The organism is Amycolatopsis sp. WAC 04197 (assembly GCF_003947475.1).
Classification (GTDB): Bacteria; Actinomycetota; Actinomycetes; order Mycobacteriales; family Pseudonocardiaceae; genus Amycolatopsis; species Amycolatopsis japonica.
The window spans coordinates 1-55,862 of the sequence record NZ_QHJK01000007.1 but is presented as its reverse complement, the minus strand read 5'-3'; the positions used below and the strand labels follow the sequence as shown (position 1 = coordinate 55,862).

52 protein-coding genes and 1 pseudogene (1 of these 53 running past the window's edge) are annotated in these 55,862 nt (G+C 68.1%); 21 read left to right on the top strand and 32 right to left on the bottom strand.

Annotation, left to right across the window (positions count from 1 at the left end; translation table 11 throughout):
• Positions 1–231 carry the end of an ATP-binding cassette domain-containing protein gene (locus DMC64_RS24380; protein WP_038517618.1) on the top strand. 429 nt of this gene lie to the left of the window's left edge, so the window shows 231 of its 660 coding nt (coding positions 430–660); its start codon lies off the left edge, out of view; its stop codon occupies positions 229–231.
• Entirely contained in the window at positions 228–1,343 is a 1,116-nt protein-coding gene (locus tag DMC64_RS24375) for an FtsX-like permease family protein (protein ID WP_125735424.1), read from the top strand. Before DMC64_RS24380 ends, DMC64_RS24375 begins: the two co-directional genes overlap by 4 nt.
• Here the strand turns inward: DMC64_RS24375 and DMC64_RS24370 are convergent.
• From DMC64_RS24370 to DMC64_RS24355, 4 genes are all read right to left on the bottom strand, one after another.
• Entirely contained in the window at positions 1,337–2,041 is a 705-nt protein-coding gene (locus tag DMC64_RS24370) for a response regulator transcription factor (protein ID WP_125735423.1), read from the bottom strand. The genes DMC64_RS24375 and DMC64_RS24370 overlap by 7 nt on opposite strands.
• A 223-nt stretch (positions 2,042–2,264) precedes the next feature.
• Positions 2,265–3,071: a sugar phosphate isomerase/epimerase gene (locus DMC64_RS24365; RefSeq protein ID WP_125735422.1), complete on the bottom strand. Its 807-nt coding sequence runs from the start codon at positions 3,069–3,071 to the stop codon at positions 2,265–2,267.
• On the bottom strand, positions 3,071–4,222 hold the full coding sequence (locus DMC64_RS24360; protein ID WP_199755080.1) for a dihydrodipicolinate synthase family protein: 1,152 nt from the start codon (positions 4,220–4,222) through the stop codon (positions 3,071–3,073). Before DMC64_RS24360 ends, DMC64_RS24365 begins: the two co-directional genes overlap by 1 nt.
• Positions 4,223–4,300: 78 nt before the next feature.
• Positions 4,301–5,341, bottom strand: coding sequence for a LacI family DNA-binding transcriptional regulator (locus DMC64_RS24355; RefSeq protein ID WP_037346841.1), 1,041 nt, complete (start codon positions 5,339–5,341; stop codon positions 4,301–4,303).
• 38 nt (positions 5,342–5,379) lie between these two features.
• On the opposite strand from DMC64_RS24355, the gene pip reads away from it, so the two are divergent.
• The 3 genes from pip to lpdA all read left to right on the top strand — a co-directional run bounded on the left by pip (position 5,380) and on the right by lpdA (position 9,056).
• Positions 5,380–6,789 (top strand): prolyl aminopeptidase, encoded by a 1,410-nt coding sequence (gene pip, locus DMC64_RS24350; protein WP_125735421.1) that lies wholly within the window; start codon positions 5,380–5,382, stop codon positions 6,787–6,789.
• A gap of 63 nt (positions 6,790–6,852) precedes the next feature.
• Positions 6,853–7,623 (top strand): 1-acyl-sn-glycerol-3-phosphate acyltransferase, encoded by a 771-nt coding sequence (locus DMC64_RS24345; protein ID WP_125735420.1) that lies wholly within the window; start codon positions 6,853–6,855, stop codon positions 7,621–7,623.
• A 47-nt stretch (positions 7,624–7,670) separates the two neighbouring features.
• Entirely contained in the window at positions 7,671–9,056 is a 1,386-nt protein-coding gene (gene lpdA / locus DMC64_RS24340) for a dihydrolipoyl dehydrogenase (protein ID WP_037346846.1), read from the top strand.
• A 64-nt stretch (positions 9,057–9,120) separates the two neighbouring features.
• On the opposite strand, the gene DMC64_RS24335 is transcribed toward lpdA, so the two are convergent.
• From DMC64_RS24335 to DMC64_RS24325, 3 genes are read right to left on the bottom strand one after another with little or no spacing between them, the layout of a single operon-like run.
• On the bottom strand, positions 9,121–10,359 hold the full coding sequence (locus DMC64_RS24335) for a site-specific integrase (RefSeq protein ID WP_125735419.1): 1,239 nt from the start codon (positions 10,357–10,359) through the stop codon (positions 9,121–9,123).
• The gene (locus DMC64_RS24330) at positions 10,359–10,538 is read right to left on the bottom strand and encodes a helix-turn-helix domain-containing protein (protein WP_007033922.1); all 180 of its coding nucleotides are present in this window, start codon (positions 10,536–10,538) and stop codon (positions 10,359–10,361) included. The genes DMC64_RS24335 and DMC64_RS24330 overlap by 1 nt, the downstream gene beginning before the upstream one ends.
• A gap of 10 nt (positions 10,539–10,548) precedes the next feature.
• Entirely contained in the window at positions 10,549–12,114 is a 1,566-nt protein-coding gene (locus tag DMC64_RS24325) for a replication initiator (RefSeq protein WP_125735418.1), read from the bottom strand.
• A gap of 21 nt (positions 12,115–12,135) precedes the next feature.
• Here DMC64_RS24325 and DMC64_RS43295 point away from each other — a divergent pair.
• A pseudogene (locus DMC64_RS43295) lies at positions 12,136–12,219 on the top strand (XRE family transcriptional regulator); the annotation flags it as partial.
• 10 nt (positions 12,220–12,229) lie between these two features.
• Complete coding sequence (locus DMC64_RS24315; RefSeq protein ID WP_125735417.1) at positions 12,230–12,703, top strand: NUDIX hydrolase; 474 nt, start codon at positions 12,230–12,232, stop codon at positions 12,701–12,703.
• A 34-nt stretch (positions 12,704–12,737) separates the two neighbouring features.
• Here the strand turns inward: DMC64_RS24315 and DMC64_RS24310 are convergent, their stop codons facing one another.
• Together DMC64_RS24310 and DMC64_RS24305 are read right to left on the bottom strand one after the other, a co-directional pair.
• Positions 12,738–13,226: a HEPN domain-containing protein gene (locus DMC64_RS24310; protein ID WP_125735416.1), complete on the bottom strand. Its 489-nt coding sequence runs from the start codon at positions 13,224–13,226 to the stop codon at positions 12,738–12,740.
• A complete protein-coding gene (locus DMC64_RS24305) occupies positions 13,223–14,311 on the bottom strand; it encodes a DUF262 domain-containing protein (protein ID WP_125735415.1) in 1,089 nt (362 codons plus the stop codon). Before DMC64_RS24305 ends, DMC64_RS24310 begins: the two co-directional genes overlap by 4 nt.
• A gap of 137 nt (positions 14,312–14,448) precedes the next feature.
• Between DMC64_RS24305 and DMC64_RS24300 the strand changes: the two genes are divergently transcribed.
• Entirely contained in the window at positions 14,449–14,631 is a 183-nt protein-coding gene (locus tag DMC64_RS24300; protein ID WP_125735414.1) for a hypothetical protein, read from the top strand.
• A gap of 682 nt (positions 14,632–15,313) precedes the next feature.
• Here DMC64_RS24300 and DMC64_RS24295 read toward each other — a convergent pair.
• Positions 15,314–15,685 carry a PH domain-containing protein gene (locus tag DMC64_RS24295; protein WP_125735413.1) on the bottom strand — a complete coding sequence of 124 codons (372 nt, stop codon included), beginning with the start codon at positions 15,683–15,685 and terminating at the stop codon, positions 15,314–15,316.
• 83 nt (positions 15,686–15,768) lie between these two features.
• Here DMC64_RS24295 and DMC64_RS24290 point away from each other — a divergent pair, with 83 nt between their 5' ends.
• The gene (locus DMC64_RS24290; RefSeq protein ID WP_037346852.1) at positions 15,769–16,539 is read left to right on the top strand and encodes a hypothetical protein; all 771 of its coding nucleotides are present in this window, start codon (positions 15,769–15,771) and stop codon (positions 16,537–16,539) included.
• Positions 16,540–16,556: 17 nt separating this feature from the next.
• Here DMC64_RS24290 and DMC64_RS24285 read toward each other — a convergent pair whose 3' ends face one another.
• The 3 genes from DMC64_RS24285 to DMC64_RS24275 all read right to left on the bottom strand — a co-directional run bounded on the left by DMC64_RS24285 (position 16,557) and on the right by DMC64_RS24275 (position 19,149).
• Entirely contained in the window at positions 16,557–16,853 is a 297-nt protein-coding gene (locus tag DMC64_RS24285; RefSeq protein WP_038517587.1) for a hypothetical protein, read from the bottom strand.
• 76 nt (positions 16,854–16,929) lie between these two features.
• A complete protein-coding gene (locus DMC64_RS24280) occupies positions 16,930–18,009 on the bottom strand; it encodes a winged helix DNA-binding domain-containing protein (RefSeq protein WP_125735412.1) in 1,080 nt (359 codons plus the stop codon).
• Between the two features lie 3 nt (positions 18,010–18,012).
• The gene (locus DMC64_RS24275; protein ID WP_037346855.1) at positions 18,013–19,149 is read right to left on the bottom strand and encodes an epoxide hydrolase family protein; all 1,137 of its coding nucleotides are present in this window, start codon (positions 19,147–19,149) and stop codon (positions 18,013–18,015) included.
• Between the two features lie 62 nt (positions 19,150–19,211).
• Here DMC64_RS24275 and DMC64_RS24270 point away from each other — a divergent pair, with 62 nt between their 5' ends.
• A complete protein-coding gene (locus DMC64_RS24270) occupies positions 19,212–20,165 on the top strand; it encodes a YafY family protein (RefSeq protein ID WP_125735411.1) in 954 nt (317 codons plus the stop codon).
• Here DMC64_RS24270 and DMC64_RS24265 read toward each other — a convergent pair.
• The gene (locus tag DMC64_RS24265) at positions 20,143–20,604 is read right to left on the bottom strand and encodes a GNAT family N-acetyltransferase (RefSeq protein ID WP_125735410.1); all 462 of its coding nucleotides are present in this window, start codon (positions 20,602–20,604) and stop codon (positions 20,143–20,145) included. The two genes, DMC64_RS24270 and DMC64_RS24265, sit on opposite strands and share 23 nt — an antisense overlap.
• Before the next feature lie 99 nt (positions 20,605–20,703).
• On the opposite strand from DMC64_RS24265, the gene DMC64_RS24260 reads away from it, so the two are divergent.
• Entirely contained in the window at positions 20,704–21,615 is a 912-nt protein-coding gene (locus DMC64_RS24260; protein WP_125735409.1) for an NADP-dependent oxidoreductase, read from the top strand.
• Positions 21,616–21,647: 32 nt separating this feature from the next.
• Here DMC64_RS24260 and DMC64_RS24255 read toward each other — a convergent pair whose 3' ends face one another.
• Positions 21,648–22,142 (bottom strand): hypothetical protein, encoded by a 495-nt coding sequence (locus DMC64_RS24255; protein WP_125735408.1) that lies wholly within the window; start codon positions 22,140–22,142, stop codon positions 21,648–21,650.
• Between the two features lie 262 nt (positions 22,143–22,404).
• On the opposite strand from DMC64_RS24255, the gene DMC64_RS24250 reads away from it, so the two are divergent.
• Entirely contained in the window at positions 22,405–23,658 is a 1,254-nt protein-coding gene (locus DMC64_RS24250; protein ID WP_125735407.1) for an HNH endonuclease signature motif containing protein, read from the top strand.
• Between the two features lie 259 nt (positions 23,659–23,917).
• Here the strand turns inward: DMC64_RS24250 and DMC64_RS24245 are convergent, their stop codons facing one another.
• From DMC64_RS24245 to pstC, 4 genes are read right to left on the bottom strand one after another with little or no spacing between them, the layout of a single operon-like run.
• Positions 23,918–25,453, bottom strand: a complete 1,536-nt coding sequence (locus DMC64_RS24245; protein ID WP_199755079.1) for a substrate-binding domain-containing protein — start codon at positions 25,451–25,453, stop codon at positions 23,918–23,920.
• Positions 25,450–26,241 carry a phosphate ABC transporter ATP-binding protein gene (locus tag DMC64_RS24240; RefSeq protein WP_199755099.1) on the bottom strand — a complete coding sequence of 264 codons (792 nt, stop codon included), beginning with the start codon at positions 26,239–26,241 and terminating at the stop codon, positions 25,450–25,452. Before DMC64_RS24240 ends, DMC64_RS24245 begins: the two co-directional genes overlap by 4 nt.
• A 50-nt stretch (positions 26,242–26,291) precedes the next feature.
• Complete coding sequence (gene pstA / locus DMC64_RS24235; RefSeq protein ID WP_125735405.1) at positions 26,292–27,425, bottom strand: phosphate ABC transporter permease PstA; 1,134 nt, start codon at positions 27,423–27,425, stop codon at positions 26,292–26,294.
• Positions 27,422–28,411, bottom strand: coding sequence for a phosphate ABC transporter permease subunit PstC (gene pstC / locus DMC64_RS24230; RefSeq protein ID WP_125735404.1), 990 nt, complete (start codon positions 28,409–28,411; stop codon positions 27,422–27,424). Before pstC ends, pstA begins: the two co-directional genes overlap by 4 nt.
• 188 nt (positions 28,412–28,599) lie before the next feature.
• Between pstC and DMC64_RS24225 the strand changes: the two genes are divergently transcribed.
• The 3 genes from DMC64_RS24225 (at position 28,600) to DMC64_RS24215 (ending at position 33,929) form a co-directional block, all read left to right on the top strand.
• Positions 28,600–30,948 (top strand): hypothetical protein, encoded by a 2,349-nt coding sequence (locus DMC64_RS24225; protein ID WP_233629793.1) that lies wholly within the window; start codon positions 28,600–28,602, stop codon positions 30,946–30,948.
• A complete protein-coding gene (locus tag DMC64_RS24220; protein WP_199755078.1) occupies positions 30,945–31,829 on the top strand; it encodes a sortase in 885 nt (294 codons plus the stop codon). Before DMC64_RS24225 ends, DMC64_RS24220 begins: the two co-directional genes overlap by 4 nt.
• 207 nt (positions 31,830–32,036) lie before the next feature.
• Positions 32,037–33,929: a S8 family serine peptidase gene (locus DMC64_RS24215; protein WP_037346872.1), complete on the top strand. Its 1,893-nt coding sequence runs from the start codon at positions 32,037–32,039 to the stop codon at positions 33,927–33,929.
• Between the two features lie 70 nt (positions 33,930–33,999).
• Here DMC64_RS24215 and DMC64_RS24210 read toward each other — a convergent pair whose 3' ends face one another.
• Complete coding sequence (locus tag DMC64_RS24210; protein ID WP_125735403.1) at positions 34,000–35,088, bottom strand: substrate-binding domain-containing protein; 1,089 nt, start codon at positions 35,086–35,088, stop codon at positions 34,000–34,002.
• Between the two features lie 156 nt (positions 35,089–35,244).
• Positions 35,245–35,670, bottom strand: a complete 426-nt coding sequence (locus DMC64_RS24205) for a DUF1508 domain-containing protein (protein WP_125735402.1) — start codon at positions 35,668–35,670, stop codon at positions 35,245–35,247.
• 171 nt (positions 35,671–35,841) lie between these two features.
• Here DMC64_RS24205 and DMC64_RS24200 point away from each other — a divergent pair, with 171 nt between their 5' ends.
• Positions 35,842–36,582 carry an SDR family oxidoreductase gene (locus DMC64_RS24200; protein ID WP_038517549.1) on the top strand — a complete coding sequence of 247 codons (741 nt, stop codon included), beginning with the start codon at positions 35,842–35,844 and terminating at the stop codon, positions 36,580–36,582.
• Positions 36,583–36,710: 128 nt separating this feature from the next.
• On the opposite strand, the gene DMC64_RS24195 is transcribed toward DMC64_RS24200, so the two are convergent.
• Positions 36,711–37,745, bottom strand: coding sequence for an SDR family oxidoreductase (locus DMC64_RS24195; RefSeq protein WP_125735401.1), 1,035 nt, complete (start codon positions 37,743–37,745; stop codon positions 36,711–36,713).
• Between the two features lie 71 nt (positions 37,746–37,816).
• On the opposite strand from DMC64_RS24195, the gene DMC64_RS24190 reads away from it, so the two are divergent.
• Positions 37,817–38,716: a LysR family transcriptional regulator gene (locus tag DMC64_RS24190; protein ID WP_125735400.1), complete on the top strand. Its 900-nt coding sequence runs from the start codon at positions 37,817–37,819 to the stop codon at positions 38,714–38,716.
• Here DMC64_RS24190 and DMC64_RS24185 read toward each other — a convergent pair.
• A complete protein-coding gene (locus tag DMC64_RS24185; protein ID WP_199755077.1) occupies positions 38,696–40,132 on the bottom strand; it encodes an ABC transporter substrate-binding protein in 1,437 nt (478 codons plus the stop codon). The genes DMC64_RS24190 and DMC64_RS24185 overlap by 21 nt on opposite strands.
• A 118-nt stretch (positions 40,133–40,250) precedes the next feature.
• On the opposite strand from DMC64_RS24185, the gene DMC64_RS24180 reads away from it, so the two are divergent.
• The 3 genes from DMC64_RS24180 (at position 40,251) to DMC64_RS24170 (ending at position 43,181) form a co-directional block, all read left to right on the top strand.
• Positions 40,251–41,588, top strand: coding sequence for an LVIVD repeat-containing protein (locus DMC64_RS24180; RefSeq protein ID WP_125735398.1), 1,338 nt, complete (start codon positions 40,251–40,253; stop codon positions 41,586–41,588).
• 14 nt (positions 41,589–41,602) lie between these two features.
• On the top strand, positions 41,603–42,040 hold the full coding sequence (locus DMC64_RS24175) for a hypothetical protein (protein WP_125735397.1): 438 nt from the start codon (positions 41,603–41,605) through the stop codon (positions 42,038–42,040).
• 67 nt (positions 42,041–42,107) lie between these two features.
• Positions 42,108–43,181, top strand: coding sequence for a hypothetical protein (locus DMC64_RS24170; protein WP_125735396.1), 1,074 nt, complete (start codon positions 42,108–42,110; stop codon positions 43,179–43,181).
• Here the strand turns inward: DMC64_RS24170 and DMC64_RS24165 are convergent.
• From DMC64_RS24165 to DMC64_RS24135, 7 genes are all read right to left on the bottom strand, one after another.
• Entirely contained in the window at positions 43,147–44,616 is a 1,470-nt protein-coding gene (locus DMC64_RS24165) for a cell wall metabolism sensor histidine kinase WalK (RefSeq protein ID WP_125735395.1), read from the bottom strand. The genes DMC64_RS24170 and DMC64_RS24165 overlap by 35 nt on opposite strands.
• Entirely contained in the window at positions 44,613–45,302 is a 690-nt protein-coding gene (locus DMC64_RS24160) for a response regulator transcription factor (protein ID WP_125735394.1), read from the bottom strand. The genes DMC64_RS24165 and DMC64_RS24160 overlap by 4 nt, the downstream gene beginning before the upstream one ends.
• Before the next feature lie 106 nt (positions 45,303–45,408).
• Positions 45,409–45,954: a DUF4232 domain-containing protein gene (locus DMC64_RS24155; RefSeq protein ID WP_125735393.1), complete on the bottom strand. Its 546-nt coding sequence runs from the start codon at positions 45,952–45,954 to the stop codon at positions 45,409–45,411.
• Positions 45,955–46,033: 79 nt separating this feature from the next.
• On the bottom strand, positions 46,034–47,815 hold the full coding sequence (locus tag DMC64_RS24150; RefSeq protein WP_199755076.1) for a choline/carnitine O-acyltransferase: 1,782 nt from the start codon (positions 47,813–47,815) through the stop codon (positions 46,034–46,036).
• Positions 47,812–48,654, bottom strand: coding sequence for a class I SAM-dependent methyltransferase (locus tag DMC64_RS24145; RefSeq protein WP_199755075.1), 843 nt, complete (start codon positions 48,652–48,654; stop codon positions 47,812–47,814). The genes DMC64_RS24150 and DMC64_RS24145 overlap by 4 nt, the downstream gene beginning before the upstream one ends.
• A gap of 9 nt (positions 48,655–48,663) precedes the next feature.
• Entirely contained in the window at positions 48,664–49,515 is an 852-nt protein-coding gene (locus DMC64_RS24140) for an arpA protein (RefSeq protein ID WP_125735391.1), read from the bottom strand.
• Between the two features lie 138 nt (positions 49,516–49,653).
• Positions 49,654–52,209: a bifunctional FO biosynthesis protein CofGH gene (locus DMC64_RS24135; RefSeq protein WP_233629824.1), complete on the bottom strand. Its 2,556-nt coding sequence runs from the start codon at positions 52,207–52,209 to the stop codon at positions 49,654–49,656.
• Positions 52,210–52,394: 185 nt separating this feature from the next.
• Here DMC64_RS24135 and DMC64_RS24130 point away from each other — a divergent pair, with 185 nt between their 5' ends.
• Entirely contained in the window at positions 52,395–53,993 is a 1,599-nt protein-coding gene (locus DMC64_RS24130; RefSeq protein WP_125735389.1) for a transposase, read from the top strand.
• On the opposite strand, the gene DMC64_RS24125 is transcribed toward DMC64_RS24130, so the two are convergent.
• Positions 53,932–54,690: an SDR family oxidoreductase gene (locus DMC64_RS24125; RefSeq protein WP_125735388.1), complete on the bottom strand. Its 759-nt coding sequence runs from the start codon at positions 54,688–54,690 to the stop codon at positions 53,932–53,934. The genes DMC64_RS24130 and DMC64_RS24125 overlap by 62 nt on opposite strands.
• Positions 54,690–55,493 carry an alpha/beta fold hydrolase gene (locus DMC64_RS24120; RefSeq protein WP_125735387.1) on the bottom strand — a complete coding sequence of 268 codons (804 nt, stop codon included), beginning with the start codon at positions 55,491–55,493 and terminating at the stop codon, positions 54,690–54,692. The genes DMC64_RS24125 and DMC64_RS24120 overlap by 1 nt, the downstream gene beginning before the upstream one ends.
• Positions 55,494–55,862 lie beyond the last annotated feature (369 nt).

The window sequence follows — 55,862 nt, the reverse complement described above, 5'->3', positions numbered from 1 at the left end:
CGGCTCGCCATCCTGGCCAGGGCGCTCGCGCCCGCGCCGAAACTGATCCTCGCCGACGACCCGGCGGGCTGGCTCGACCAGCGCGAGGGCGAACGGCTGCTCGGCAGGCTCGTGCGCGCCGCGGACCAGCTGGCCGCCGGATTGCTGGTGGCGACGGCCGAAGCCGCCCCGGCCGGGCTGTTCGGGGAACAATGGGCCATGGTCGACGGGAAGCTGGTGCTGGACCGGTGATCGCCGCGATGGCGTTGTGGGTCGGCGGGATCGCGCGCGTGCGCCCCGCCAGGCTCGGCGTGCCCGCGGCCGGGGTCGCGATCGTGACCACGCTGCTCGCGGTGCACGACTGGACCTGGGCCCCGGCACCGCGCTGGATCCCCGCGATGGTGCTGGTGGTGCTGCTGTCCACCCCCTCGGCGAGGGTGCTGCGGGCGGATCAGGATCTGCTGCGTGCCCGCGGCGCCACCGGCGGGCAGGTGGTCGGGTTGGCCGCGGCAGAGGCCGCGGCGGCCGGGCTGGCGGGCGGTGTGGTCGGGAGCGTCGTGTCCCTGGCTTGTGGCTTCGCGACCGGCACGGGCGTAGCGGTCGTCCGGGAAATCGTTCTCTTGCTGCTCGCCGGAGTGCTCGTGGCGGCACTCGCCATCCTGCCCCCGGTGCTGCGCGAGTGGTATTTCGTCCCGGCCGACGGCGGGCCGCCCTGGTGGTCGCCCTACGGCCTCGACGTCATCCTGCTCGCGCTCGCCTTCGTCTGGCCGCTGTTCGGCTGGGCGGGCGGCACGATGCTGCTGTGGCGGCTGGTGGAGCTGGGGCTGCGGAAGGGAAAGCGGGCGATCGGCGGGATACTCCGGCCGCTCGTCTCGGGACTCGCCGGCGTGATCGCGCTGTCCATTTCGTGGCGGAGCGCGCTCCTGGCGCGGTCTCTGGTGCTGGTCGCGCTGGCGGTGGCGTTCGCCATGGCGACCGCCCTCACCAAGGACGGCTGCGGCGAGGCCGAGGTGGATCTGATCGCCTCCCTGATCCTCGCGGCCGCCGCGGCCGGGCCGTCGTTCGGGGCGGCGCTCAACGAACGCCGCCGCGATCTGCTGATCGTGAGCACGCTCGGCGGGAAACGGCGGCAGGTGGCGGCGTTCATCGCGGGTGACGCGCTGGTGGTCGGCGGCGGCGGCCTGATCGCCGGGCATCTGCTGGGCGTGCTGTTCGTCTTCGTCTCGAAGGTGGAAAGGGTGCCTTCGCCGCACGGCTACTTCGGGCTGCTGGCGCTGGTGGTGATCGGGTCGTGTGTGGCGGCGTCGGCGAGGATCGCGCAGCTCGCCGCCCGCGACGAGGTCTCCGACCTGCGCGATTACTGATTCTCGAAGGGTTGTTCCAGGCGGTAGCCGTGGCCGCGCAGGGTCGAGATCCTGGGCGCCTGCTCGGGCGTGGGCGCCGATTCGGTCAGCTTCCGGCGCAGCGCCGCGATGTGGACGTCGAGCGTCTTCGTGGAGCCGTACCAGTGCGCGTCCCACACCTCGGACATCAGGGTGTCACGGCTGACCGCGACACCCGGCTGCTCGGCCAGCCGGGCGAGCAGGTCGAACTCCTTGGCCCGCAACGCGATCTCCCGCCCGCCGACGCTGACCCGGCGGCCGGCGGTGTCCACCCGCAGATAGCCGATGGCGATCGCGGGCCTGCTCTCCGGCGGCGCCGTCCCGCGCCGCAGATGTGCCCGCACCCTGGCGAGCAGTTCGCCGAGCCGGATCGGTTTGGTGAGGTAGTCGTCGGCGCCGGCCTCCAGGCCCACGACGACGTCCATCTCCTCCTGCCGCGCGGTCAGGATGACCAGGACGGCGCCGGGCAGCTCCGCCCGCAGCCGGCGGCAGACCTCGACCCCGTCCAGATCCGGCAGGCCGAGGTCGAGCAGGACGAAGTCGATGTCGCCGTCCGCCGCGGCCGCGAGCGCGGTGCGGCCGTCACGCTGCCAGGAAACCTCGTAGCCGTGCAGACGGAGGGTCGATTCGAGGACGCCGCCGATCGCGTCGTCGTCTTCCACCACCAGCAGTTTCGGCATGCGGGGGAGCTTAACCGTTGAACACTGTTCTTTTCGGCTTGGACGTTAGGAACACCACCCGTTCCGTAACGGGGAGCTAACGTTTCCTTCGATATGTCCATAAAGGACAGAGCGCGGCGGTCGCGAGGCGCAGCCAGGCGAACACGTCACCGACACGGGCGTACACGCTCTGTGTTCTCGCTGAGCGTCATGGCAGCCGACCGACGCGCTCCGTCCGTACGGGTCAGGAAACGTGGTCGCGGTAGGCCTTGACGGTCTCCGCGAGCACCTCGCCACCGGGGCGGCGCCAAAGGTCGGCGTCGAACACCTCGACCTCGATCGGCCCGGTGTACCCGGCGGCCTCGACACACGCTTTCAGCTGCCGGTGGTCGATCGGGCCGTCGCCGGGCAGCGCCCGGCCGAGCAGGGTGTCGGTCAGGGGCACCTTCTGGTCGCAGACGTGGAATCCGGCGATCCGGCCCGCCGCCGCGGCGATCGACTCCTCGATCCGCGGATCCCACCACACGTGGAATTCGTCGACGATCACGCCGACCTGATCGGCCGGATGCTCCAGCGCGATCGCCAGCGCCTCGTCCACAGTGGACAGGACCGAACGCTCGGCGCACTGCATGGGGTGCAACGGTTCCAGGCCGAGGCGGACCCCGCGCTCACCGGCGTACGGCGCCAGCGCTCCGACCGCGTCCGCCACCCGCTGCCGGGAGGACTTAAGACTGCCGTTCACCCCGCCGACGACCAGGACGAGGACGTCCGCCCCCAGTGCGGCGGCTTCGTCGATCGCCTCCCTGGTCTGCGCGACACCGTCCACTCCGGCGCCTTCCGGGGTGACCCCGGTGAAGAAACCGCCACGGCACAACGACGACACGCCGACGTCGTACTCCTTGAGCAAGCGGGCGGCCTCCTCGACGCCGGTCTCGGCGACCTTGTCCCGCCACAGGCCGATCCAGCGAACGCCCGCCTCGGCGCAGCCCGCGACGGCCTCCGGCAGCGACCACGCCTTGGTGGTGATCTGGTTCAGGCTCAACCGGTCCATCAGGCCACCCCCGCCGCGGCCAGCAGCGGCCGCATCCGTGCGACGGCGAGGTCCGGATCGGTCAGCGCGCCCGCGGCGTCGGCCAGGCGCAGCAGTTCGGCCAGATGCGTGATGGAGCGGGCCGACTCGCGGCCGGCGACCATGCGGAAGTGGTCCTGGTGCCCGTTGAGGTAGGCGAGGAAGACGACGCCGGTCTTGTAGTTCCTGGTGGGAGCACGGAAGATGGCCCGGCTCAAGGCGACCGTCGGGTCGAGCAGGCCGTGGAAACCGGCCTTGTCACCCTCGTCGAGGCGGGCGAGCGCGGCGCCCGCGACCTGCGCCACGGCGTCGAAGATGCCCAGAAGCGCTTCGCTGTGGCCCTGGTCGTCCCCGGCGATGAGCTCCGGGTAGTTGAAGTCGTCGCCGGTGTAGCACTTGACGCCTTCGGGCAGCGCGCGGCGGAATTCGGTCTCGATCGACGCGTCGAGCACGGAAACCTTGACCCCGGCGATCACGCCGGCGTGCTCGGCGCAGAGCCTGCCCAGTTCCTCGGCCGCCTCGCGGACGTCGCCGTGGCCCCAGTAGCCCGCCAGCGCCGGGTCGAACTGCTCACCCAGCCAGTGCAGCAGGACCGGGCGGTCCGCGCCGGAGAGCAGTTTTCCGTACGCGGCATGGTAATCCGCGGGTCCGGAAGCCGACGCGGCGAGCGCGCGGCTGGCCATCACGACCGGGATCGCCCCCGCCTCGCCGACCAGGTCCAGCTGCTCGCGCCAGGCGTCCACAATGGACCCGGCGGTCGCCTCGCCGTCGGGGAGCTGGTCGGTGCCGACGCCCGCCACCCACGGCCGTCCGGCGGCGAGCGCCCCGGTGCGGCGGATCAGGTCCTTGGTGGTGGCCCAGTCCAGGCCCATCCCGCGCTGCGCGGTGTCCATGGCTTCGGCGACGCCGAGACCGCAGGACCACAGGTGCTCGCGGAAGGCGAGCGTGGTGTCCCAGTCCAGCACCGCGCCTTCTTCGGGGTCGGCGGGGGCGAACGGGTCGGCGACCACGTGCGCGGCGGCGTAGGCGATGCGGGAGGTCGGCGGCGTCGCCGGTTTCGCGGGCGTTTCCGCCCCTCGCGGCGTCCACTCCACCAGTCCGCCGTCGGCGGTGGGAAGGGCGATCAAGGTCATCGGATCTCCGTGGCACGGGTGTGAGAAAGCGCTTTCTCGGACCACGTTAAGTCACCCCTCAGGCCACACACAAGGGTTTCAGCGGGCGGGAGCGGCGGTGCTGCGGCGCAGGACGACCTCGCCGGACATCTTCACCACGCGCGGCCGGGTGCCGGGGGAGGCCTTGAACGCCAGGTCCATGGCCCGTTCGCCCAGCTTTTCCAGCGGCAGCGCCACCGTGGTCAGCGCGGGCGTGAGATCGCGCACTACCGGGATGTCGTCGAAACCGGCGATCGACATCTCGCCGGGCACGGAGACCCCGGCGTCGCGCAAGGCCGACATCGCGCCGATCGCCATCACGTCGGTCACCGCGAACACGCACGTCGGCCACTGCTTACGCGGCCGGGCGAGGACCTTCTCCATCGCCTCGTAGCCGCCGTCGCGGGTGAACGCCGCCTCGAAGACGTCGTCCTCGGCCAGTTCGACGCCGTGCTCCAGCAGTTCCGCGGCGAATCCGTCGAGGCGGTCGACGACGGTAGTCAGGCTCTTCGGCCCGGCGAGCACGGCGAAACGCCGGTGTCCGAAGTCCAGCAGGGCCTTCGCCAGTTCGGCGCCGCCGCCCCGGTTGTCGGGCTGGACGGTGTCCACTTTGAGCCCGCGGTGCCTGCTGACCGCGGCGACGTGCCCGCCGCCGCGCCGGTACGGCTCGAGTTCGGCGGCCATCGCCTTTTCCCACGCCTTGTCCTCGAACGCGGAACCGATCAGCAGAATGGCCGACGCGCGCTGGGCACGCAGCGTCGAAACGTACGCGACCTCCTTGGCCGGATCGCGGAACGTGCTCGCGAGCATCACCAGAAGATCGTTTTCACTCGCCGCGCGCATGATCCCGCCGGCGATCGCGGCGAAATACGGGTCGCCGACGTCGTGGCAGATCACTCCGACGGTCGGCTGTGAGCCACCGGCCAACGCCTGAGCGTGAGCGTTGGGGGTATAGGAGAGTTCGGCCGCCGCGGCGATCACGCGTTCGCGGAGATCCCCCCGGACGGTGGCGGTGCCGTTGAGTACGCGGGACGCGGTCGCGAGCGACACGTCCGCGGTGCGCGCCACATCTTCCAGCGTCACGTGGGGGCGGGCCTTCATCGATCCTCCAAGCTGGCGTTTGGGGCATAGTGGCGGACATGCTCGGCCTTTATCCGGAAATCGAACCTTACGTCCAAGGGATGTTGCCCGTCGGTGACGGCAACGAGATCTATTGGGAGGAATGCGGCGATCCCGAGGGCAAGCCGGTGATTTTCCTGCACGGCGGCCCCGGGGGCGGTTCGAGTCCGAGACATCGCAGACTGTTCGATCCGGACCGGTACCGCATCGTCCTTTTCGATCAGCGCGGCTGCGGGCGCAGCACGCCGAACTGCGCCACCCCGGAGGCGGACCTTTCCGTCAACACGACGTGGCATCTGGTCGCCGACATCGAGCGCTTGCGCGAGCATCTGGACATCGAACACTGGATGGTCTTCGGCGGTTCGTGGGGGAGTGTGCTCGGGCTGACCTACGCGGAAACCCACCCGGAGCGCGTCACGGAACTCGTCCTCCGCGGGGTGGCCACCTTGCGGGTGAAGGAACTGCAATGGCTCTACGGCGGGGGAGCGGCGTTCCTCTTCCCCGAGGCGTGGTCGCGGTTCCTGGCCCCGGTGCCGTATTCGCGCCGCCAGGAGAACCTGATCGAGGTCTATCACGAACTGCTGAGCCATCCGGATCCCGCCGTGCACGGCCCCGCCGCGATCGCGTGGAGCCGGTGGGAGGGGGAGACGGTCAAACTGCGTCCCCACGACGAGGTGATCGACGCGTTCAGCGATCCCGCGTTCGCCCTCGCGATCGCGAGGATCGAGAACCACTACTTCCGGCACGGCGGCTGGCTGGCCGAAGATCAGCTGCTCCGCGACGCCGGGAAGCTACGGGACATCCCGTGCGTTCTGGTCCAGGGACGCTACGACGTGGTCACCCCGGCCATCACCGCGTGGGAGCTCAGCCAGGTGCTGCCTTCCGCCGAACTGGTGATGGTCGGCGACTCGGGTCACGCGTTCGACGAACCCGGCACCCTGCACGAGTTGATCAGCGCGACCGACCGATTCGCGTCAGACTGGCGGGGCGCCGGTACACGCCAGGACGAGAGGAACGCAGACATGCTTTTCGGTGACGAGCACGTCCGTCGCTACGAAGAGACCGACGGCGAGGTGGGCCACGACTGGGAGAAGGGCGCACCTTGCCTCATCCTCACCACCAAGGGCCGCAAGACCGGCGAGGACCGCAAGTTCGCGCTGATCTACCAGTTCGACGACCAGGGCAACCCGGTGATCGTGGCCTCCAAGGGCGGCGCGCCGGAGGACCCGGGCTGGTACAAGAACCTGCAGGCCAACCCCGAGGTCAAGGCCCAGGTCAAGGCGGACAAGTTCACCGCGCGCGCCCGGACCCTCGAAGGCGAGGAGCGCGCGAAGCTGTGGGAGAAGCTCGCCGCCGTGTGGCCGGATTACAACGAATACGCGAAGAAGACCGACCGCGAGATCCCCGTGGTGGTGCTCGAGCGCGTGTGATCCGCGCCGCGTTCGCGCGTGGTCGTAGCCGAACCGGAGCGGGTTCGGCTACGAATTACGTCCATGGTGCTGAGACCCCGTGAACGCTGGACCGCGCTGAGCCCCGCTTCGGGGGACTTGCTGACGTTCCGCCAGATGATCGCCTTCGGCCGGCGCTTCGCCCGCGCCGGCCGGGGCGCCTGGTTCGCCTTCGCGATCAACGTCGTGTGGCCGTTCCTCGTGCTGTTCACCCGGTTCCGGGTACGCGGCGGTGAGCACCTGCCGTCGTCGGGCGGCTTCCTGGTGGCGTCGAACCACCTCTCGTTCGCCGACCCGACGACGGTGACGGCGTACTGCCTGGCTCATGGACGCGTGCCGCGCTACCTGGCGAAGGCGAGCCTGTGGGACGCGCCCGTCATCGGCTCGGTGATGCGATCCGGCAAGCACATCCCGGTCTACCGCGGGGCCGCCACGGCGTCGGACGCGTACCGCGACGCCGTCAGCGCCGTCCGTGAGGGTGAATGCGTCGTCATCTTCCCGGAAGCCACCTTCACGGATCACCCGGACGGGTGGCCGATGCGCGGCAAGACCGGCATCGCGCGGATCGCGCTGGAGACCGGTGTCCCGGTGATCCCGCTGGCGAACTGGGGCACGCACCACCTGCTGCCGTCGGACGCCGTGCTCCCGCGCGCCTTCCCGCGCAAGACGGTGAACCTGGTCGCCGGTCCGCCGGTGGACCTCTCGGACCTCATGACGCCTGCGCCGTCTCGTGAGGTGCTGGAGGAGGCGACCAAGCGGATCATGACCGCGGTGACCGAGCTGCTGATCGAGATCCGCGGCTCGCGTCCTGAGTAGGCAGTCTCACCCTTCGGACCGTCCCGGTGAGGGGTAGGTTTCGAGGTATGAGTGCACACTATGACGTCGTTGTCCTGGGGGCCGGGGTCGGCGGTTACGTGGCGGCGATCCGGGCGTCGCAGCTGGGGCTGAGCGCGGCGGTCGTGGAGGAGAAGTACTGGGGCGGTGTCTGCCTCAACGTCGGCTGCATCCCGTCGAAGGCACTGCTGCGCAACGCCGAACTCGCGCACATCGTGACCAAAGAGGCGAAGTCCTTCGGGATCCAGGTCGAGGGGAAGGTCAGCTTCGACTATCAGGCCGCCTTCGACCGCAGCCGCAAGGTCGCGGACGGGCGCGTCAAGGGCGTGCACTTCCTGATGAAGAAGAACAAGATCACCGAATACGACGGGCACGGCACCTTCCTCGACGCCAACACCATCGAGGTCAACGGCGAGCGGATCACCTTCGACAACTGCGTGATCGCCACCGGCGCGACCGCGCGCCTGCTGCCGGGCACCACGCGCAGCGACCGCGTGGTCACCTACGAACAGCAGATCATGGAAAACGAGCTGCCGGAGAGCATCGTCATCGCCGGCGCGGGCGCGATCGGCGTCGAATTCGCCTACGTGCTGCACAACTACGGCGTGAAGGTGACCATCGTCGAATACCTCGACCGGATGGTCCCGCTCGAGGACGCCGAGGTCTCCGCGGAACTCGCGCGCCGCTACCGGAAGCTCGGCATCGAGGTGCTGACCTCGACGAAGGTCGAGTCCATCGACGACACCGGCTCCAACGTGCGCGTGACCGTGTCGAAGAACGGCGAGCAGCGTGTCCTGGAAGCGGACAAGGTGTTGCAGGCCATCGGTTTCCAGCCGCGCGTCGAGGGATACGGCCTGGACAAGACCGGCGTGGAACTGACCGACCGCGGCGCCATCGCCATCGACTCGCGCGGCCGCACCAACGTCCCGCACATCTTCGCGATCGGCGACGTCACCGCGAAACTGATGCTCGCGCACGCGTCCGAATCCATGGGCGTCGTCGCCGCCGAAACCATCGCGGGCGCCGAGACCATGGAACTCGACTTCGTCATGATCCCGCGCGCGACCTACTGCCAGCCGCAGATCGCCAGCTTCGGCTGGACCGAAGAACAGGCCCGCGAGAAGGGCTTCGACGTCCAGGTGGCGAAGTTCCCCTTCACCGCCAACGGAAAGGCGCACGGCCTCGGCGAGGCCGTCGGCTTCGTGAAGATCCTGAGCGACGCTACGCACGGCGAGCTTTTGGGCGCGCACCTGATCGGCCCGGAGGTGACCGAACTGCTGCCGGAACTGACTTTGGCGCAGCAGTGGGACCTCACGGTGCACGAGATCTCGCGGAACGTGCACGCTCACCCGACCCTGGGGGAAGCGGTCAAGGAAGCCGTGCACGGTCTCGCTGGACACATGATCAACATGTAAGCGTGAACCTGCCCTGACCTGCGGGTTCGCGGGTCAGGGCAGGTGTCAGGCCGTGGCCAGGCCGTCATGCGGCCTGGTCGCCGAGCGTGTCGTCGAAGAAGTCGTCGACGGCCTTCCGCGTCCGGGCGTGGCTACTCGGCAGGAGATGCGTGTACACCCGGAGCGTGAAGCCGGGGTCGGTGTGACCGAGATACTGCGACAGCGCCTTGATCGACTCGCCAGCGTCGAGCAGGACCGAGGCGTAGAGGTGCCGCAGCGCGTGCACGCCGTCCGCCCTGGTCGGCTTCTCCACTCCGGCGTCCCTGAGCGCGGGCAGCCAGAAGTTCACCCGGAAGCGCTCAGCTATGAGCACCTTCCCGTAACCGGTCACCATGAGCAGGCGGACCGTGGTGGGTTCGCCGCCCGGATGCGACCAGGGGAGCGTGACTTCGGTCGCCGGGAACTCCTCGGCGTACTCGTCGAGAAGACCGAGCAGCTTCCGCCCGATCGGCACCTCACGCGACTTGCCGCCCTTGGGCGGAGCGAACACCGGTTGCCCGGCGACCACTCGCACCTGTCGGGTGATGTACGCCAGATCCTTGCTCCGGTCGACGTCATCGAGCGAGAACCCGAACAGCTCACCCTTCCGCAGGCCCAGACCGGCTGGGACATCGACAGCGGGCTTGTACCGCCTCGGGAGGTTGTCCCGCACCGCCCGAGCCCGTTCGCGGGACCAGGGCACGACCTGATTCCGGCTCGCTCTCGGACGCGAGATCACCTTGGACAGCGCCGGATTCTCCGAGATCTTCTTGTCCGCTATCGCGAAGTTCAGGATCGACACCAGGTGCCCGAAGTAGAGCGCCCGCGACGTCTCCGAGGCTTCGTCGTCCTGGAGCTTCCGTAGCCACGTCTGGATGTGACTCGGCCGGATCGACCCGACAGCCTTCTTGCCGAAGTACGGAAGTAGGTGGACGTTGACGCGCGTCGCGAAGCGCTCCCGACTGGTGTAGTCGACCGTCTGTGAGTCCAGCCAGCTTTGCGCTACGACCTCGAACAGCACCAGGCCCGCACGAGGGTCGATGTACTTGCCCTCGCGCTTGTCCGACTCCATCTCGATGAGGAAGTCTTCGGCACGCTTCTTTTGCTTGTCCGGAAAGGACTTCGACCGCTCGCTACCGTCCGGGTCGAGGTAGCGGACCTTGTACCGCATCCCGACGCCGTACAGCTCGGTCTTCTCCAGAACGGGTTTTCCGCGAGCGTTGAGCCGCAGGTTCCCCTTGGCGTCCTTGGCGGGTTTGTACCAGCGATCTTGGATGTGTCCCATCAGGCGGCCTCCTCAGCAACCCAGGCCCGAACCTTGGTCGGGTCATAGCGGAGGTGACGGCCGATCTTCCGTACCGGCGGTCCCTCTCCGAGCCATTTCCATTGGTAGAGCGTCTTCACTGGCACGCGGAGGTAGTCCGCAACGTCTTCGACTGACCACAGTGGATCGATGCTGTCCATGCTTTCCCCCTTAAGCCGCGAGCGGAGTTGCCGAAAGATCTGGCGGGCTCTGCGCGGCTAGTAGTGCCTTGTCGTACTCGGCTTTCCACGTGATCCGTTCCGAGATCGCGTGCATCACCAGGTGGTCCCGAGGCGGCACAGACGGGTCGCCGGAGTCGACTTTGCGCCAGACGAGTCGGGCCGGGTCGGGTGCTGGTTTTTCGATCCCGACCGCCGCCAGCGCTTCGATCACGAAGGCTTTCCGATCGGCCTTGTGGTCGACGAGCGTCTTCCCGGACCACTTCCGCGAGACCAGCACCCGACGACCGGGAAGCCCGAGCGTGGTTCGCCGGTGCGCCCTTCCTTTGCAGTGCCCCGGAGTGGTCTTTCCGTTGGCGCCCTTGGGATTGATCCCGTACAGCAGCCACACCGCGCACCGAGGCGAGCACGGCGTTACCGACAGCTCAGCGTGCAACCGGTCGTGGTGATCCTTCTGTCGCGTGGTGTCGGCTTCGACCACCTCACCCGTGGATTTGGTGAGGTACTTGGTCAGATAGCCGATGTGTCGTCCCGCTTCTTCGGAGCCGCCGAGGATGCCTTTCGAGTGCACCTGACGGCCGAAGGTCACCACATGTGCCGGGGCTTCCACGGCCTCCACCGCGTCGTCCCACTCGGTCAGCGGCTCGCGGGTATCCGGGTCGACGAACACCCTGCGGTCGCCGTCCCACAGGGGCATCCGGTCGACGTAGACCACTTGGTCGTGCGCAGGCCACCAGACCTGGTGATAGGTCGCTTCGGTGACCTGCCGGATGACGTCGTGCGGGACCGATCCCCGGATGGCCGCGTGGAGGTGGGGCGCGGCCCGCCGTTGGGGTTCGACGGTGGCGAAGTACTGCGCGTCCCAGCCGACGACCCGCCGCAGGTTCTGCCACCACCGGTCCACCAAGGCGGAGAAGTGCACCGCGTCCCGAGCCGCCCGCCGGTAGTCATACGTCGCCGGGTCGACCGGTGCACCGTCGGAGCGGACCGGGCCGTAGGTGTCACAGGTGAGCGTGACGAACATCGACGGCCGGGACCGTCCCGCGTACTCCCGACCAACCGTGGTCTTGGCGACTTTCCGTCGAGGCAGGTTCGGCGCGTCCTGCCGCCGCTTCGTCGACCGCTTCACCGCCTTCTTCGTGGGCAGGTCGATCGAGGGGAGACGGCCCCGCATCCCGAGTTGCCGAAGTTCGTCGTCGACGCCCTGGATCTCCTCCCTCAGCTCGTCGGCCTCCGCCTGGTCCGTCTCTTGCCGGTAGGCGGCGACGAGGTCAGCGCGGAATGCCAACAGCTCCGTCTGAGTCTCAGTCGGTGGCTGTGCGGTGAAGTCGGGTTCTTCGGTCATGTGCCAACCCTCGCGGCACTGGACCTGTCGCAGCGCCTTGGCTTTCCGAGCACACGGCAGGCACACCGATTCCACCGTCGAGCCACACGGGACAGGGACGTACCGGAGTTCTCCGTTCTCGGTGTCGCCAACCTCCATCGTGAATGGCCGGACACAGACGCCGTGCTTCTCCGCCGTCGCCTTCACCACGTCCGACGCCAGGGGCTCCCGCATCCGGGCGGCGCGGGTTTTGGCCGGCTATCCGCCGGGGACCTCTTCGAGACCTACTCGGAAAGCTTCGAAGCCGTCTGGAACCTCGCCAAGCCCGCCACCTTCTAGGAGGCCACACATGGCACGCGTCGACTACTACAACGACCCGAACGCCCCTAAGGCCAACAGCATCGCGGTCGCGGTGTCCGCGTTCATCCAGGACGACGAAGGCCGCATCCTCATGATCCGGCGTACTGACAACGACCTGTACTCGATCCCTGGTGGGCAACTCGAACTTGGCGAGACCCTGGCTCAGGCGGCCGTGCGGGAGGTGCGCGAAGAGACCGGCATCGAGTGCGAGGTGACCGGGGTTATTGGGCTGTACTCGAACCCCAACCACGTCATCGCGTACGACGATGGCGAGGTTCGCCAAGAGTTCTCGATCTGCTTCAGAGCTAAGCTTAAAGCTGGAGAATTGCGTACGAGCAATGAGAGTAAGGAGGTTTGCTGGGTTGGATCCCATGTCGTAGATGAGCTAAATATTCACCCTTCTATTCGCTTGCGAATCGGGCACGCATTAAACTTCGGAAAAGATGACGTCTACTTTAGCTAGAGTTGGATCCCTGGGCTGTCGGTGAACTTTGTCGCTATGGCTTCTTGATTGAATCGGAGAAGGTGTCGAGCACTGTCAAGGCTTTGCTGTACAGAGTCTTGGCTTCGTCAAATGTAATAGTGCTGACGGTCTCGCCGGAGGCGCTGGTATTGTCGTGTGCTACATCGTGTCTATTGTTGATTAGTACATCCCAGGCCGCAGCTGCTTCGTGGTCCAGGTTCGCCTGGAAAGCTTTCTTGCAGTCAGCGCTAAAATGTCCAGCAATACCGGCTATCTCACTGATCTTAATCGAGCGAATTAGTCTTGTGGCTGCGAATTCAACAAAATTGTTGAGCTGTCGATCGGATCCGTCACCTTCTCCGCGGGCCTTAACTATTTTCCGGAGCTCCCGTTCAAATGCTCCATAGATCACGGCGCACACGTAACGCGTAAGTATTGCTTCAATCTCTGTGCCATGCGCTCGCGCCTCTTCGAGATGATCTCCGCAATCTGCGAAAGTGGTGTCAACCCTAGGTATCTTCATCTAAATAGAACCTTGTTTACGTGACGAACTCTTTCGCGAACCTGTTCGGCGTCTGTGGTTCCACCTCGAACCAACGCTTCGAACGTGGAAGAATTTGCCATTTTTTCGTATCTGCCTGCGATGTCTTCAGGAATGTTAGAAAGATTCCTTGAGAAAGCGCAAAAGACGCTGTCATAAACTGAAGAATTAAATCCAGCGTAGATGTGGAAGGGCTTCTCGCCAAGCTTGTCAAGTACGGCTGTGCAGGTGTCCGTGAATTCTTTGCGGAACGAGGATATGTATGCTCTGTCATCCTTCTCGTGTGTTCGCATGTATCGCGACATGAAGTCTTTCATTGGCTTCTGGTAGCTATCTAATGCGTGACGTAGGGCAAAGAACCTTAAGACCAGTTCGACGTCTCGCATGCGACTGTCAAGAATAGGTTTACCCAGGATCTTTCTCCATGCCGGTAGGGCGTTGAGGTCATGTAGAAGCTCGTTGAATGTTCCCGAGCAAACCGCATTCCTGACCTCTTGATTATGCAAGAGTGTGCCGCCCGTGTTAAGGCGCTCGAATATGTGAAAGATGCTTGTATCGTCGGCTGGGTCCAGCTGGCGAATAATAAATGCGCGTAATACGCTGTTTCGTAGCTTCCGTGCGGCGGCCTCATTTTGTGCGAGAAGATCCTCGTAGCTCTTGCCGTAAAATGGTGAGCTTTCGCTTAATCCTTTAAGGCGAAAAGTTGGCCGGTTTCCGTTCTTTTCTTCGCCAAAGTAGCCCTCGAAATAGTAGAAAGCGGTTCGGAGACGCTGTTGCCCATCTACAACGAGAAGCTTCTCGCTCTTCCTCTCCGTGTAGAGAAAGATTGACGGGACGGGGAGGCCGACGAGAAAGGACTCGATTAGCTTGCTGGCTTGCACCTGGGACCAGACGAACTGGCGTTGGAACTTTGGGATGACCAATTCTTTTGACTTCCACTTGGTTTCAAGAACCTCGAGTGTGAAGTCCGCTGGGTAGGTGGCAATCTCGTACTCTGGCGGAGAACTCTGTCGGTCCTCTATCTCTGCGGCGTTGTCTTCGAAGTCAATATCGCCTGTTAGTTCCATCTGCTTCTCTGTGTTTTGCAATTTATTAGTGCCCTGTCGTGTTTGAATAACCGGTATGTAACTAGGCTTGCTTGGTGCGGCTCGCTGGCAATCAGATCTCGATGACGCCAGTCGAGTGTCCTGCCGAACTTGGCTCTATGGGATCAAGGCGCGCCGCCATCGGCGGCGCGCTGGTCACCTTGCGTCCGCGTCTCGCCTGCGGGCGCACCTTGCCCGACGCGGCGGGCTGCCGCTCCGCTCCGCCCACCGGCGGGGCGGCGCGCCCGCTGAAGCCGTGGACAGGTGCAGCCGCCGCGAGCGGCGCGCAGGTACGCCAATGAGCACGTCGGCCTCCTCACTGAGACATTCGTGCCACCGATGTCGCAGACGGACCAACGGCTGTTACGCGGAGCCATCGCCCCGATGCCAGATCGTCACAACGGCCCGTCACGCCGCGTCAAGGCGGGAAAGCGTGCCTTGACCCGACGCGACGGCCGCGTGGATGGCTTCGTATCGGGGAGATGAGGTGAGAGTGGCCAGGCCGTCTCCAGGCCGTCAGACGTCGGGTAGGGGCGAGAACACGCGAGAAGTGTCCAGCCCTGTCCGCGCAGGTCAGCAGCGGAAATCGGCGAGCATCACGATGTCGGCGAAACCCCGGAACCAACAGATCAGCATGTGAGCCCTCGTGAGTGTTTCGGGTCGTTCTAACGACCCGAAACACTCACGACCATCGGTACCGCGCCGGCGGGTTCGCGTGATCCGGCGGACGACACGCGTGACTGGATGGACGACACGAGCGCGACCGGCGCGAGTCGTCCGTCCGAGCACGTGTGTCGTCCCTGTAGTCACGCGTGTCGTCCGTCTAAGCACGCGCAATGCAGGCAGTGGCCAGAAAGCGGGCGGCGGGTGGGGCGTGAGTGGCGATGAGGGTTAGAACCCGAATCGCCACTCACGACCAACGGGACCCAGAGCCCGCCGCAACCCGGCCGGCCGGCGCGACCGGACGGCCAGTCACAAAGCGGGCTAGAGCGTGTGTGTGGCGATCAGTTGGCCGATCGCCCGGATGTCGGAGCCCCGGAACTCGAGGCGTACGTTCCCCAGCCCGCTGAACCACAGGTCCAGTTCCGCGTCGAGGTCGAAGGTGCCCGCGGTTTCGATCGAGAAGGCCTGGATCCTGTTGTAGGGCAGCGAGGTGAAGTCCTTCTTCCGGCCCGTCATACCCTGGACGTTCACCGCGATCAGCCGCTTGTTCGTGAACACCACGAAGTCGCGCACCGCCTTGAACGACGAGATGATCTCCTCACCGGGGATGATGATCGGCTGCACCGTCGGCGCGATGTCCTTCGGCTTGCACGGCGTGAGCTTGAAGACGGTGTCCTTGGAGAAGTCAATCATGACCCCAACATACGGACGAACGCGACACCGGGACCCGTCCCCGGCGGGATCTCGCATAATGCCGGGGATCAGGAGGAGGGACGATGAAGCGGCTCACGACGACGCACGAGAGCCTGGCGCTCGGCGTGCCCCGGTCGGTGCCCGGCGCGGTCTTCGCGCTCACGCTCGCGGGTGGCGTGTCCGTCGATCCCGGCGAGGGCGGCGAGATCTCTTTCGGGCGTAATCGGCCGCAGGTCGACGTCTGTGTGGGCGAGAACGACCTGCAGGTCAGCCGCAAGCACGGGCTGCTGAACTTCTCTGACGGGCAGTGGTGGGTCAGCAACACCGGCCAGCTGCCCATCCGCCTGCCGAATTCCCGCTGGCTTTCCCGCGGTGAGGAGCCGATTCCCCTGTCGGACGGGTACACGCCGCTGTTCGTCCGCGGTTCGGGCAGGCGGGAGCACCTGCTCGAGTTGTACGTCGCGGGTCCCGAGGGCGGGCATCCCGTCACCCGCCACGACGACGTCACCGTGCCGCCCCGCCGCTGGCGCCTCAGCGCGGAAGAACGCCTGGTCCTGGTCGTCTTCGGGCAGCGCTACCTGCTGCACGACCTCAATCCGCAGCCGTTGTCCCGCCAGCAGACGGCCGAGGTGCTCTCCGAACTCCGGCCGGACGAGACGTGGACCGCCCGCCGGGTCGAGCACGTCGTCATCGACGTCCGGGGGCGGTTGTCCGCCGGCGGCGTTTTCGGGCTGCGGCGCGAAGAGGTCGGCGAGCCGGTCGGGAACGCGTTGAACGACAACCTGTTGCGAGAACTGGTGCTGTCCACGACGCTCGTCCCGCCGGACCTCGCCCTGCTCGAAGCGCTCGACTGATTGTCCATAGAGGACTGTCAGCGCACCCCCTCCATCGCCGCCTTGGCGACGTCGCTGCCTTCATCCGCCTGAGTCGCCACCTTGACCAATGCCGCTGTGGCCTGATCCCGGCTTTCTTCGGCCTTCACGCGTCCCGCCGAGGCCGCGTTCACACCGAAGAAGGCGCCCACCACCGTGCCGATCACCGTCCCCGCCGCGGTGATCACCGCCGTCACGTCCGAAGTGTTCGGATACCGCCACACCGCCGCGACCGCGATCACCGCGAGCGCGCTGAGGCCCGCCAGCACCGTCATGAAACCGTAGTTCCTGCTCATGGCCCGCTCCCTTCAGGCTCTTTGCGCCCATGCTTCGCCCGAACGGTGCCCATCGTTACGGCAAAAGGCCGGACCGTTATCCGCCGATACCGAAACGGATGTCGTACTCGGAATCCGGCACTACGAATTCCAGCAGCCGGGCGCCCTCTTCGGCGATCGAATCCTGATCTGGCAAGGGTTCCCGCGATTCGATCGTGAGGGTCGCCCCTTTGATCGCCCAAATGGCCAGGAATTCACCGTCGACGAGGAGCGTGCCCCGGCGGCCGCCGTTCCCCGGTGGCAACGGCACGCGGCGGCCGTCGGGGATCACCCGGACGCGGTCGGCGTGGGAGAGCAGGACGTTGTCGTACTCGGGAAGGAACCGGGGCGGCGCCGGGGTTTCCGGGTCGGGGCGCGGGGCGTCGGGAAGGTCGAACAGTTCCTTTCCCTCGACGTCGGTGAAGGTGATGAGCCGCGGCCGCAGCCGCTCGAAGACCTCCTTCAGCCGAGTGAGCCCCGACCAGACCTGCGCGTCGCGGACGGTCGCCGGGCCGAACGCCCCGAGATAGCGCAGCACCAGGTCGTCGAGGGAGATCCCCTCCGTGATCGGTTCGCCGACCCAGTCTTCGAGCAGGGCGAACGCGGCCGGTCCGGTCTGTCCCCACAGGCCACGAGGGGTCACATGCGCGAGGGGGAGCAGGCTGTTGACCGCGTAGCCGAGCGTCGGCTGGTCCGCGTCGGGCCATCGGGGCGCCAGGGCGGCCCGGATCTCGGCGCGGGTGCGTGGCCGTTCGGCGACCAGTGCCCGTCCCGCTTCGGCGATCGCGGCGAGGTCCAGCCCGGCGACCTCCCGCGAGTAGTGGCCGAGGAAACCGCGCTCGACCACCGGTTTGAGGGTGGGCCACAGCGCGAGGCCGTCGGCGGCCGTCACCAGGTGCACCGTGCCGCGCATCAAGGTCATCCGGACGGCTTCGCGGGCTGCCAGCGGTTTCGCCAGCTCGTCCACCTGGAAATCCCGAAGTCGTGACCACAGTCCGACATAGGACGAGTCGGGGGCCTGCGCCTGGAGGCCTGCCAGCCGCTCGATCGCGGTCATGGCGGGCAGATCGGCGCGATCCAGCAGGAGTTGCCTGGCCAGGGTCGCGCGGTTGAGGGCCTGTGGGCTGAGCTGATCCATTCGTCAGACGCACTTTCGCAGGAAGGAACGGAGGTCTTCGGCGAACAGACCGGGGACCTCCATCGCCGGGAAGTGGCCGCCGGTGTCGTACTCGGACCAGTGTGCCACCGGACCGTCCTGAAGACTGCGGATCGTGGTGTCCCCGGCGAAGACGGCGATCCCGCGCGGCGGACCGGCGGGCGCCTCGCCGCCGTCGTCCCATCCGCCTTGGGCCATCTGCCGGTAGACCTCCATGCCTTCGTACACCGCGTGCGCGGAGGAAGCGCCGGCACCGGTGAACCAGTACAGGCTCACCGCGGTCAGCAGGTGGTCGCGATCGACGGCGTCGTCCGGCAGTTCCTTCGCCGGATCGGTCCATTCGGCGAACTTCTCCACGATCCACGCGAGCTGGCCGGTCGGGGAGTCGTTCAGCGAATAGGCCAGCGTCTGCGGCCGGGTCGCCTGAAGGTGCAGGTAGCCGAGACCGTCGGACTGGAACCGGTTGAAGCGTTCACCGCGCTCGCGGTCCTTCTCGTCGAGTCCGTCGAGGTCGATGGCCGGGCCGAACGGCATGCCCGCGCTGGTCCCGGTGAGGTGCACGCCGACCACCCGGTGCGCGGCGATCATCGACAGGATGCCCGCGACCCCGGCACCCGCGTCGGTGCCGTGGACGCCGAAACGTTCGTAGCCGAGGCGGTCCATCAGCGTGATCCACGCCTGCGCGACGCGGAACAGGTTCCCCCAGCCTGGGCCGTTCACCGGGCTCGAGAACCCGTAACCGGGCAGCGACGGGATGACCAGGTGGAACTCGCCACTGAGCTCCTCGACGACCCGCCGGAATTCGAACGGCGAGCTCGGCCAGCCGTGCGTGAGGACCACCGGCAGCGCGTCGGGGGCGGTCGACCGGATGTGCAGGAAGTGGATGGTCTGGCCGTCGATCTCGGTGGTGAACTGCGGGAACTCGTTCAGCTCCGCTTCCTGGGCGCGCCAGTCGAAGCCGTCGGCCCAGTACTCGGCCAATCCCTTGAGGTAGGCGACCGGAACACCTCGGCTCCAGTCGCCGGTGACCTCGCGGGGCCAGCGGGTGCGGCTCAGGCGGTCCTTGAGGTCGTCGAGTTCGGCCTGGTCGATGGCGATGCGGAAGGGCTTGATCTCAGTCATGGGGCTAGATTAGGAACGATTGCGGAAAGTTTCGTTCCGCGATTGCGGACAAGGTGGGATTCATGGCGGAAACTTCGGCGAGACTGCTGCGGCTCCTGTCGTTGCTGCAGGCCAGGCGCACTTGGACGGGCCCGGAACTGGCCGAGCGGCTCGACGTCACGACCAGGACGATCCGGAACGACGTCGAGCGCCTTCGCGGGCTGGGCTATCCGGTCGACGCGACACCCGGCGTCTCCGGTGGGTACAGCCTCGGCGCCGGCGCGGCCATGCCGCCCCTGCTCCTCGACGATGAGGAGGCGGTCGCGGTGGCGATGGGCCTGCGCACCGCCGCGGGCGGGACGATCGCGGGCATCGAGGAGACGTCGGTGCGCGCGCTGGCGAAACTGGAGCAGGTGCTGCCGTCGCGGCTACGGCACCGTGTCGCGGCGTTGAATTCCGCGACCCTCGCGGTGCAGGGCGGTGGCCCCACGGTCGACGCCGAAGTGCTCTCCGCCATCGCCGCGGCCTGCCGCGACCGCGAAACCCTTCGCTTCGATTACGTGGGACACAACGGATCCGAGACCCGGAGGCAGGTCGAGCCGCACCGCGTCGTGCATATGAGCCGCCGGTGGTATCTCGTCGGCTGGGACGTCGACAAACAGGAGTGGCGTACGTTTCGCGTCGACCGGGTGCGGCCGCGTACGCCGAACGGACGCCGTTTCGAGGAACGCGAACCACCTGAAGGCGGTGTGGTCGCCTACCTCCAGCGTGGTGTCGGCGCGGCGTTGTGGCGGCACCACGCGACGATCCGGCTGCACGCCCCGGCCGCCGAAGCCGCGGCGAAGGTGCCACCCGCCGTCGTCGTCGAAGCCGTCGACGAGCGGACCTGCCTGCTCAAAGCCGGTGCGGACACGCTGGAGTATCTGGCGCTCTACCTGGGCCTGCTCGACACCGACTTCGAGGTCGTCGACTCGCCGGAATTCGCAGGCCACCTGCGCAAACTGATCGGACGGTTCAGCCGCGCGGTGGGTGCTTGACGTCGAAGACCAGCTCCGGGCGCTCCCAGGCGATCTTCGGCGGGTTGGGTGGTACGACGCCGACGCGGCGGGCACCCATCCGCTCGTAGAACCCGGCGGCGGGCGGATGGGAGACGACGCGGACCTCGGTCATGCCGAGGCTCGCGGCCTGCCCGAGCATGTGCTCGACCAGCCACGCGCCGATGCCCGTGCCCTGTGCCGAATCGGCGACGAACAGCAGGTCCAGCTCGGCCGGGTACTCGATCAGGCTGTAGAAACCGACCACGTCCCGCTGCGCGTGGGCGACGTACGCGGGATGGGTGGCGAGGTAGTCCTCGGTGACCTGGTAGCCGTCGAGGATCGAGGCGTATTCCCCTTGGTAGGCGGCCGATTCGTGCATCAGCGCCGTCAGCCTGCCTGCGTCGGAAGCGCTTGCCCTGGAGATGCGGTAGCTCGTCACGAGCGCAGCTTAGAACGTCACACCGACAGTTCTTGACCTCCAGCTATCTGGAGGTATCAGGCTGGGTTCCGACAGCTGGGGAACGAGCGGAGGAACGAGATGAAAGCGGCCGCGTTCACGGAAGCCGGTGGCCCGGAGGTGCTCCGGGTGCTGGAGCTGGAGGAGCCGCACGCCGGGGCGGGGGAGGTCCGGGTGCGGGTGAAGGCGGCGGGGGTGCAGCCGTATGACGCGGCCGTGCGGGCGGGCTGGGAACCCGCGGGGTTCGAGCTGCGTTGGCCGCGTGTCCCGGGGAACGAGTTCGCCGGGGTCGTCGACGAGGTCGGTTCCGGGGTTACCGGCCTCGTCGCGGGGGCGGAGGTGCTCGGGTTCACCGCGGTGCAGGCGTACGCCGAGTACATCGTGGTGCCCGCGGAGAACGTCACGCCGAAGCCGGCGGAGATGCCGTGGGAGGTCGCGGGCGGGTTCACCGCCGGGACGCAGACGGCGTACCTCGCGTTGGACGCTCTGCGTGTCGCCCGTGGTGAGACGCTGCTGATCCACGGGGCCGCGGGCGCGGTGGGCACGGCCGCCGTCCAGCTCGCCGTGCTGCGCGGCGCGAAGGTGATCGGGACGGCGAGTGAGGCGAACCAGGACTACGTCCGTTCGCTCGGCGCCGAACCGGTGGTCTACGGCGACGGCCTCGCCGACCGGGTGCGGGCGCTCGCTCCCGCCGGGATCGACGCGGCGCTGGACGGTGCGGGCGGGGAGGCCTTCGATCTGTCGCTGGAGCTGGTCGGGAATCCGGACCGCGTGCTCACGCTGGTCGAGCACGGGCGTGCGCCCGAGGCGGGGGCGCGGGTGGTCACCGGCACGCGGTCGGCCGAGCGGCTGGGGATGCTGGCGTCGTTGTACGCCAAGGGGGAACTGCGCTTCCTCGTGCGGCGGACGTATCCGTTCACCGAGGCCGCGGCGGCGCATCGGGAGATCGAGACCGGGCACGGACGCGGGAAGATCGTGCTGACCTTCCCTTAAAGGGCTGGCCGGGGGCGTGGGGACGCCCCCGGTCAGGTGCAGGAAACGCTGACGATCTTGACGGAGACCTTGGTCTTCGAGGACGGCGTCGAAAGTACGGATCGGTGCGCGGTCACGCTCGTTCCGACGAAACTGAGGGTATCGGTGACCGTGCCCGATTCGTCGCCCGTGATGTCGTAGGTCATCGAGCACATTCCGTGGCTCGACAGGGTTTCCGCGGAGCCTTTGTAGGTCAAGGCGGGTTCGACGACCACGTTGCAGCCGGCGGAGCCGAAGCATTGTTTGGAATAGGTTTTCAGGTCGAGGGTGAAATCCGCCGGAGTGAGCGGCGGAGCACTGGTCGTCGTCGGTGCCACGTAGGCGGGAGGGGTCGCGCGTGTGGTGCTCTCGTAGGAGCCGTCGGCCAGGACCCAGCCGTTGACTCCTTGGCAGGGCGGCTTGAGCGCCTGGTCCCGGCAAGGTGACGCGGTCGACCTCGACGCGCCGGCCTTCCCATTGCGTTCGTTGCCGAGCAGTACGAAGGTCAAAGTCGCTGAGAGCGCTGCGACGACGATTGCGGCGGCGAGTATCCAAGGCCATCGTCGAGGTTTGCCCGGACGTGTCGCCGGTTCGGGTGGGATGTACATGGCGTTCTCCCGCTTCTGGTGGTACTTGCCGGACGTACTCGCTCGTTCCGCGCGCGGTGTTACGACACGTTCTGTCGATATCACCCTTCAGTGGGAAATGCGCTCTTTGATTGTTGCTTAAAATTACGAACACGTGTTCGATTGATTGCGGTACTATGGAGTCGTGTCCGAGACCTTTCTTCCCGAGTTGCCGCAGGAGCTGTGGCGCGCCGGCAAGCTGGAGCTTGCTCATGGTGTGCAGCAGTCGTTGCAGGTGATCCGGATGGCGACCGCTTGTCTGGGGCGGTTTCTGGCGGAGATCGAGTCTCGGGGCGTCAAAGACTTGTATGGGCATGGCAGTACGGCGAGCTGGTTCGCGGATCTGGCGGGGCTGTCGCGGGGTGAGGCGGGTGCGGTGGTGAAGCGGGCGCTCGCCCTGAATCCGACGCGGGCTTTGGATGGCACGGAGGTTCCGCCGGTCGCACCGGCGACTGCTGCGGTGGCGGCTCGGGGGTTGGTCGGGGATGAGCGGATCGATCAGATCCTGGAGATTTTGAAACGGCTCCCTGCCGATATTTCGGCCGAGGATCGGGAGAGTGCGGAGAAGATCCTCGCCGAGCTTGCTCCGAATGCCGGCCCTCGGCAGCTCGCTAACGCCGAGGCGAAACTGCTGGGCTGGCTCAACCCTGACGGCAACGAACCCAAAGACCCCGAACCGAAGGAACCGCGCCGCGAAATCACCCTAGAGCGGCGTAAGGACGGCTTCTGGAAGCTGACAGGTCTGCTCGATGATGAGACCGGGGCTCGCACGGCGGCGGCGTTGGAGGCGCATGCGCAGCCGCGGCCGGTGGACGAGTTCGGGCAGGCGGATCTGCGGATGAAGTGCGAGCGCTTGGGAGACGCGTGGGCCGAGTTGCTCGATCTGGCGATCGCGTGCCCTGATCAGCCCGGCACCAGCGGCTACCGGACCCTCGTCCACGTGACCATCGGGCTTGAGGAACTCAAATCGGGTCTCGGGACCGCTTGCCTGGACTTTGTGGGGACGATGACGGCGCGGGAAGCTCGGCTCGCCGCTTGTGATTGCCTGATGTTGCCGGTGGTGATGGGTGCCTCAGGTGAACCCTTGGATATGGGGCGCCTCCGAAGATTCGTCACGCCCGGCCAACGACGCGCACTCAACATCCGCGACGGTGGTTGTGCCTTCCCCGGGTGTCATCGGAAACCCAAGAACTGCCACGCTCATCATATTGAGCACTGGGCAGACGGAGGACCCACCGATCTCCGGAACCTAGTTCTCCTGTGTGGCTTCCATCATCGGCTGATTCATCACGGTGACTGGGAAGTCCGGATGGCGGCCGACGGGTTACCGGAGTTCATCCCACCCCAGTACAGGGATCCGCTTCGAAAACCTAGGCGCAACACCCTGCACCACGTTTGAACGCCGAGGAGCCCGCCAGTCACCCAGGCGACGGGCCCTTCGGCATGCCCGCAGACGGTGACTGTGTGGATTTCGGGACATCTGACGTCCCAAAATCCACACAGTCCATCGCCACCGGACCGGTCACGACCGAAACACCGGCACCCGAAACCCTGATCCCCTCAGGCCCAACCCGGCATCACGTTTGAACTCCGATGAGCCCGCCAGCCACCCAGGCGACGGGCCCCTCGGCATTCTCGGCGCGGCCGGGACTGGCCACTCACGACCCTCGCACCTTCCTCACCACCCCGCGCACCACCAAAGGCGTCACGATCGCGACGAAGAGCACCAGCGCCGCCCAGCCGCCAAAGCCCCCGAACCCGCCCTCGTCGTAGGACGCCGGGGCGGCTTCCCGCCAGTTCTTCGAGCCGCCGCCCGCCGACTCCTCGTCGGCGTTCGCCGTCGCGGTCGCGGTCTTGTCGCCGGCGGCCGGACCAGCGGCGGGACCGGCGGAGGACTTGGGGCCCGAGGTGGCGGCCTTGGGTTTGCCGTCCGGGGCGATGATCCCGGCGGTCACCAGTGGATCGGGCGGGCTGGCCGCGCCGGCGCCGAGGCTGCCGTGGAAGGTCGGGTTGCCGCAGTTGCCCGCGGTCAGCTGTTTCGCCGGTTGCCCGGTGAGCCGCGCGTTGGAGTTCATGATCTCCTGCGACAGGTTGGGCGGCAGCGGCGAGTAGCCGATCCGGGCCATGTTGATCTGGCCGTCGCAGGCGACGTGTTCGAGGAAGGCGGTGATCGTGTCGGTCTTGCCCTGGTCGCCGTAGCCGCCGCGGCAGGTGTCCCGGCCGTTGGTGCACGGCATCATCACGTACGAGTACGCCGAGATCGGATACGACTTCGGATCGGTGTTCGAGTAGACCTTGTCCAGTTTCTGGCTCAGGTCCGGCCGCAGTTCCGCGTGCTTCAGCGCGGCCGCGATGTTCTCCGCGTAGGGCTGCGTGTACTGGCCCGCGCCGTTCTGCACCCAGGCCGCGGGTACCTGGTACCGCTGGGCGTAGGCGAATTCGTCGTAGCCGATGGAGAACGGGATGGTCGCGTTGTCCATGGCCGTCGCGATCTGGTCGGAATCCGCGAGCAGCCGGTACCACTCGGCGTCCGGACCTTGTCCGGGAAGCTGGATGGGGCGGACGCCCGCGGGCAGGTTCCCCATCCCGTTCCCGACGTTGCGGGAGACGAACCGGTTGTAGGCATCGGGTGCCGCGTGCGCGATGAAGTCGTAGAACAGCGCCGTCGTCCCCGATTGCCCGGTCCGGCCGACCAGGGTGATGGGCTGATCGGGCAAGGACTTCCCGCCGTTGGTCGCGGTGATGGCGGGATCGCTCCAGCGGGTGATGTCCCGGCTGAAGATCCGGCCGATCGCCTCGCGGCTGAGGTGCAGGTAGTCGACGCGTTTCCCGGCCTGGTCGTTGACGTTGTACATCAGCGCGATGGCGCCGGCGACGTCCGGGACGTACTGGTAGCCGCGGGTCTGCGCGGACAGCCCGCCGCCGCCCGCCGCGATGAGCGAGGAAACCTCGGCTTCGGTCCCGGCGAAGTCGACGGTCCGGTCGCCGAACTGGTTGACCCCGGCGGGGGAGTTGTTGGCCGAGTAGTTGACCGGGATACCGCGTGACGTCGCGCCGTTCTGCCAGTCGTTCATCGCCGGGCCGACGTAGCTGGAGCCGGAGCCGGTGATCCTGGTGAGCGCCGCCGCGCCGGGGGCGGTGGCCACGGAGACCGAGAACAGCAACGCCATCACCGCGGCCAGCCTCGTGATCATCCGAATCGCCCGTTCACGTAGTCGTAGGTCCGTTCGTCCGAAGGTGCGTTGAAGATGGTGTCCGTCGGCCCGTGTTCGATCACCCGGCCGGGTTCGTTCTCGGCCGCGAGGAAGAACGCGCAGTGATCCGAAACCCGTTGGGCCTGCTGCATGTTGTGCGTGACGATGACGACCGTCACCTCGTGCCCGATCTCGGCGATGGTCTGCTCGATCCGCCGGGTCGACGTCGGGTCGAGCGCCGAGCAGGGCTCGTCCATCAGCAGCACGTTCGGCTGCACGGCCAGCGACCGCGCGATGCAGAGCCGCTGCTGCTGCCCGCCGGACAGCGCGCCGCCGGGGGAACCGAGCCGGTCGCGGACCTCGCGCCACAGCCCGGCCCGCTCCAGGCTCTGCTCGACGAGCGCGTCCTTGTCGCCGCATTTGACGCCGGCGAGTTTCAGCCCGGCCAGCACGTTGTCGCGAATGGACATCGCCGGGAACGGGTTCGGTTTCTGGAACACCATGCCGATCCGCAGCCGGACCTGCTGCGGACGGGTCCCGTCGGCGTAGATGTCCTTGCCGTCCAACAGGACCTCGCCGGTCAGCGACGCCGACGGCACCAGCTCGTGCATCCGGTTCAGGATGCGCAGGAAGGTCGACTTGCCGCAGCCGGAGGGGCCGATGAGCGCGGTCACCTCCTTGGCGGGCATCCGCAGCGAAACCCCTTCGAGCACCAGACGGTCACCGAACCAGGCACCGATCTCGCGGCACTCGAGTTCCGCCGCGCCGGGCGGCGGCCCGCCGGTCAGTGCGACCAGCGGGCGCGCCGGACTGTCCACGTAGGACACTTCAGTGTCGGTCACCGGTTCTCCTGTGTCTTGACGGTGGTTCTCTTCGACTTGCGTTTCGACCGGTCGCGGCCCACCACCCGGGCGATCGCGAACAGGCCGAAGATGAGCAGGATCAGCACGAGCGCGCCGACGTAGCCGCGCTGCTGGACGTTCTCCAGCGGCTGCTTGATGAAGCGGTAGATGAACAGCGGGATGCTCTCCTGCGGATCGGAGAACGGGTTCGCGTTCATGCCCAGCGCGCCGAACGAGGTGAACAGCAGCGGCGCCGTTTCGCCCGCCACGCGGGCGATACCGAGGATCACGGCGGTGGTGACGCCGGTCCTGGCGGTCGGCAGCACCACCGACCACACCGTGCGGGCCCGGCTCGCACCGAGCGCCAGCGACGCCTCGCGCAGGCCGTCCGGGACGAGCCGGAGCACGACGTCCACGGTCCGGGTGACGGTCGGCAGCATCACCATCGTCAAGGCGAGGGTGGCCATCATCCCGTTGTAGCTGAACAATCCCACGCCCGCCTGGATACCGGGGATGATCAGCGCCGCGTAGACGAACAGACCGGCCACAATGGACGGAAGGCCGCTCATCGCGTCGACCATGATCCGCACCGGACGGCGGAACCGTGACCGTGTCTCGTTCAGGAACACCGCGGTGAGCACGCCCAGCGGGACGACGAGGACCAACGTGAGCGCGGTCTGTTCGAGCGTGCCGACGACGGCGTGCAAACCACCGGTGTCGGTCACCGGATCGGTCGGCGCGACGGCGGACATGTCGTGGGTGAAGAAGCCCGGCCGCAGGTACGGCGCGCCCTCGGCGACGATGTAGATCAACAGCGACAGCAGCGGCGCGAGCAGGACCAGCGCCCCGGTGACGACGATGGTGGACACGAGCCGGTCGGACGCGGCGAGCTTGCCCAGCCGGTCGCGGGTGACCAGGTACAGCATCGCCAGGTAGAGCAGGTACGCGACGATCAGGTCGGCCAGCCAGCCGGGGGAATCCAGCAGCAGATGCATGACGAACCAGGTGAGCAGCGTGGCCGACACCGCGCAGCCGAGCGCCGCGAGCCGGTCCTGCCTGGTCGTCTCCGACGGGCGGCGTTTGACGAGCTTGCGCGGCGGGGTCACCGGGGGAGTCAAGGTCGCGGTCATGCGTCCACTCCCGCGCCGGACCGGCTCTTGGAGATGATCACCGACGCGGTGAAGTTCGTCGCCAGGGTGAACACGAACAGCACCAGGCCCGCGGCCATCAGCCCGGACAGCGCGAGCCCGGACGCGCCGGAGTTGTTGGCGATGAACCCGGAGATCGTCGCGCCGCCGAACTGGACGAGATGTTTCGTGATCTCCGGAACCTGCGGCAGCAGCAGGGAAACGGCGATCGTCTCGCCGAGCGCGCGGCCGAGCCCGAGCATCGAACCGCCGATGACGCCGCCGCGGCCGAACGGCAGCACCACGGTTTTGACCATGCCCCAGCGCGTGCTGCCCAGCGCGAGCGCCGCCTCCTTCTCCCCGGGCGGTGTCTGCGCGAACACCTCCCGGATCACCGAGGTCGTGATCGGCAGGACCATCAGCGAGACCACCAGGCCCGCGATGAACATGGACTGGATGTACAGCGCGTTCTCCTTGGCCGAGAACACCGGGATCCAGCCGAGGTTTTCGGTGAGCCACGACGAGACCGGCACGATCTGCGGTCCGAGGAAGGCGAACCCCCACAGGCCGTACAGCAGGCTCGGGATCGCGGCGAGCAGGTCGACCAGCCCGGTCAGGAAGCCGCGGATCCGCCCGCTGGAGTATTCCGTGATGAACAGTGCGGCCAGGACGCTCAGCGGGACCGCGATCAGGACCGCGATCAGCGCCACCACGATCGTCCCGTACAGCAGGCCGAGTACGCCGAGGACACCCGAAGCCGGATCGAACCGGATCGTGGTGAAGAAGCCGAAACCGCTGGAGTCGAACGCCGGCCCGGACCGGTAGACGAGGAAGAAGCCGATGACCACGAGGATCGCCAGCATGGTCAGCCCGGCGCCGGTGGTGACGCGGCGGAACGCGCGGTCGGCCCGCGACAGGACTTCGGTGATCGCCCGCCGCGCCGGGATCCCGGGCGGCGACGGGTCGGGCCGGGGTGGCGCGATGGTCACGAGCGGCCTTCCTTCGTGTTGGCGGGTAAAAGGAGTCGAGGGCACACCACTTCGCCCCCCGATGCGGCCAGTATGTGGTGCCCGCGCCCGGGAAAGGTGTCCACACGGAGAACGCCCGACGGGACGTGTGTGAATCAGTGCGGGGGACCCGTTGACCCCCGCCGGGTGATTCGTGGACGTTGGGTCCCGTGAAATCTGGGGAGTCGTCCGTGTTCCTGTTCCGCGCGAGACGAGCCGGGATCGTGCTGCTCTGCGGGATACTCGCGGTCGCGGGGGTGTCCGTTCCCGCCGCGCAGGCGCAAGCGCCCGCGAATCCGCCGTATCGGCTCAAGACCGAACCCGCCGATCTTTCGGCGGTCCAGAACGGCGATCCACTGCGGATCACGCTTTCGGGATTGCCCAAGGGGGCCAAGGCGAAGCTCGTCATCTGCCCGAAAGACGTGCCGGACAACCTCATGAAGAAGGTGTACGTCCCGCCGTGGCCCAAGGACAGCACCCTGCTCACCCGGGTGCAGTCCTACTGCCAGGACGAATTCGGCGACGAATTCACCGGCAAGGCCGCGGGGATGCAGTCGATGGAAAGGGTGCGGAGCAGCACGACCGGCGACATCGCCTTCGACACGACGATTCCGCGCGGTACCTTGCGCCCGCACGCGGTGGCCTGGGACCCGCTTTACACCACCTATGAAAAAGCGGTGAATCCCGGCGACAAATTCCCCAAGGTGCCGTGGGCGGACAATCCCGTCGTCGTCGATCCGGTGACCGGCGCGAAGACCAGAAGGCAGTATTCGTTCACCTGCGACGAGAACAATCCCTGCACCGTCACGATCCAGATCACCGCGCAGGACGCGACGGGCAAGACGGTGACCTGGGTCGACGAGTCGATCAAGTTCACCCCGTACCTGCCGGGGATCGGCGTCAAGGGCTGCAAGGGGATCGGCCGGAACACGCTCAACGCCAGCATGCCGGAGCGGCTCGGCCGGGCCGCGGTCGCCTGGAACCAGGCGCTGTGCGCGCCCACCCAGGCCGATCAGCCCGCCAACATCGTGAGCGAGACCGAGGACACCGGGCTGACCGCGTTCGACAAGGGCACCTCCGATCTCCTGATCACCGGCAGCGGGAACGCGCTGGCCGCCCAGACGGTGCGGTCCAGGGAATACGTCCCCGTCGGGGTCAACGCGGCGGTGATCGCCGCGGTCGGCTGGTCACCGACCGACGTCAACGACGAAGGGAACCCGCTCGGCTCGAAGCTCGCCGCCACGATGTCGTTCACCACCACCGAGCTGGCGCACATGTTCACGAAAGGCGGGCAGAACCCCGACGCCAACGGCCGGGGCGGCGTCTTCAAGAACGGTTCGCCGCTGGTCGAGCGCAATCCCGCGCTCTCGGCGATCAAGGACGGGCAGCCCGCCGGCGTGATCGCGGTGAACCGCCGGGCCGGCTACGGCGGAAGCCCGGACTTCTTCGGGGTCACCGGGGAATCGGGGGCGGGCACGATCCCGTTCGCGCTGAGCAAGCTCCTCGCCACGACGGCGCCGGAGGCGTGGGTCTTCCCGGCGCTGGGCACCGACTATTTCGGCGAGCTGAGCGGGAAGTCGCCCGGGGTGATCTCCGATCTCAGCGCGCTCGATCCCGGCAAGTCGCGGGTGAACAACGTCGACGCGAAAACCGGGCAGCTGTCGGTGCGCAAGACCGTGGACAACGCGGTCGTCGGCCGCGGCGCGGACTGCGCGGGCGGCTGCTTGAACTGGGTGATCACCGATCTCGCGACGGCGACGGTCAACCGCTGGACGCCGGTGGCGCTCCCGGACGGCAAGGGGAACTTCGTCGCGCCGACCGAGCAGAGCCTGCAGCTGGCGGCCGATTCGATGAAGGTCGGGCCCGACGGGACGGCCGAGACCGGCACCGTCACCAAGGACGGCGCCTACCCGCTCACCTTCGTCGAGTACATGGCCGTTCCGGTCAACCCGCTGATCGACGCGACTTGCAAGCCGATGAAGGAGAAGCAGGACCAGCTGAAGGCGTTCGCCGGTCTCGCGGCCGGATTCGGACAGGCGTTGCTTCCGCCCGGAATGGCCCGGCTGACCCCGGGATTGGCCGCGACCGCCGCGGAACGCGTCGGCAAGATCGGCACCGGGACCGCCGAAAAGGCCTGTCAGGAAAAGGAAGAGGCGAAGAATCCGCCGCCACCGGGCGCGAACGGGGCCACGCAGGCGTCGAACGCCTCGCTCACCGGCCCGTCCGGTGGTCCGGGCTCGTCGGCCGGGACTCCCTCGGCCGCCACCGGACCCGCGCCGGCGGCCGCCCCGACACCCGAAAGCGTGGCGGCGGCGAAGAACCTCGCCGAGTCGATCGACATCCCGAAGTTCGCCGGTGCCGGCGCGCTCGGTGCCTTGATCCCGTTGGTGGCCTTGGTGATCCTGGCGACCTTGCCGTCCGCGACGGCGTATCTCGCGGCAGGCAGGCCGGTGCCGTCCTGGTTGACGAGGGCGTTGGCCGCTCTCCTGCGGCGTAGGCAGTCGGGTGGCGCGGCGTGAACACCGAAGTGGAGGAAAGGCGGTTCCTGCGGTTCGGTCCCGGTTGGATCGGCGCGGTCGTGTTCGCCTGGCTGGTCACCACCCTGGTCGCGCTGGCGCTGGTCGTCTACGCGCTGGGCCCGATGCTCCAGTCGAGTGATCAGCGGAAGGCCCTGACCGAGATCCGGGGTGAGATCGGCGTGGCGCTGGGTGCCAGCCAAAGCCTCTTCGGGTCCGCGCCGCCCGCGAAACCTGCCGAGTTCGGCAGGCCGGTGGCGGTCATGGAGATCCCCGCCCTCAAGGTGCAGCAGGTCGTCATCGAGGGCGCTTCGAGCGGGGAAACCGCGTCCGGACCAGGGCACGTGCCGGGGACGGCCGGGCTGGGGCAGCCGGGCAACGCGGTGATCGCCGCCCGGAACGCCGGATTCGGCGGCCCGTTCGGCTCGCTCGGCGCCCTGGAGAACGGCGACGAGATCGTCGTCGCGACCACGCAGGGCAAGTCCGTTTACCGGGTGACCGGCAAGGCCACCCGCCCCCTCGACGAGGGCACCGACTACGGCAAGACCGAAAACGACCGGCTGACCTTGGTGACGTCGGCGTCGTGGTGGCCGCTGGCCGCCGAGGAGGCGACGGTGGTGACCGCCGTCCTGGAGGGCAGGCCCTTCCGGCCGAGCCCGCAGAACGGCCGGGCGGACGCGCAGGACGGCCGCACCGGCGACGGCGACGCGTGGGCCGGGCTGGTGCTGGCCTTCGGCGGATTCGTGGTCGCGGCGGCCGGGGCGACATTCCTTTATCGCCGTTGGCGTCCGGTTTCGACCTATGTCATCACCGGGCCGGTGCTGCTCACTCTCGCCGCGCTCGCGGCGCTGGCGTTGTGGCGGCTGTTCCCCGCCTGGGCGTAAACCGGATATCGGTCTTTTCGGACCGAAATCGTTCCCAGGATGTGGATCATCCCCCGATCCAGACTTTGGTCGGTGGACTCGTCACGGATCGCTCTTTAGATTCTCCCCATTACACCCGGTCAGGGTAATTCATTCGGGCGGCCGAAGGGATTCCTGTTGCGGGCTGTGTCGTGTGGGCAGTGCTTTTGAAAAGCCAGGGAGATTTCGATGAGCAGATTCAGCCGGGTGGTCACATGCTCGGTTCCGGTCGCGGTCGGCGCTTTGCTGCTGTCGACGGCGGTTTCCGGCGCCCAACCGTCGGAGGAGGCGCGCACGCAGGCCGGGATCACCGCACTGCAGAGCATCAAGAAGAGCCTCACCCCGGCTGAGCGCAAGCAGTCGAGCCAGCTCGTCGTCGAGAAGCGCCTGCGCGCCGACAAGGGCCTGGCGGGCAAGCTGCCCGAATACCGGACCGGACTGGGCGTCAGCGACGCCGGCACGGTCGCGGTGGACATCAAGGGCGCCGGACAGTCCCTGGTGGACGCCGTCAAGGCGGCGGGCGGCACCGTCCGTTACGCCTCTCCCGCCGGCGCGATCCGCGCCGACCTCCCGCTGAACGCCGTCGACGCGATCGCCGGACGCGGGGACGTCGCCGAGGTCAAGGCCGCTTCCCAGGCCATGACCTGGAACGAATCCGCGCAGCAGGACCGGCGGCAGGCCGCGGTCAAGCAGACCGCCGCCGCGCTGCAGGTCGCCGAGGGCGACAAGGCGCACGGCAACGACACTGCCCGCACCAAGTACGGCGTCACCGGCGCGGGCCAGAAGGTCTGCGTGCTTTCCGACGGCATCAAATCCCTGAAGGCGTCCCAGACCGCGGGCGAGCTCCCCGCCGTCGACGTCCTCCCCGGCCAGGCGGGCAGCGGTGACGAGGGCACCGCGATGCTGGAGATCATCCACGACATGGCGCCCGGCGCCGCGCTCGGTTTCGCCACCGCGTTCACCAGCGAGCAGAGCTTCGCCGACAACATCCGCGCCCTGCGCACCACCGGCAAGTGCACGATCATCGTCGACGACGTGTCCTACTTCGACGAGTCGCCGTTCCAGGACGGCCCGGTCGCGCAGGCCGTCAACGACGTGACCGCGGCCGGCGTGCTCTACTTCTCCTCCGCGGGGAACTCGGGCAACCTGACCGACGGCACCAGCGGCTACTACGAGGGCGACTTCCGCGGCTCCAGCAGCAAGATCTCCGGGATCACCGGCACACCGCACGACTTCGACCCGAGCACCACGACCCAGCTGTACAACGCGCTGTCGCCGAACTCGGTCGGCCGCTACGTCACCCTGTTCTGGTCCGACCCGTGGGGCAAGGCCACCAGCGACTACGACCTGTTCGTCCTGAACTCGTCCGGTTCGGTCGTCGCCTCCAGCGAGGGCTCGCAGAACGGCACCCAGAACCCGTACGAGATCGCCCAGGTCCCGGCCAGCGGCTCGGGCTTCAAGGTCGCCGTGGTCAAGTACAGCGGCTCCGACCGGTTCATCGCGCTCAACGTGATCCGCGGCCGCTTCGTCACCTCGGGTGCGCTGAAAGCCTTCAGCACCAACGGTGTCACCTCCGGCCACTCGGCCGCCGTCAACGCCTTCAGTGTCGCGGCCGCTCCGGCCGCCGGTGCCTTCGGCCGCGCGCTCGAGACCGGTGACCCGGCGAACCCGGCCGGCCCGTACCCGGGTCTGTTCACCTCGGCCAGCAAGTGGGAACGGTTCACTTCGGACGGTCGCCGTCACCAGTTCTACAACCCGGACGGTTCGGTGATCACCCCCGGCAACGTGTCCTCGACCGGTGGTGCCACGCGCAACAAGCCGGACATCACCGCGGCCGACGGCGTCGCGACTTCGGTGAGCGGTTTCCAGCCGTTCTTCGGGACCTCGGCCGCCGCGCCGAGCGCCGCCGCGATCGCCGCGCTGCTGAAGCAGGGCAAGCCGGCCGCGACCCCGGCGGAGATCCGGAACGCGCTCGTGTCGACCGCGATCGACCTCGGTGCCCCCGGTTTCGACCCGGTCACCGGCGCGGGCGTGATCATGACCGGCCCGGCGCTCGCCGCGCTGGGCGTCGCCCCCAAGTAGCACTTCCCGCGTGAAGGCCCCCTTCCCTCGGCTCAGCCGAGGGAAGGGGGCCTTTACGCGCTAGGAGGAGTCAGGACTTGACGCAGGACAGGCCGTTCGGGCCCGACACGGTCAGGAAGCCGTACCGCTTGATGGTGGTGGCGAGCTGGCCGCCGCACAGCGGGCTGGCCGTCGAGGCCGTGTCACCGTCGTCGAAGCCGACGGCGCGCTTGGCCTGGTCGTAGCTGGGGGTGCGGGAGTCGACGATGTTGTAGACGCTGCGCGAGCCCAGGAACGCGGTGGTGAACGCCGGGGTGTAGTTGCCCGCGGAACCGGCGACCGGGGAGCCGTTGAAGCCGGCACCGGTCAGCGGGTTGACGGTGAAGCCCGCCCGCTTGTCGGCGACGACCGTGTTGCCCTGCGCGATCCACTGCGCGATGGAGAACGGCGCGATGGCGGTGGCGCGGTCGGCGGCCGGGATGGAGTTGCCGTCGTGCTCCTGGAAGCGCTTGATGGTGACCGGCTTGGTGGTCGGGTCGAAGCCGAGGACGGTACCGGTGAAGAAGCTCAGCGTGCCGGAACCGGTCTGCGGCAGGTAGACCTTGATGGGAGAGTTGGCGCCGCCGACCTGGTTCCAGTTGGTGATGGAGCCGTCGTAGATGCCGCGCAGCTGCGCCAGGGTGAGGGTCAGGCCCGCGCCCGAACCGGTGGCCGACGAGGCCCAGGTGACACCGTCGGTGGCGAAGGCGAAGTACTCGAAGGTGCCGGGGTCGGACGAGCCGCGGGCCGAGGACGACCGCGCGATGTCGATCTTGCCGTCACCCGCTTCGGCGGAGGCCTTCAGCGCGGCCTTGCCCTGCGAGGAACCGTTCGGGGCCGGGTTGCCGGCGCTGTAGACGACCTCGTCGGCGAACGGGTCGGCCGGGACGGTGAAGGTCTGGGTGCCGGACAGCAGCGGCGGCACGTTGACGAAGTTGTCGGGGTCGCTGTTCCAGGCGCCGCCGTTCGCGTTCGCCAGGATCGCGCCGGTGATGTCGACGGTGGTGTCCGAGCCCGCCGCGGCGATGACCTCGGAAAGGCCGTTGGCGGGGGCGACCGCCGAGGCGGTGCCGGTCAGGGTGAGGCAGGCACACGTGGCGATCGCGGTGGCGCCGAGAAACCGAGTGGTACGAGCACGCATCTTGTTTGCACTCTTTCTCTAGTCCCCAAGTAGTCGCGGGATTCCGTGACTTGGCACAATCCTCGCTCCGCGACACTGTCCGGCGGCGGTGCTTCGCGTTCCCGCCCGACGTCATGGTGGTTAATCTCCGGGGAACGCACTTTCCGTGATCGGCCGTCACGGAGAACGATTCGGTGAATGTCCGCCGGAATCGCGACGGTATTTCCGGCGCCAATCGGCGATCGTCTCGATTCCTTCGTCGATGGACGCTTCGGTGGTGGCCGAGCGGAACCGGTCGAGGCCGCGCTGCGCCTCGATACGTCTTCCGTAGGCATGGCTGGCGATCGCGACGAGCCGGTCGCCGGTGTGCAGGCGCCAGCGCCAGCGACCGCCGCTGAGATGACTGAAATCGCTGGTCAGTTCGGAAATATGCGTGCTGAGCCAGGCGATCGCGACAAGGCATTCCTCGGCTCGCGGATAGTCTTCGGGCGCCGATCCCAGTGACACGTTGTTGCCGCCGAGCAGCCGCCATCGCAGGGTCTGCTCACCGGTCTGGACGAGTTGAAAGCGTGGATTCTTCGCTACTGAATTCCCCCTGGTCACATCCCGTGAATCGCCGCCATGTGGTGAAGGGGTTACCGGATCCGCTTAAGGCGCGACGGCCGACGGGTGAACGTTTTCCCCCGGCGGCGGCGCGCTAGCCTGAACGGACGCGGGTAATCGGAAAAAAATCACCGAGCCGGTCCGCTCCGGCACGGTCTGCGAGGAGGATCGATGGGCAACGGCAGGATCGCGGTCGTCACCGGGGCGGGTTCCGGGCTCGGCAGGGAGATCTCCCGCGCGTTGCTCGGCGCCGGCTACCGGGTCGCCCTCGCCGGCCGCCGCGCGGACGCGCTGGCCGAGACCGCCGACGGCGCGGCGGACGCGCTTCCCGTGCCCACCGACGTCGGCGATCCCGATTCCGTCGCGGCGCTGTTCGAGACCGTCCGCGCCCGGTGGGGGCGGCTGGACCTCCTGGTGAACAACGCGGGCGTGTCCGTGGGCGGGACCGTCGACGAACTGTCCTTCGCGGACTGGAAACGCGCCGTCGACACCAACCTGACCGGGATGTTCCTGTGCGCGCAACAGGCCGTGCGGCTGATGAAGGCGCAGGATCCGCGCGGTGGCCGGATCATCAACAACGGTTCCATCTCCGCGCACGCCCCGCGCCCCGCGTCCGTCGCCTACACCGCGACGAAACACGCGGTCACCGGGCTGACGAAGTCGATCTCCCTCGACGGCCGCGCCTGGAATGTCGCATGTGGACAGATCGACATCGGCAACGCGGCCACCGAGATGACGCTGCGGATGGCCGACGGGATCCCGCAGGCCGACGGCAGCGTCAAGGCCGAGCCGACCTTCGACGCCCGGCACGTCGCGGACGCCGTGCTGTACATGGCCGGGCTGCCGCTGGACGCGAACGTCGGATTTCTGACCGTCACGGCGACCGCGATGCCGTACATCGGGCGGGGCTAGGTCCGGCCAGCGTGGGTCGGGTTGGTCGTGAGTGGTAAGTGCCGTTAGAACGACACTTACCACTCACGACCAACTTGACCCACCTGTGCCTGCCAGTGCGGCACCTTCGGCTCACGACCACCCGCAGCTCACGGGATCACCTTCGCCTTGCGGAACTCGTCGAACAGCCGGAAGAACATCTCCGGCGTCTCGGCGTACTCGTGGAAACCGGCGCGCCGCGCCTTCGAGCCGTCCGCGAACATGTCGTAGTCCCAGCCGAACACGAAGTCCGCGAACGCCCACGACGACGAAACGGCGCTGTACGGCACTTCGAGGCCGTACTTCGCGGCGATCGACGTCCAGAGTTCTTCCTTGTCCGCCATGACGACGTCCAGCGACATCGGCAGCGGCGGCGCCACCTCCAGGTCGAAGTAGCGCGCGATCCGCGGCCAGAGGTCGTTCCACCGGAACAGATCCCCGTTCGCGATGTTGTACGCCTCGTTCTCCGATCCGGTGGCCCAGACGGTGGCCTTCGCCAGCAGTCCGGCGTCGGTCATCTCCAGGAGACTGTCGTACGCGCCGGGTTTGCCCGGGAACCGCAGCGGCAGGCCGAGTTCCTTCGAGATCGACGCGTAGACCGCGATGGCCAGCGCCAGGTTCATCGGGTTGCCCAGCGCGGTCCCGCCGACGACCGACGGCCGGATCGCCGACCACGTCCAGGGCTTTCCGGCCTGGCGTCGCTCCAGGAACTGCTGCTGGTCCACGTTGAACTCGGGCGGCATGTGCCCGGCGTCGTCCTCGCGCGCCGGGGTCTTGAACGGGCCGAGGTGGGCGCCGTAGACCTTGTAGCCCTGCATGAGGCTGATATGCCGCAGGCCGGTCGCGACGGGTTCGATCGCGTCGACGAGGTTGGTCAGCATCGCCAGGTTCGGCGGGACCAGCTCGGCCCAGGTCGGCTTGTCGACATAGGCCGCGTAGAACACGTGCGTGACGTCGTCCAGGCCGCCGAGCTTCGCGCGGGTGTCGTCCGCGTCGAGCAGATCGACCGCGATCCGGCCGGGGCCGCCACGTCGCGACAGGCCGATGACGCGCCAGCCGGGCAGCGTCTCCAAATGGGCGATCAGGTTCTTGCCGATGACCCCGTTGGCCCCGGCGACCAGGGCGACCTTGCGTTCTTCGTTCATGTCTCCGAGCCTGGACCAGGCTGCGTGATAAGTCCAAGGCATAGATCTCACCACTCCGATAAACTCTCTTCATGACCAGTTTGCGGCAGCTCGAATACCTGGTGACCGTCGTCGACACCGGCTCCTTCACCAGGGCCGCCGAGTTGCTGCACGTGACGCAGCCCGCGCTCTCGCATCAGGTGCGCGCGCTGGAGAAAGGCGTCGGAGGCCCGCTGCTCGAACGGCTGCCGCGCAGCGTCCGGCTCACCCCGATGGGCCGCGCCATGCTGCCGCACGCCCGCGCCACCCTCGCCGACGCCGAACGCGCACGGTGCGCGGCCCGGCAGGCGTCGGGACTGGAAGCCGGAGAACTGCAGATCGCCACGGTCTACTCGGTCGGCCTCGGGGTCCTCCCCGCGGCGTTGCGGGTGTGGCGCCGCGAGCGGCCCGACGTCGACGTCCGGCTGGTGGAGTTCCGGCACGCGGACGAACTGCGGGAAGCGATGGCGGCGGGGGAGGCCGACGTCGCGGTCGGCCCGGTCCCGCCGGACTGGGACGGGCCGGTGCGCGAACTCGGGGTCGAGGAGTTCGTCGTCGTCCTGCCGATCGACGGGCCACGCGAGGACGACGGCACCGGCGTCGTCGACCTGGCGATCCTCGCCGACTGCGCGTGGGTGCACTACGCGCCGGGCAACGGCCTGGCCGACCTCGTCGACCAGGCCTGCGCCGCGGCGGGATTCCAGCCGAGGGCCGCGGTCCGCACCGAGCAGAGCGCCGCGGCCCCGCTGCTCGCGGCCGCGGGCCTGGGTCCCGCGCTGGTGCCCGCCAACGTGCTGCCCGAAGGTTTCCACGGCCGCGTCCTGCGGCCCGAGCCGGCGATCCACCGCACGCTCGCCGCCTATTGCCGCAGCACTCCCGACCCGCTGACCTCGGCCTTCATCGAAGTCGTCGCGGGGAAGTGCACGCTCGGGTCACCGCACGGAAATCCCTGAGAGGTCCACGCCGCCGAACGCCGTCGCCTTGACGTCGCCGACGCGGTCCGCCCAGACGGCGTGCCCGTGCCCGGACCACAGCGGGACGACCGGGAGATCCCGCAGCAACTGGTTCTCCACCAGCCGGTAGACCTCGCCGCTGTCGGCGGAGTCGGTCTCTTCGGCTGATTTCAGCAGGTCGGCGAATCCGTCGCTCTGGTAGCCGGTCGCCTTCACGATCTCGGCCAGTACTTCCTGCGGGCTCGGCGTCGTCAGTGCCACGTCGATCGCGAACGGTCCCTGCCCCGGTTCCGGGGCGAGCGGGACGCCGACGGCCTTGCCGACCTGCTCCGCGAGCGGGCGCAGCCAGCTCGCCTGCGACTGTCCGAAGTGGACCGGAGTGGCCGGGAACTCCGCCTGGGTCAGCAAGGATTTCGCGGCTCCGGCGTCGAAGGTGCAGGGACGGCACGTGCTGCTGCGCTCGCCAGGGGCGACGGCGGGCGGCAGCAGCGACTTCGCCGGATCCACCTGTTTGCCGAGCGCGCCGGCCTCCAAGGCCGCGCGGTCGATGCCGAGCCCGAAGCCGTGCCGGACGGTCGCGTCGGAGAAATGCGGTGCGCTCAAGGGAAAGCCGAGGTAGGCGACGGTGGGCAGGGCCCACATGACGTGCCGCTGCGCGAAATCCGCGTGCATGGCCTCGTGGCGATCGCCGGGCACGAAGGTGGAGAGGTCGAGTTTCCCGGCCTTGACCTCGTCGTACTGTGCCGCCGCGTCGCCGGTCTTCAGTTCGACCGTCCGCGCCTTGCCCGGTGCGTCGGCGACCCGGACCAGTTTGCCGCCCGACGGCTGCCACGCGCCGTCCAGCCGGAACGGCCCGTTGCCGACCGGCCGTTGCGCGAAGCCCGCCCAATCACGCGAAGCCAGCGCGGAAGCGGGCAGCGGGACCAGCGCGGGCGAGGAGAGCAGCGCCGGAACCTGCCCGGACGGCCGGTCGAGCACGAGCCGGATGGTCAGCGGGTCGGGTGCGGTGATCTCCTTGGCCCGCAAGAGCTCCTTGACGACCCGGGACGCCTGCCACCGCTCCGTGCCGATCGCCTTCCAGGTGTCCACATAGGACTGCGCGGTGACGGGGGTGCCGTCGTGGAACTTCCCGCCGTCCTTGAGCTTGACCGTCCACGTGACCCGGTCGGGGCTGGAGAAAGATTCGGCCGCCCGCGGTGCCGTCTTCCCCGTCGCCGGGTCGTAGTCCGCCAGCGGCATCCACAGCGCGCCGGTGACCATCCGTCCGGACTGGTCGCGGACGTCCGCGGGCAGCAGGGTCGCCGGGGCGGCCAGGCCCACGCGAAGGACGTCCGGTGCGGGCGGTTCGCCGGATTCGGTGCAGCCCGCCGCGACCAGGGCGGCGGCGAGGAGCGGGGCCAGAAGACGCAAGCGCATGAGGATGTCTTAGCAGTCCCACACCGAGCAGTCCCACAACCAATGGCGGTTGTGCGGGCAAAGTGACGATCATAGGGTGCGGGGACCAGCCTGGGAGGTTTCTGTGCGAGGAAACTGGTTGCTCCGTTCGTGTTTGGCGCTCACCACGGTCACCGCGACCTTGATCGCCACCGGATTGCCCGCCGCTGCCTGCGGCGAAGAGGACAAACCGGCCAGTGAGAAGGTCCGGGTCGCCGGTGCGCCCGGCGCGGTGAAGAACGTCAAGGCCGTCGGCAACGTGCCCGACGCGCAAGGCGCCATCGCCATGGGGTTCCTGCAGTACGGCAAACGTGACGTCATGGCGGTCTCCGGCGAGTTCGGCCTGAAGGTCTACGACCTGACGAAGAACCCCACCGCCCCGAAGCTGATCGGCGAGGTCAGCCTCCCCGGTCTGTGGGAGACCGAAGACACCGAGGTCGACGTCAAGCGCAAGCTCGTCTTCCTCGCGCGGGACCCGCGGGCCTACGGCGGCACCACGCAGACCGGCGAGTCCGGTATCTACATCATCGATCTGAAGAACCCGGACAAACCGGCGATTCTTAGCTACACCAAGGTGCCCGCCGGCCACACGACCAGCTGCGTCGACGACTGCCGGTACCTCTGGACCGGCGGTCCCGCGAAGGCCGCGAACCAGCCCGCGGACTGGGGCGGCCGCCCGATCTGGGTGACCGACATCCGCGATCCGCGCAACCCCAAGACGTTCCCGAACCCGATCGAACTCGCGCGCAACGACGGCAAGACCGACTACGTGCACGACGTCCAGGTCGACGACGAGGGCGTGGCGTGGGTGTCCGGGCGCGGTGGCGTCCGCGGCTACTGGACCAACGGCTACCACCGCGATCCCGTGCAGGGCAAGGTCCGTCGCGCGACGGCGTTCGACCCGGTGCCGTACGCGGGCGGCGGGATCGAGGAGACGGCGGCGCCGTCGAAGTTCATGCACAACAGCTTCCACCCGGCGGGACACCGCTCGGCCGACGGTGCCGACTCGAGCCGCTGGCACGGCCGCGACCTGATCTACGCCACCGAAGAGAGCTTCCTCGACGGCTGCGCCGGTGACGGCGTGCTGACGATCTCGTCGCTGCAGAACTCCTACAACGGCGAAGGCTGGCGCTCGACGCCGGAGAAGCCGTTCCGCCTCAAGTCCGTCGGCACCTGGAGCGTCGCCGGGCAGGAAGGCAGCGACCCGACGACGGGTGACTGCTCCGCGCACTACTTCGACGTCCGCGGCAAGGTCCTCGTGCAGTCGTTCTACACGCAGGGCACGCGTTTCCTCGACGTCAGCGACCCGACCGACCCGAAGCAGATCGCCTACTTCCGCCCGGCCGACGCCAGCGCGTGGGCGCCGTACTGGCACAAGGGTTACGTCTATGTCGCCGACAACACTCGCGGAATCGACATCCTGAAGCTCACCGCCTGAGCCAAGATGTCCCCATGCGCACCATGGGGAAGATGCTGGGAGTCACGGCCGCGATCGTCCTGATCGCGGCCTGTGACCCGGTCCCGCCGAAGGAAGTGGCCGTCCACACCGATCCGGCGCCGGTCGCCGAGACGTTCCCGGAGGTCGGCGAGATCGTCCAGGCGTCTTGGGTCGAGGAACGGATGGGCGCCTCCGAAGGGCGGGTCGCGGCGCCGGGGCCGTCCGACCTCCGGCTGTCCGCGTTGGTGAAGCTGCGTCCCGAGGCCGTCGCGAAGGTGCTGGACGGTTACAAATGCCAGGCGGGTTCCCCGGCGGTGCCCGAGCCCTTGAAAGGGCTGTTCCCGTCCGGGGTGAACTGGCTTTCCTGTGAGCTGCCCATGAACGGCAAGGCGCGGACCGCGTTCGTCGCGGACGGGTCCGAACAGGCCTTCCTGACTTCGACAACGATGTAACGGTTCTGTGGCGGAACTGTCGCGGGACCATCACGACAGTGGGATGATCCGTTCCTAGCTTGGCGTCATGACCACCTTGCTCGAGCGGGCCCCGGTCCCCGTCGCCGGGAAGACTTCGCGACGAAGCGTCACCGCACTGTTCGCGATCGCCGTCCTCCTCGCCGGCTACACCGGGTTCCGATTGCCGGGGGAGTGGGCGGCGACCCTGCAGGCCGTGTCCCTGACGGACGGATTCCACCGCCGTTTCCTCGTCGGCACGCTCCTGAAGCCGTTCGGGCACGACTACACGGTCTTCGCGGTCGCGAGTTTCGCGATCCTCGGCGCGCTACTGGCGGTCGTGACGCTCGTCTTCTTCCACAGCCGCACCGAAAGCCGGCGGTGGTTGATCGTCGGCTGGCTCCTGTCGCCGACCGGCGGCTACCTGTTCCACGAGGTCGGCTACCTCGACCAGGTGCTGTATCTGCTGCTGTCCGGCGCGCTGTGGGCGGTGCACCGGAACAGACCTGTGCTCGCGAGCGCGGTGATGGCGCTTTCGGTGACCGTGCACGAGATCGCGTTGCTCACCGTGCTGCCGATCTTCGGTTTCGCCCTGCTGCGGAAGGTTCCGTTCCGGCGCGCGTGCGCGTTGCTCACTCCGGCGGCGGCACTCGGCCTGGGGATCCTCGCCCTGCCGCCCGCCGCTCCCGGCACCATCGACGGTCTCCGGCGCTCACTGTCCACAGCGGACTTCGCCTACCGCGCCGACGCGCTGGATCTGTTCGGGCGCACCCAGTCCGAAAGCTGGCGGCTGTACTCGATCACCGGTGTCCTGCTCTACCTGCTGCCGATCGCGGCCGTGGTGCTCGGCGGTTTCCTGTACCTGCACCGGCCCACGCTCGCGGCCGTGGTGCCCGCCGCCGCGATCGGGGCGCCGGTGCTGCTCGCGTTCGGCGGCTGGGACGACGCCCGGTGGGGTTTCCTGCTGATGACCAACTTCTTCGTGGTGGTGTGGCTCTGGCTCGGCCACCGCGAACTGAAACTGCCCCAGATCGGGGTTCTGGCCGCGCTCCTGCTGGTCCTGACCCACATCCCGTTGCCGTATTTCGACGGCTATACGCCACGTGGACTCACGCTGGTGACTCCCGTGGAAGACGCACGGTGAAAACGGCGCCGCGATCGTTGTCCACGGTGATGTCCCCACCGTGGATCAGCGCGTTCTCCCTGGCGATCGACAACCCCAGCCCGCTGCCCTCGGTCGCCTGGCGCGCGTGATCGCCACGCACGAACCGGTCGAACAGGATCGGCCGCAACTCCTCGGGTACGCCGGGTCCGGCATCGGAGACCCGGATCAGCACCGCGTCGGAAAGGCCTTCCACCGACACGGTGATCGGCGTCCGGCCGTACCGCTCGGCGTTGACCAGCAGGTTGCCCACGATGGTGTGGACGCGGCGCGGATCGGCGGAGACGGTCGTGTCGCCGGTGCTCGTCACCTGGACGGGCGTTTCCGGCACGCTGACCTCGATCGCGTCCTCGACGAGCGCGGGCAGGTCGACGAGTTCGGGCCGCAGGTCCGCGGAACCCGCGTCGAACCGCGAGATCTCCAGCAGATCCTCGACGAGCCGCGCCAGGCGCCGGGTCTGCGTCCCGAGCAACTCGGCCGCGCGGGTCCTGACCTCGGGGCCGGCGTCGTCGAGGGTGTCGACCGTGGCGACCATCGACGCGAGCGGGGTCCGCAGGTCGTGGGCGACGTCGGCGACGAACCGCTGCTGCTGGCGGTCCTTGGCGCGCAGTTCCCCGATCGCCGCGCCGACCCGATCGGCCATCGTGTTGAACGACGCGGCGAGATCGGCGAGTTCGTCGCGGCCCTTCACCGGGACACGGACGTCGAAGGCGCCGTCGCCCAGGTCACGCGCGGCGGAGGCGACTCGCAGCACCGGCCGCCGGATCCGGCCCGCCGCGAAGACGGCCGCCGCCACGCCGAAGACGGTGACACCGAGCGCGATCCACACCAGTTTCCAGCGCTGGGCGGCCAGATCCTGCTCGAAGGCGGTGAGGTCGAAGAACTGCACCACCCAGTACGCGACGAAGTTCCCGCTCAGCACCAGGAGCCTGCGCCCGGTCGCCGGATCGGTCGTGGTCGCCGACAACAGCTTCTCCGGCCCCTGGGTCCGCTGGATGACCAGGTTTCGCACGCTTTCCAGCGCGGCTCGCCGGTCAGGAGGGGCCGCGTTCTCGGCATCCGTCGTCCAGTCGTGGCTTTGCGAAGAGGCTTTGACGACCGAGAGAGGTCCTTCGGGGGCTTTGAAGTCGTCGTTGGTCAGCTGGGGATGGCTCGTGACGAGCATCCAGTCCGCCGCGGCCTTGTCCATTCCCTGGGAGAACATCTCCAAGGCCCGGGGGGAGCCCGCCATGGACTGTTCGAGATGAGGCCATGCCTGGCCGAACATCGCCCCGAACGACATCTTCGCCGCGGCGGTGAACCGGTCGAGCGCGTCGTCCTCCTGGATCTTGGCCGCGCTGAAGGCCATGACCACCGTCGCCGTCGTGGTCACCACCACGACCGCCGCGGTCACCCGGGCACGCAGTCCGAACCTCATTCGCCCACCAACCGGTAGCCGAGTCCACGGACGGTCTTCAGCACCACGGGATTCGCCGGATCGTCCTCGATCTTCGCCCGCAGCCGCGCGACCGCCGCGTCCACGATCCGCGAATCGCCGACGTAGCCGTAGTCCCAGACCCGTTTCAGCAGCGTCCGCCTGCTCAGTACCTGGTTGGGATGCTCGGCGAACTCGACCAGCAACCGGATCTCGGTCGCGGTGAGCGCCAGTTCGACGCCGTCGCGCGTCACACTCATCGCGGCCGCGTCGATCTCCAGCCGCCCGACCCGTAACTGACCGGCCGACGGCCCGGGAGCGGTGACGGCACGCCGCCCGATCGCCTTGATCCGCGCGTCGATCACCCGCGGCTCGGCGGGTTTGACCACGTAGTCGTCGGCTCCGCACTCCAGCCCGGCGACGATGTCGATCGGGTCGCCGCGGGCGGTCAGCAGGACCAGCGGCACCCGGCTGCGCGCGCGGATCCGGCGGCACACCTCGAACCCGTCCATCCCGGGCAACATGACGTCGAGCAGGACGAAATCGAGTTCGCGCCGGTCGGTGAACAGCGCCTCCAGCGCCCGCTCCCCGGTCGGCGCGACGACGACGTCGTGGCCGAGGGCCTTCAACGCGAGCGTGAGCGCTTCGGCGAGTGCGACGTCGTCCTCGACGAGCAGGATGCGCGACATGGTTCCCCCAAGATCGAAAGGCTCACCGATCGTAAGGGCGCTTCGTCGTGCTCGCCGTGGCCTGCGGCGGAACCGTCGCGAAGCCGTGCGGTCTCGTCACAGAACCCTAGTTCTTGAGCTTGGCGTTCCACGCCGTCAGCGTCAGCTTGCCCGTGTTCCCGAGGTCGGTGTCGACCGTGATCCGCTGCTCCGGATCGCCCTTCACCGCCGCGACCGTCACATAGGCACCGGCCTCCGGCGAACCCACGGTGACCGTGTTCGACCACGAGACGACCGAGAGCAGCGTCCCGCCGGGCTGGACCGTCTGCGGGCTGACGCCGGGATCGATCGCCATATACGACGTGCCGTGCTCCACGGCGACGTTCATCGGCCGCTTTTCCTTGTCCAGCAAGCGGATTTCGGGATAGCCGGTAAGCGTGCGCGGGGTCGTGCCGCAGTTGGTGAGGGTGAGTATGACGGCGCGATGGCCCAGTGCGGCCTCGACCGGCCCGGACTTCACCGTCACGCCGGTGTCGAGACAGCCTGCTGGGACCACCGGGCCCGGATCCGGCGTGTGGACGGTGGGCGGGACCGGCGGCGGTGGCGGCGGGGGCTCACCGCACCCCGCCACGATCAGCAGCAATCCACCCAGTGACCCCAGTTTCCCCAGCACGCCGGAACCTTACCTGGGCCGAAAGCGTCCATCACCGCATCCGACGCGGTGAAGGACGCCTTCGGCCCGTTTCAGACCCTCAAGAAGCCAGCAGCTCCTGCAGTTCCCGCACCGCCCCGGTCAGTTCCGTCGCGAACAGCTCCATCTCGTGCGCCACGTGCTTCGGCGTGCACAGGTACAGATTCAACGACTCCGGCAGCAGCACGTACGCGACGCCGATGCACTGCGGGCTGGTCGACCCGAAACCGAAGTACTGGATGTTCACCGACGGCGCCGAGCTGGTGCTCAGGTAGTCGTTGCGCATCTTCAGCCAGCCGGGTGACGAGTACAGCGACGGTGAGTCCTCGACGCCACGCCGCTTCTGGATCAGCTGCAGCTCCCACAGGTGCTGCTCCGGCGCGTCGCCCGCCTGGCACTCCTTCGCCCGCGTGACGTGCTTCGCGGCCGCCGCGCGGAAAGCCGCCTGACGGGTCTGGCGGTCGGCTTGCGGGTCGTTCATCACCTGGACGAACCACAGCACCTCGGGCGTCACCACCCGCATCGCTTCGGTGCGCCCGTTCTGGTACTGCCGCGTCGCGATCGACTCGTACGTCGCGCCCGTGATCCCCTTCGCCCGCTTGTGCGCGAGCTGGTACGCCATCTGCGCGAAGGCGTCCGGGGACATTCCGAGCTCCTTCGCCCGCTTCGCACCGAAGTCGGTGAAGGACACCGTCTTCGTAGCGGTCGCGTCGGCGTACGCGGCGAAGGACGCGGCGGCGGCACGGGCGTCTTCGCGCAGCGCGTCACCCAGGACGAACTCGATGACCTCGGACGACGGCACCCCGTCGGCAGGCGGCCGCTCCAGCCGTGTCCCGCTGAGCAGCGCGTCGGTGAACCCGAGGATCGTGGTCCCGTCCAGTTCGCAGTGCTCGACGTTGATCCCCGCCGTGCCGTCCTCGAACACGATCAGCGACACGGCCTTGTCGAACCAGCGGTTCCCGCTGTCGCCGTGCAGCAGGGCGTCGCACGCCTCCTGCGTGCCCGACGGCGTGAAATCCTCCAGGCACAGGCAGAACAACGCCGTCTCGATGTCGTCGAGCGCGGCCGCGTTCCCCGCCGCCAGCAACGCTTCCCGCGTCGCCGCCCACTCGGCCCTGGCCTTGGTGGTGAAATGCCCGGCGGCGGTCTGCGGGTCCTCGATGAAGTTCCCCGACTTCACGATCGCCTGCAGTCCCGCGACCAGCTGTTCGGGGGAATACGGACGGCCGTCCGGCGCGATGACGTCCATCCGGAACGGGGTGTCGCGGTGGAAGACCACGATGTGCCGCGCCCTCGACGGCCCCGGCCAGTCCTCGCGGTACGGCGTGCGCGCGGTGTCCTGCACGGAGCCGGGGATCCGCGTCGCCGAGAACAGGAACTTGTGCTGCACCATCGACTGCGGCTGCCCGCGCAGCAGGATCGGCGGGACCAGCTCCTCGTCGAGCTTCAGCTTGTAGTCCACCGCCGAAGCCGTCAGTTCGGCCGCGCGTTCCAGCTGTCCCAACGGGGAGTCGGTGAACAGGAAGAAGAAGTTCGCGTTGAGCGCGATCCGGTCGCGACGGCCGAGGTACCGATACGGCCAGAAGGTGTCGAGCCAGCTTCGGACGTCTTCGCGCTTGTCGTAGGCCTCGAGCGCGCTCTGCAGTTCGTGCGCAGGGCTTCCTTCGGCGAGGAACTCGGTGACGGCGCCTTCGGTCTCGGCGAGTTCGCCGGGGGTGAGCAGCGGCGAGCACCACTCGAGGAACCGGCGGCAGGTGTCCTCCAAGCTGGGGACGGGGACCCGCGGCAGGATGTCCTCGTTGCCGAACGTGCGGGTGGACGGTTCCGGACTGCTCACGATCATCCTTGATCTCGAAGGGGAAGGGCGTTCAGCGCGGAGGCGAGCCCGCCCGCCGCGCCGTTCGGGCGGGAGACGAACAGCCGCGCGTACAGCCGGCCGCCGTCCTCCAGCCCACGCGGGTCGACGCCCGCGACGGACAGATTGTCCAGGATCTGCGTTTGTTCCTCATCCGAAGCGAATTTCCGCTGCCGGAAGACGCCCTCGACCCCGGTCGTCTCGTAGTCCAGTTCGCCGAGGCTGTCGGCGACCGGGCCGTAGGAGAACATCCGGAGGACGAAATGCGCCATCCACGGCCGGTTTTCCCGCGCGATCCGCACGAGGGTCTTCTCGGTGACGTAGCCGACGCAGCCGGTCGAGATGACGATGTCGACCTCGGACAGCAACGCGCGCTGTTCCTCCGTCGGTTCTTCGTTCTCCAGATCGACGTGGATCGCTTCGTCGATGAAGCCCGCTGCGAGCGCGTAGTCCAGCGCGGGCGCGGAGGCGTCGAGGCCGATGAAGCGGACGTCGTCGTTCTCGACCATCCGGCGATCGCGCGCGATCAGTTCGTCCCGGCTCAGCGAACCGGCGGACGCGTAGTGGTCGTACAGCCGTTCCATCGTGGTGTCGCATCTGTGCAGCGCCGCGTTCACGCCGTACGAACAGCCCAGGTCGAGCACCGTCGGCACCTTGACGTCGGCTTCCGCCCGGTACTCGTCGATCAGCTTCGCGAAGTAGGCCTTCGCCTGCTGTGGGATGTCGTAGTCCAGCGGACGCAAGGTGCCGAAGAAGGCGCGTGGATCGGGAGCGGTGTAGATGTCGTCGAAATTGATCTTGCCGGTCGAATCCAAAGGCACGGCCATGCTCCTGACTTAGTCGAGCAGCTGATCGCCCCGGACCGCCGCGGAAGCGACGTGTTCCGGCAGGACCCGGCCGAACAGCTGTCTCGTCCGCTCCGGACTGCCGATGACCCCAGGGCGCTCGCTGTACGCGAAGATCGCGGAATGGCGGGCGACTGCCCCTTGAACACTACTCACCCGGTGCAGCGCGAAGCGTCCGCGAAACAGCTGAAGATCGCCAGGACGGAGAGTGAGCCGCCTGATCAGGTGATCGCCTTCGCCCGCCAGGACGGCACGGACGTCGTCGAAGTTCTCCGCCGTTTCGGAGCGGATGTTCGGGCAGTATTCGAAGACACCGCCGTCGGCCGCTTCCTGCGTGAGCATGCTGACCGTGTACTCGTTGGTGTCGAAATGCCACGGGTGCGCGCGGCCCGGTTCGATCACGTTGAGCACCAGACCGGACAGCGGATCGGCGAGTTCGTGCAGTTCGGGGAGTTCGAAGCAGTCGGCCACGAACCGCTGGAACTCGCGGCTCGAGTACAGCTGCTGGATCACCGCGGTCGCCGGGATCCGGTCTCGCGCCACGAAAGCGTTGCCGCGTTCCATGATCGTGCGGCCGGGGTGGTCCTCCGGCAGCGGAGTGTCGATGGCGATGTTGTAGGCGTTGACGCGTTCGACCTTCGCGTACGCCTCCGGAGCGATCTTCGCCCCTTCGCGGCGAAGGACGTCACGCAACTCCGGACGGATGAAGTCGGCCAGCACACTGCAGCCCGTTTCCCGCAGTTCGGCGCGGGTCCGGGAAACGATTTCGCGCCACGCCGGGCTTCCCGGTTCGGACAACGGATAGCGGGCGGTATCGGCCACTTGGACTGCGCTCGCGGTCATCGACGTCCTCTCGGCTGCCCGGAAGTGATTCTCGGGTTTAGCACAGAAAACGCCCACGACCCCCGCGCCTTGTGAGCGGTGCCACACGCAACGTGACGGCCCCCTGACTCGGGTCAGGGGGCCGTCAGGGGCTTTTCGTCAGCTGGTGACAAGCGGCAAGAGCGGACGGCGCACCGCGGTCGCGACGCCGTCGGACGCCTGGGCCGCGGCGATCCGCTCGGCGGTCGGCGTGCCGTACTCGGTGGTCCGCTGGCGCAGCGGACGGCCCAGCGGCTCGACCATCGCGCGCATGTCGCTGATCGTCTTGTACGACCCGTTCGCCGCGCCCGCCATCCGGCTGATCGTCTCCTCCATCAGCGTTCCGCCGATGTCGTTGACCCCGCCCTGCAGCACCGCGCGGCTGCCCTCCTCGCCGAGTTTCACCCACGAACTCTGGATGTTGTCGATCATCCCGTGCAGCAGCAGCCGGGCCAGCGCGTGCACCGCGCGGTTCTCGCGCAGCGTCGTGCCCGCCCTCGCCAGCCCGGCGAGGTAGATCGGCGAACTCTGGTGGATGAACGGCAGCAGCACGAACTCGCTGAACCCGCGCCGCCCGTTGCGCTCCAGGCCTTCCCGCTGCAATTTCGCCAGCAGCTTCAGATGCCCGACCCAGTGCGCCGGGGTGTCGACGTGGCCGTACATCATCGTCGACGTCGTCGTGATGCCGAGTTTGTGCGCGGTGGTGACGACGTTGATCCATTCGGACGTCGGCAGCTTGCCCTTCGTCAGCACCCAGCGCACGTCGTCGTCGAGGATCTCCGCGGCCGTGCCCGGCAGCGAGTCGACGCCCGCTTCCTTGGCCCGCGCCAGCCAGTCTTCGATCGAGAGGTTCGTCCGCGAAGCGCCGTTGACGACCTCCATCGGCGAGTACGAGTGCAGGTGGATGTCCGGCTGACGGCGTTTCACCTCCGCCGCGAGGTCGAAGTACGCGGTACCCGGCAGATCCGGGTGGATACCGCCCTGCATGCAGATCTCGGTCGCACCGGCGGCCCACGCCTCGTCGACGCGGTCGCCGACCTGCTCCAGCGAGAGCGTGTACGCGTCGGCGTCGGTGCGCCGCTGGGCGAACGCGCAGAACCGGCAGCCCGTGTAACAGACGTTGGTGAAGTTGATGTTCCGCGTGACGACGAAGGTGACGTCGTCGCCGTTCACCTCGCGACGAAGGTCGTCGGCGATCTTCGCGAGCGCGTCGAGCTCCGGCCCGTCGGCGTGCAGCAGCGCCAGCGCCGCGTCGTCCGACAGCCCGGCGGGGTTCTTTTCCGCGCTGCGCAAGGCATCCCGGATGTCGGTGTCGAACCGCTGCGGCCCGGTCTTGATGTTGCCCTTGATCTCGGCCCAGTCGCCGTAGACCGAGTCGAAGTCGCTGCGGCGGTCTTCCGTGCGCCCGACGGTGTCGACCTCGACGTGCAGATCGGTACGCCCGGCCTCCTTCCACCCGCCGTCCGGCTCCTGCCACGGGATGCCCACCGGGATGGCCTCTTCGATCGCGAGCCCGGTTTCGGTGTCGGTCAGCGGCGCGAGATGCGCGTTCATCCGCGGGTCCAGCCACGGCTCGCCCGCCTTGACGTACTCCGGGTAGATCGGCAGCCGCTCGCGCACGGTGAACCCGAGCGCCTCGGTGCGGCGTTTGAGTTCGTCGATCTGCGGCCACGCGCGTTCGGGGTTCACGTGGTCGGGGGTCAGCGGCGAGACGCCGCCCCAGTCGTCGATACCCGCGTTCAGCATCAGTTCGTACTGCTGGCCGATCAGGTTCGGCGGCGCCTGGATGCGCATCCGCGGTCCGAGCACCAGCCGCGCGACGGCGATGGTCGCCGCGAGTTCTTCGAGATCGGCGTCCGGGGTCGCGCGCATCTTCGTGTCCGGCTTCGCGCGGAAGTTCTGGACGATGACCTCCTGGATGCCGCCGTAGGTCTTCGCGACCTTGCGGATGGCGAACAGGGAGTCGGCGCGTTCTTCGAAGTTCTCGCCGATGCCGATCAGGATGCCCGTGGTGAACGGCACCGAACTGCGGCCGGCGTCCTCCAGCACCCGCAGGCGGACGTCCGGGTCCTTGTCCGGCGAGCCGTAGTGCGGGCCGCCCTTCTCGGTGTACAGCCGCTTCGCCGTCGTCTCCAGCATCATGCCCATCGACGCCGAGACCGGCTTGAGCCGCTGGAAGTCCTGCCAGCTCAGCACGCCGGGGTTGAGGTGGGGGAGGACGCCGGTCTCTTCGAGCACCCGGATCGCCATCGCCCGGACGTAGGACAGCGTGTCGTCGTAGCCGTGCGCGTCGAGCCAGTCCTTCGCCGCCTTCCAGCGGTCCTCCGGACGGTCGCCGAGGGTGAAGAGCGCTTCCTTGACCCCCATCTCGGCACCCTTGCGGGCGATGTCGAGCACCTCGTCGGGGGAGAGGAACGGCGATTCGACGCGGCCGGGGACCGTCGCGAAGGTGCAGTAGCCGCAGCGGTCCCGGCACAGCCGGGTCAGCGGGATGAACACCGAACGGCTGTAGGTGACCACGCCGGGACGGCCGGCCGCGACGAGCCCGGCGTCGCGGACCCTCGAGGCGTGCTCGGACAGCGTCTTGAGGTCGTCGCCGCGCGCCTGGAGCAGGATCGAGGCCTCGGTGATGTCGAGGGTCTTCCCGTCGCGCGCCCTGGCGAGCGCCCGGCGCATCGCCGAGGTGGTGGGGGCGTTCGCGTCAGCAGGGGATGCCATTCCCGCACGCTATGGCCGGACTCGCTCCACCTGCCAGTGTGCATCCCGCCACCGCGTCACCCACGTGGGTGTGGTCACTGTTTCCGCTGGTCAGCGCATGATCTTGGTTGCCGATCAGGGGCCGCGAGTGTATTACCTAAAGTGTGGCTTCGGTGATCGGTAAGAAGGTCGGCGGGCGGACTTACTACTACCTCGTCACCTCCGCGCGGGTCGACGGCGAGCCGAGGGTGGTTTCGCAGCGCTATCTCGGCACGGCCGAGGAGATCGGGCGCGCGATGGACGGCGACGTCTCCGCGCCCGGCGAAGCGCGTCACCGGACCTTCGGCGACGTCGCGGCGGTATGGGCCACGCTGCGACGGCTCGACTTCGTGCGCCGGGTCGACGAAGCCGTCGGAGCCCAGCGCGCGTCGACCACCCTGGGAACGCATCTCGCGCTCGCCGTCCTTCACCGCGCGACCGCCCCCGAAACGCAGTTAGCCGACTGGTGGCGTGACTCCGTCGCCCGGGAATTCATCCAGGCCGACCTGCCGAATCATCGTCGGGCGCTGCAACGCCTCACGCCGGAACGGATCGCGCGGATCGAGACCGCGGTCGCCGACGCGGTGCTCTCCTGGCTGGGGACGGGCGACGCCGCGCTCGCCGTCGACGTCCCGCAGTTCGCCACCTTCACCACGGCCGACCCCTGCCGCTGCGAACTCGCCGGTCTCGGGTTGGTGGTGACCAAGGACGGCGCGATCCCGCTGGCGTCGCACGTGTACCCGAGGGAAGGGGCGCCGCCGTTCGCCGCGCTCGCCGAAGAACTCCGCTCGCGGTATCCCGTCACGCTCGTCTTCACCGCGGGCCAGGCGGCACAACTGGACCTCGGGCGGCATTTCGTCGGCGCGCTCCCGCTGTCGGAGCATCCGGAACTCCTGGCGAAACCGCCGTCCGCGCGCAAACCGGTCGACCCGGAACGGTTCGCCGGGCTGACCGCCCTCGACACCCGGGCCGTGGTCGCCGGGATGCGGCGGCGCGTGATCCTCACGCATTCGGAGACCCTGCACAACGCGCAGGCCCGCGCGTTCGGCGAGGAACTGGGCACCGCGACCCGCGAACTCGCCGGCCTCGACGCCGCGCTGGCCTCGGGCACGTACCGGGGCGACCGCGGCCAGGTGAACGCCGAAATCGCCCGGATCACCCGCGGCCGTCGCGTCGAACGGGTGCTCTCACCGGCACTGACCGGGACGAAGCCGGGGGAGATCCGGCTGACCTGGAAGGTCGACGACGCCGCGGTGTCGCGGTTGCACGACGAGTTCTTCGGCAAACAGGTGCTGGTCACCGACCACGACTGGCCGGTGGCCGAGGTCGTCACCGCGTACCGGGCCCGCACCCACCTCGACTCGACGTTCCGCTGGCTGACCGGCCCCGCCGTCGCCGGTCCGGCCCCGCGCTGGGAGTGGACGCCGCACCGGATCGCCGTGCACACCCTGGTCACGGTGCTCGCGTCCACGGTCACCCACCTCATGCGGCGCGAGGCCGACCGCGCGGGGATGAACCTTTCGGTCCGCGAACTGATGGACAGCCTCGCGGGGATAGGGGAGACGGTGCTGCGCTATCCGTCCACCGGCGGCCGACCGCGGACGCGGCGCCTGCTGACCGAGCGGAACCCGGAACAGCAGGCGCTCTTCGACCTCTTCGGCCTCAGCTCTCTCGGTGGATATGAAGCGCGGAGAAGCTCTGCACCACCGGCATCAGCTCGATGACGTTGATGTTCACGTGCTCCGGCTGCGAAGCCGCCCAGAAGACGGACTCGGCCACGTCGGCGGCCGTCAGCGGCGTCGTGCCCTTGTAGACGTTGTCCGCCTTGCTCTGGTCGCCCTCGAACCGGACGACGGAGAACTCCGTGCCGCCGACCAGGCCCGGCTCGACGTTGGTCACCCGGACGCCGGTGCCCTGCAGGTCCGCGCGCAGGTTCAGGCTGAACTGGTGCACGAACGCCTTGGTCGCGCCGTACGCGTTGCCGCCGGGGTACGGGTAGCTGCCCGCGACCGAGCCGATGTTGATCACGTGCCCGCGGCCGCGCTCGACCATGCCGGGCAGCAGAGCGCGGGTGAGGTGCGCGAGTCCCTTGATGTTCGTGTCGATCATCTGGTCCCAGTCGTCGAGCTTCGCCCGGTGGGCGGGCTCGAGCCCCTTCGCGAGGCCGGCGTTGTTCACCAGCAGGTCGACTTCGGCGAACTCGGCGGGCAGCGTGCCGGGGAGCGCGGCCACCGCGTCGGCGTCCCGGACGTCGAGCTCGAAGGGGAGGACGTTCTCGCCCAGCTCGCCGGCCAGCTTGTCGAGCCGGTCCTTGCTGCGCGCGGCCGCGACGACCTTGGCGCCGTCGGCGGCGAACCGGCGGACGATCTCGACGCCGAACCCGGCGCTGGCACCGGTCACGAAAACGGTCTTCTGGGGCATCAGTCAATCTCTTTCAAGAATCGTGCGAACACGTCGTTGAACTCGGCCTCGCGCTCCAGGTTAGGCATGTGCGCGGCGCCCTCGATCACCGCCAGGGTGGAGCCGGGGATGAGGTCGTGCATGAGTTCGGCGTCCGCGACCGGCGTGAACTCGTCCTCGGTCCCGACGACGACCAAGGCTGGTACTTCCACGCGGGTGAGGCTCTCCCGGTAGTCCGGACGCTCGGCCCGTCCCCTGAGCGCGGCCGCCGCTCCTTCCTTGGGCGTCGTGCGCATCATCCCGAGGACGTGCGCCGCCACGTCCGGCATCGTGCGGACGTTCTCCGGGGCGACCATCTTCGTCAGCACTTCCTCCGCGTACGGGTTCAATCCCTCCGCGAGGACGCGGTCCGCCATCTCGTTGCGGACGCGCTTGCCCTCCTCCGTCTCTTGTTGGGGAGAGGTGTCGGCGAGCAGGAGCCCGGCGACGCGCTCGGGGTAGGTGCGGTGGAACTCCATGACGATCTGCCCGCCCATGGAGAGGCCGCCCAGTACGAAGCGCTCCAGACCGAGGTGGTCGGCGAGCCGGACGATGTCGGCCGCGAAGACCTCGAGACCCGTCTTCTGGTCCTTTGCCGGCTTGGTCGTCTCGCCGTACCCGCGGAGGTCCGCGGTGATGACCCGGTAGCCCTCCCGGCTGAAGCGTCCGGCCTGGGGCCGCCACATCGAACGGTTGAAGGGGTGGCCGTGGACGAGGACGACGGGCAACCCGGTGCCGAGGTCGTCGTAAGCGACGGAGATGCCGTCGAGTTCCGCAGTACTCATGAGCCCGACGCTAATCGGAGCAATCGCCGGGATCAATACGGTGCAATGTACTCGGAGCAATGTTCTTGCCCGGGAGTTCACCTGCGGGCTCCCGGGGCGATCACCGCGTGATCGCCGGGTCTGGACTCGTTTATGGCCTCTGACCTGCGCGAATGTCGTTAAGGTACCCCCCTGTTTTCGGGGGTTTCCGGCCATGTAAAGTTCTCTTCGTCGCCAGGGAAACCGAGCGGCCGACCGGGACGCGAACCAAGCTCTCGCCTCAGGCGATTGAGTGGGTGTCCCACCAAAAACTGCTAGGAATGACTGCTTCGGATAAGGCCGCTGTGATGGTGGTGCGATTCGGGGTGTGTTGCTTGAGAACTCAACAGT

Coding starts and splice junctions, on each gene's coding strand:
- DMC64_RS24370 (WP_125735423.1), bottom strand. CDS start 2,041: ATGCCGAAACTGCTGGTGGTGGAAGACGACGACGCGATCGGCGGCGTC.
- DMC64_RS24200 (WP_038517549.1), top strand. CDS start 35,842: ATGGGCAACGGCAGGATCGCGGTCGTCACCGGGGCGGGTTCCGGGCTC.
- DMC64_RS24165 (WP_125735395.1), bottom strand. CDS start 44,616: ATGAGGTTCGGACTGCGTGCCCGGGTGACCGCGGCGGTCGTGGTGGTG.
- DMC64_RS24150 (WP_199755076.1), bottom strand. CDS start 47,815: ATGATCGTGAGCAGTCCGGAACCGTCCACCCGCACGTTCGGCAACGAG.
- DMC64_RS24195 (WP_125735401.1), bottom strand. CDS start 37,745: ATGAACGAAGAACGCAAGGTCGCCCTGGTCGCCGGGGCCAACGGGGTC.
- DMC64_RS24305 (WP_125735415.1), bottom strand. CDS start 14,311: ATGGAACTAACAGGCGATATTGACTTCGAAGACAACGCCGCAGAGATA.
- DMC64_RS24295 (WP_125735413.1), bottom strand. CDS start 15,685: ATGATTGACTTCTCCAAGGACACCGTCTTCAAGCTCACGCCGTGCAAG.
- DMC64_RS24315 (WP_125735417.1), top strand. CDS start 12,230: ATGGCACGCGTCGACTACTACAACGACCCGAACGCCCCTAAGGCCAAC.
- pstA (WP_125735405.1), bottom strand. CDS start 27,425: ATGACCGCGACCTTGACTCCCCCGGTGACCCCGCCGCGCAAGCTCGTC.
- DMC64_RS24275 (WP_037346855.1), bottom strand. CDS start 19,149: ATGACTGAGATCAAGCCCTTCCGCATCGCCATCGACCAGGCCGAACTC.
- pip (WP_125735421.1), top strand. CDS start 5,380: ATGCTCGGCCTTTATCCGGAAATCGAACCTTACGTCCAAGGGATGTTG.
- DMC64_RS24270 (WP_125735411.1), top strand. CDS start 19,212: ATGGCGGAAACTTCGGCGAGACTGCTGCGGCTCCTGTCGTTGCTGCAG.
- DMC64_RS24355 (WP_037346841.1), bottom strand. CDS start 5,341: ATGAAGGCCCGCCCCCACGTGACGCTGGAAGATGTGGCGCGCACCGCG.
- DMC64_RS24140 (WP_125735391.1), bottom strand. CDS start 49,515: ATGACCGCGAGCGCAGTCCAAGTGGCCGATACCGCCCGCTATCCGTTG.
- DMC64_RS24185 (WP_199755077.1), bottom strand. CDS start 40,132: ATGCGCTTGCGTCTTCTGGCCCCGCTCCTCGCCGCCGCCCTGGTCGCG.
- DMC64_RS24160 (WP_125735394.1), bottom strand. CDS start 45,302: ATGTCGCGCATCCTGCTCGTCGAGGACGACGTCGCACTCGCCGAAGCG.
- DMC64_RS24190 (WP_125735400.1), top strand. CDS start 37,817: ATGACCAGTTTGCGGCAGCTCGAATACCTGGTGACCGTCGTCGACACC.
- DMC64_RS24330 (WP_007033922.1), bottom strand. CDS start 10,538: ATGGACAGCATCGATCCACTGTGGTCAGTCGAAGACGTTGCGGACTAC.
- lpdA (WP_037346846.1), top strand. CDS start 7,671: ATGAGTGCACACTATGACGTCGTTGTCCTGGGGGCCGGGGTCGGCGGT.
- DMC64_RS24290 (WP_037346852.1), top strand. CDS start 15,769: ATGAAGCGGCTCACGACGACGCACGAGAGCCTGGCGCTCGGCGTGCCC.
- DMC64_RS24365 (WP_125735422.1), bottom strand. CDS start 3,071: ATGGACCGGTTGAGCCTGAACCAGATCACCACCAAGGCGTGGTCGCTG.
- DMC64_RS24175 (WP_125735397.1), top strand. CDS start 41,603: ATGCGCACCATGGGGAAGATGCTGGGAGTCACGGCCGCGATCGTCCTG.
- DMC64_RS24145 (WP_199755075.1), bottom strand. CDS start 48,654: ATGGCCGTGCCTTTGGATTCGACCGGCAAGATCAATTTCGACGACATC.
- DMC64_RS24120 (WP_125735387.1), bottom strand. CDS start 55,493: ATGAGTACTGCGGAACTCGACGGCATCTCCGTCGCTTACGACGACCTC.
- DMC64_RS24260 (WP_125735409.1), top strand. CDS start 20,704: ATGAAAGCGGCCGCGTTCACGGAAGCCGGTGGCCCGGAGGTGCTCCGG.
- DMC64_RS24170 (WP_125735396.1), top strand. CDS start 42,108: ATGACCACCTTGCTCGAGCGGGCCCCGGTCCCCGTCGCCGGGAAGACT.
- DMC64_RS24300 (WP_125735414.1), top strand. CDS start 14,449: ATGGGATCAAGGCGCGCCGCCATCGGCGGCGCGCTGGTCACCTTGCGT.
- DMC64_RS24280 (WP_125735412.1), bottom strand. CDS start 18,009: ATGGATCAGCTCAGCCCACAGGCCCTCAACCGCGCGACCCTGGCCAGG.
- DMC64_RS24245 (WP_199755079.1), bottom strand. CDS start 25,453: ATGATCACGAGGCTGGCCGCGGTGATGGCGTTGCTGTTCTCGGTCTCC.
- DMC64_RS24325 (WP_125735418.1), bottom strand. CDS start 12,114: ATGCGGGAGCCCCTGGCGTCGGACGTGGTGAAGGCGACGGCGGAGAAG.
- DMC64_RS24215 (WP_037346872.1), top strand. CDS start 32,037: ATGAGCAGATTCAGCCGGGTGGTCACATGCTCGGTTCCGGTCGCGGTC.
- DMC64_RS24310 (WP_125735416.1), bottom strand. CDS start 13,226: ATGAAGATACCTAGGGTTGACACCACTTTCGCAGATTGCGGAGATCAT.
- DMC64_RS24335 (WP_125735419.1), bottom strand. CDS start 10,359: ATGGGACACATCCAAGATCGCTGGTACAAACCCGCCAAGGACGCCAAG.
- DMC64_RS24135 (WP_233629824.1), bottom strand. CDS start 52,209: ATGCGCCGGGCGCTCGCCAGGGCGCGCGACGGGAAGACCCTCGACATC.
- DMC64_RS24125 (WP_125735388.1), bottom strand. CDS start 54,690: ATGCCCCAGAAGACCGTTTTCGTGACCGGTGCCAGCGCCGGGTTCGGC.
- DMC64_RS24360 (WP_199755080.1), bottom strand. CDS start 4,222: ATGACCTTGATCGCCCTTCCCACCGCCGACGGCGGACTGGTGGAGTGG.
- DMC64_RS24210 (WP_125735403.1), bottom strand. CDS start 35,088: ATGCGTGCTCGTACCACTCGGTTTCTCGGCGCCACCGCGATCGCCACG.
- DMC64_RS24345 (WP_125735420.1), top strand. CDS start 6,853: ATGGTGCTGAGACCCCGTGAACGCTGGACCGCGCTGAGCCCCGCTTCG.
- DMC64_RS24285 (WP_038517587.1), bottom strand. CDS start 16,853: ATGAGCAGGAACTACGGTTTCATGACGGTGCTGGCGGGCCTCAGCGCG.